At 61.1% G+C, this 55,990-nt stretch carries 54 protein-coding genes and 3 pseudogenes (1 of these 57 cut by a window edge); 21 read left to right on the forward strand and 36 right to left on the reverse strand.

From position 1 onward, the window contains the following. Positions 1 to 638: 638 nt before the first annotated feature. The 3 genes from AC24YW_RS35375 to AC24YW_RS35385 all read left to right on the forward strand — a co-directional run bounded on the left by AC24YW_RS35375 (position 639) and on the right by AC24YW_RS35385 (position 3,541). On the forward strand, positions 639 to 1,025 hold the full coding sequence (locus AC24YW_RS35375) for a hypothetical protein (RefSeq protein WP_487487035.1): 387 nt from the start codon (positions 639 to 641) through the stop codon (positions 1,023 to 1,025). Positions 1,026 to 1,473: 448 nt separating this feature from the next. After that, a complete protein-coding gene (locus AC24YW_RS35380; protein WP_487487036.1) occupies positions 1,474 to 1,782 on the forward strand; it encodes an FMN-binding negative transcriptional regulator in 309 nt (102 codons plus the stop codon). An 853-nt stretch (positions 1,783 to 2,635) separates the two neighbouring features. Continuing rightward, positions 2,636 to 3,541 carry a TauD/TfdA dioxygenase family protein gene (locus AC24YW_RS35385; RefSeq protein ID WP_487487094.1) on the forward strand — a complete coding sequence of 302 codons (906 nt, stop codon included), beginning with the start codon at positions 2,636 to 2,638 and terminating at the stop codon, positions 3,539 to 3,541. A gap of 189 nt (positions 3,542 to 3,730) precedes the next feature. Here the strand turns inward: AC24YW_RS35385 and AC24YW_RS35390 are convergent, their stop codons facing one another. The 20 genes from AC24YW_RS35390 to AC24YW_RS35485 all read right to left on the reverse strand — a co-directional run bounded on the left by AC24YW_RS35390 (position 3,731) and on the right by AC24YW_RS35485 (position 22,936). Beyond that, entirely contained in the window at positions 3,731 to 3,961 is a 231-nt protein-coding gene (locus AC24YW_RS35390) for a DUF2274 domain-containing protein (RefSeq protein ID WP_225134418.1), read from the reverse strand. 4 nt (positions 3,962 to 3,965) lie between these two features. Further along, positions 3,966 to 5,177 carry a TraB/TrbI/VirB10 family type IV secretion system protein gene (locus AC24YW_RS35395; protein WP_487487037.1) on the reverse strand — a complete coding sequence of 404 codons (1,212 nt, stop codon included), beginning with the start codon at positions 5,175 to 5,177 and terminating at the stop codon, positions 3,966 to 3,968. After that, complete coding sequence (gene trbG / locus AC24YW_RS35400; RefSeq protein ID WP_487487038.1) at positions 5,174 to 6,205, reverse strand: P-type conjugative transfer protein TrbG; 1,032 nt, start codon at positions 6,203 to 6,205, stop codon at positions 5,174 to 5,176. Before trbG ends, AC24YW_RS35395 begins: the two co-directional genes overlap by 4 nt. Beyond that, a complete protein-coding gene (gene trbF, locus AC24YW_RS35405) occupies positions 6,202 to 6,885 on the reverse strand; it encodes a conjugal transfer protein TrbF (protein ID WP_487487039.1) in 684 nt (227 codons plus the stop codon). Before trbF ends, trbG begins: the two co-directional genes overlap by 4 nt. Before the next feature lie 91 nt (positions 6,886 to 6,976). Next, positions 6,977 to 8,203 carry a P-type conjugative transfer protein TrbL gene (gene trbL / locus AC24YW_RS35410; RefSeq protein ID WP_487487040.1) on the reverse strand — a complete coding sequence of 409 codons (1,227 nt, stop codon included), beginning with the start codon at positions 8,201 to 8,203 and terminating at the stop codon, positions 6,977 to 6,979. Beyond that, positions 8,200 to 8,571, reverse strand: coding sequence for a putative entry exclusion protein TrbK-alt (trbK-alt, locus tag AC24YW_RS35415; protein ID WP_271596689.1), 372 nt, complete (start codon positions 8,569 to 8,571; stop codon positions 8,200 to 8,202). Before trbK-alt ends, trbL begins: the two co-directional genes overlap by 4 nt. Then, positions 8,571 to 9,302, reverse strand: a complete 732-nt coding sequence (gene trbJ, locus AC24YW_RS35420) for a P-type conjugative transfer protein TrbJ (protein ID WP_487487041.1) — start codon at positions 9,300 to 9,302, stop codon at positions 8,571 to 8,573. Before trbJ ends, trbK-alt begins: the two co-directional genes overlap by 1 nt. Then, complete coding sequence (gene trbE, locus AC24YW_RS35425) at positions 9,299 to 11,740, reverse strand: conjugal transfer protein TrbE (RefSeq protein WP_487487042.1); 2,442 nt, start codon at positions 11,738 to 11,740, stop codon at positions 9,299 to 9,301. The genes trbJ and trbE overlap by 4 nt, the downstream gene beginning before the upstream one ends. 10 nt (positions 11,741 to 11,750) lie before the next feature. Next, complete coding sequence (locus AC24YW_RS35430; protein WP_225134412.1) at positions 11,751 to 12,014, reverse strand: VirB3 family type IV secretion system protein; 264 nt, start codon at positions 12,012 to 12,014, stop codon at positions 11,751 to 11,753. Next, positions 12,014 to 12,337, reverse strand: a complete 324-nt coding sequence (locus AC24YW_RS35435) for a TrbC/VirB2 family type IV secretion system protein (RefSeq protein ID WP_036006829.1) — start codon at positions 12,335 to 12,337, stop codon at positions 12,014 to 12,016. Before AC24YW_RS35435 ends, AC24YW_RS35430 begins: the two co-directional genes overlap by 1 nt. A gap of 1 nt (position 12,338) precedes the next feature. Beyond that, positions 12,339 to 13,253, reverse strand: coding sequence for a P-type conjugative transfer ATPase TrbB (gene trbB / locus AC24YW_RS35440; protein WP_487487043.1), 915 nt, complete (start codon positions 13,251 to 13,253; stop codon positions 12,339 to 12,341). A gap of 214 nt (positions 13,254 to 13,467) precedes the next feature. Next, positions 13,468 to 14,796: an MFS transporter gene (locus AC24YW_RS35445; RefSeq protein ID WP_487487044.1), complete on the reverse strand. Its 1,329-nt coding sequence runs from the start codon at positions 14,794 to 14,796 to the stop codon at positions 13,468 to 13,470. A 132-nt stretch (positions 14,797 to 14,928) separates the two neighbouring features. Then, complete coding sequence (locus tag AC24YW_RS35450) at positions 14,929 to 15,354, reverse strand: ribbon-helix-helix domain-containing protein (RefSeq protein ID WP_225134410.1); 426 nt, start codon at positions 15,352 to 15,354, stop codon at positions 14,929 to 14,931. Positions 15,355 to 15,360: 6 nt separating this feature from the next. Next, on the reverse strand, positions 15,361 to 17,346 hold the full coding sequence (locus AC24YW_RS35455) for a conjugal transfer protein TraG (protein ID WP_487487045.1): 1,986 nt from the start codon (positions 17,344 to 17,346) through the stop codon (positions 15,361 to 15,363). A gap of 36 nt (positions 17,347 to 17,382) precedes the next feature. Then, complete coding sequence (locus AC24YW_RS35460) at positions 17,383 to 19,146, reverse strand: relaxase/mobilization nuclease domain-containing protein (RefSeq protein WP_225155234.1); 1,764 nt, start codon at positions 19,144 to 19,146, stop codon at positions 17,383 to 17,385. A gap of 511 nt (positions 19,147 to 19,657) precedes the next feature. Then, the gene (locus AC24YW_RS35465) at positions 19,658 to 20,485 is read right to left on the reverse strand and encodes a lytic transglycosylase domain-containing protein (RefSeq protein WP_487487095.1); all 828 of its coding nucleotides are present in this window, start codon (positions 20,483 to 20,485) and stop codon (positions 19,658 to 19,660) included. Between the two features lie 2 nt (positions 20,486 to 20,487). Further along, complete coding sequence (locus AC24YW_RS35470) at positions 20,488 to 21,000, reverse strand: S26 family signal peptidase (RefSeq protein ID WP_225155232.1); 513 nt, start codon at positions 20,998 to 21,000, stop codon at positions 20,488 to 20,490. Beyond that, on the reverse strand, positions 20,997 to 21,461 hold the full coding sequence (locus AC24YW_RS35475) for a DUF2840 domain-containing protein (RefSeq protein WP_271596695.1): 465 nt from the start codon (positions 21,459 to 21,461) through the stop codon (positions 20,997 to 20,999). The genes AC24YW_RS35470 and AC24YW_RS35475 overlap by 4 nt, the downstream gene beginning before the upstream one ends. Before the next feature lie 289 nt (positions 21,462 to 21,750). Continuing rightward, positions 21,751 to 22,632 (reverse strand): replication initiator protein A, encoded by an 882-nt coding sequence (locus tag AC24YW_RS35480; RefSeq protein ID WP_225155230.1) that lies wholly within the window; start codon positions 22,630 to 22,632, stop codon positions 21,751 to 21,753. Positions 22,633 to 22,654: 22 nt separating this feature from the next. Continuing rightward, positions 22,655 to 22,936: a helix-turn-helix transcriptional regulator gene (locus AC24YW_RS35485; RefSeq protein ID WP_036006809.1), complete on the reverse strand. Its 282-nt coding sequence runs from the start codon at positions 22,934 to 22,936 to the stop codon at positions 22,655 to 22,657. A 190-nt stretch (positions 22,937 to 23,126) separates the two neighbouring features. Here AC24YW_RS35485 and AC24YW_RS35490 point away from each other — a divergent pair, with 190 nt between their 5' ends. Then, complete coding sequence (locus AC24YW_RS35490; protein ID WP_487487046.1) at positions 23,127 to 23,495, forward strand: hypothetical protein; 369 nt, start codon at positions 23,127 to 23,129, stop codon at positions 23,493 to 23,495. 44 nt (positions 23,496 to 23,539) lie between these two features. Beyond that, positions 23,540 to 23,782, forward strand: a complete 243-nt coding sequence (locus AC24YW_RS35495) for a hypothetical protein (RefSeq protein ID WP_487487047.1) — start codon at positions 23,540 to 23,542, stop codon at positions 23,780 to 23,782. A gap of 203 nt (positions 23,783 to 23,985) precedes the next feature. Here the strand turns inward: AC24YW_RS35495 and AC24YW_RS35500 are convergent, their stop codons facing one another. The 7 genes and pseudogenes from AC24YW_RS35500 to AC24YW_RS35530 form a co-directional block, all read right to left on the reverse strand. Next, positions 23,986 to 24,306 (reverse strand): DUF736 domain-containing protein, encoded by a 321-nt coding sequence (locus AC24YW_RS35500; protein WP_036006807.1) that lies wholly within the window; start codon positions 24,304 to 24,306, stop codon positions 23,986 to 23,988. Between the two features lie 500 nt (positions 24,307 to 24,806). Then, on the reverse strand, positions 24,807 to 25,337 hold the full coding sequence (locus AC24YW_RS35505; RefSeq protein WP_271596696.1) for a hypothetical protein: 531 nt from the start codon (positions 25,335 to 25,337) through the stop codon (positions 24,807 to 24,809). A 139-nt stretch (positions 25,338 to 25,476) separates the two neighbouring features. Further along, positions 25,477 to 26,400: a DUF2493 domain-containing protein gene (locus tag AC24YW_RS35510; protein WP_439403494.1), complete on the reverse strand. Its 924-nt coding sequence runs from the start codon at positions 26,398 to 26,400 to the stop codon at positions 25,477 to 25,479. A gap of 328 nt (positions 26,401 to 26,728) precedes the next feature. Next, complete coding sequence (locus AC24YW_RS35515; RefSeq protein WP_487487048.1) at positions 26,729 to 27,790, reverse strand: DUF7146 domain-containing protein; 1,062 nt, start codon at positions 27,788 to 27,790, stop codon at positions 26,729 to 26,731. After that, positions 27,790 to 30,807: a strawberry notch-like NTP hydrolase domain-containing protein gene (locus tag AC24YW_RS35520; RefSeq protein WP_487487049.1), complete on the reverse strand. Its 3,018-nt coding sequence runs from the start codon at positions 30,805 to 30,807 to the stop codon at positions 27,790 to 27,792. The genes AC24YW_RS35515 and AC24YW_RS35520 overlap by 1 nt, the downstream gene beginning before the upstream one ends. A 180-nt stretch (positions 30,808 to 30,987) precedes the next feature. Next, positions 30,988 to 33,102, reverse strand: a pseudogene (locus AC24YW_RS35525) (ParB/RepB/Spo0J family partition protein). Between the two features lie 97 nt (positions 33,103 to 33,199). Further along, a complete protein-coding gene (locus tag AC24YW_RS35530; protein WP_487487050.1) occupies positions 33,200 to 34,162 on the reverse strand; it encodes an ArdC family protein in 963 nt (320 codons plus the stop codon). Positions 34,163 to 35,561: 1,399 nt separating this feature from the next. Between AC24YW_RS35530 and AC24YW_RS35535 the strand changes: the two genes are divergently transcribed. Then, the gene (locus AC24YW_RS35535) at positions 35,562 to 35,840 is read left to right on the forward strand and encodes a hypothetical protein (RefSeq protein WP_487487051.1); all 279 of its coding nucleotides are present in this window, start codon (positions 35,562 to 35,564) and stop codon (positions 35,838 to 35,840) included. A gap of 25 nt (positions 35,841 to 35,865) precedes the next feature. Here the strand turns inward: AC24YW_RS35535 and AC24YW_RS35540 are convergent, their stop codons facing one another. Further along, positions 35,866 to 36,054, reverse strand: a complete 189-nt coding sequence (locus AC24YW_RS35540) for a DUF3606 domain-containing protein (protein ID WP_128931710.1) — start codon at positions 36,052 to 36,054, stop codon at positions 35,866 to 35,868. 123 nt (positions 36,055 to 36,177) lie between these two features. Here AC24YW_RS35540 and ligD (AC24YW_RS35545) point away from each other — a divergent pair, with 123 nt between their 5' ends. Both ligD (AC24YW_RS35545) and AC24YW_RS35550 read left to right on the forward strand, forming a co-directional pair. After that, complete coding sequence (gene ligD, locus AC24YW_RS35545; RefSeq protein ID WP_487487096.1) at positions 36,178 to 37,080, forward strand: non-homologous end-joining DNA ligase; 903 nt, start codon at positions 36,178 to 36,180, stop codon at positions 37,078 to 37,080. Next, positions 37,080 to 37,247: a hypothetical protein gene (locus AC24YW_RS35550; protein WP_487487052.1), complete on the forward strand. Its 168-nt coding sequence runs from the start codon at positions 37,080 to 37,082 to the stop codon at positions 37,245 to 37,247. Before ligD (AC24YW_RS35545) ends, AC24YW_RS35550 begins: the two co-directional genes overlap by 1 nt. 58 nt (positions 37,248 to 37,305) lie before the next feature. Here AC24YW_RS35550 and AC24YW_RS35555 read toward each other — a convergent pair whose 3' ends face one another. Beyond that, a complete protein-coding gene (locus tag AC24YW_RS35555; protein WP_487487053.1) occupies positions 37,306 to 37,923 on the reverse strand; it encodes a cell envelope biogenesis protein TolA in 618 nt (205 codons plus the stop codon). 140 nt (positions 37,924 to 38,063) lie between these two features. On the opposite strand from AC24YW_RS35555, the gene ligD (AC24YW_RS35560) reads away from it, so the two are divergent. From ligD (AC24YW_RS35560) to AC24YW_RS35575, 4 genes are all read left to right on the forward strand, one after another. Then, on the forward strand, positions 38,064 to 39,011 hold the full coding sequence (gene ligD, locus AC24YW_RS35560) for a non-homologous end-joining DNA ligase (RefSeq protein WP_487487054.1): 948 nt from the start codon (positions 38,064 to 38,066) through the stop codon (positions 39,009 to 39,011). A 333-nt stretch (positions 39,012 to 39,344) separates the two neighbouring features. Beyond that, the gene (locus AC24YW_RS35565; protein WP_487487055.1) at positions 39,345 to 39,509 is read left to right on the forward strand and encodes a hypothetical protein; all 165 of its coding nucleotides are present in this window, start codon (positions 39,345 to 39,347) and stop codon (positions 39,507 to 39,509) included. Positions 39,510 to 39,576: 67 nt separating this feature from the next. Further along, a complete protein-coding gene (locus AC24YW_RS35570) occupies positions 39,577 to 39,765 on the forward strand; it encodes a hypothetical protein (protein WP_130228312.1) in 189 nt (62 codons plus the stop codon). Then, positions 39,752 to 39,985 carry a hypothetical protein gene (locus AC24YW_RS35575; protein ID WP_271669553.1) on the forward strand — a complete coding sequence of 78 codons (234 nt, stop codon included), beginning with the start codon at positions 39,752 to 39,754 and terminating at the stop codon, positions 39,983 to 39,985. The genes AC24YW_RS35570 and AC24YW_RS35575 overlap by 14 nt, the downstream gene beginning before the upstream one ends. A 189-nt stretch (positions 39,986 to 40,174) precedes the next feature. Here AC24YW_RS35575 and AC24YW_RS35580 read toward each other — a convergent pair whose 3' ends face one another. From AC24YW_RS35580 to ku, 3 genes are all read right to left on the reverse strand, one after another. Then, positions 40,175 to 40,639, reverse strand: coding sequence for a metallophosphoesterase family protein (locus AC24YW_RS35580; protein WP_487487056.1), 465 nt, complete (start codon positions 40,637 to 40,639; stop codon positions 40,175 to 40,177). Continuing rightward, positions 40,636 to 41,139 (reverse strand): NUDIX hydrolase, encoded by a 504-nt coding sequence (locus tag AC24YW_RS35585; protein ID WP_487487057.1) that lies wholly within the window; start codon positions 41,137 to 41,139, stop codon positions 40,636 to 40,638. The genes AC24YW_RS35580 and AC24YW_RS35585 overlap by 4 nt, the downstream gene beginning before the upstream one ends. A 64-nt stretch (positions 41,140 to 41,203) precedes the next feature. Beyond that, positions 41,204 to 42,136, reverse strand: coding sequence for a non-homologous end joining protein Ku (ku, locus tag AC24YW_RS35590; protein WP_487487058.1), 933 nt, complete (start codon positions 42,134 to 42,136; stop codon positions 41,204 to 41,206). Between the two features lie 146 nt (positions 42,137 to 42,282). Between ku and AC24YW_RS35595 the strand changes: the two are divergent. The 8 genes and pseudogenes from AC24YW_RS35595 to AC24YW_RS35630 all read left to right on the forward strand — a co-directional run. Next, positions 42,283 to 42,558: pseudogene (locus AC24YW_RS35595) on the forward strand (hypothetical protein); the annotation flags it as partial. Positions 42,559 to 42,800: 242 nt separating this feature from the next. Next, the gene (locus tag AC24YW_RS35600) at positions 42,801 to 43,130 is read left to right on the forward strand and encodes a transposase (RefSeq protein ID WP_487487059.1); all 330 of its coding nucleotides are present in this window, start codon (positions 42,801 to 42,803) and stop codon (positions 43,128 to 43,130) included. Positions 43,131 to 43,149: 19 nt separating this feature from the next. Further along, positions 43,150 to 43,488 carry a hypothetical protein gene (locus AC24YW_RS35605; RefSeq protein WP_487487060.1) on the forward strand — a complete coding sequence of 113 codons (339 nt, stop codon included), beginning with the start codon at positions 43,150 to 43,152 and terminating at the stop codon, positions 43,486 to 43,488. Positions 43,489 to 44,717: 1,229 nt separating this feature from the next. Next, on the forward strand, positions 44,718 to 45,131 hold the full coding sequence (locus AC24YW_RS35610) for a hypothetical protein (protein ID WP_487487061.1): 414 nt from the start codon (positions 44,718 to 44,720) through the stop codon (positions 45,129 to 45,131). A 47-nt stretch (positions 45,132 to 45,178) separates the two neighbouring features. Further along, the gene (locus AC24YW_RS35615; RefSeq protein WP_487487062.1) at positions 45,179 to 45,427 is read left to right on the forward strand and encodes a hypothetical protein; all 249 of its coding nucleotides are present in this window, start codon (positions 45,179 to 45,181) and stop codon (positions 45,425 to 45,427) included. A gap of 155 nt (positions 45,428 to 45,582) precedes the next feature. Then, positions 45,583 to 47,469: an NAD(P)/FAD-dependent oxidoreductase gene (locus AC24YW_RS35620; RefSeq protein WP_487487063.1), complete on the forward strand. Its 1,887-nt coding sequence runs from the start codon at positions 45,583 to 45,585 to the stop codon at positions 47,467 to 47,469. Positions 47,470 to 47,709: 240 nt separating this feature from the next. Further along, positions 47,710 to 50,070, forward strand: coding sequence for a hypothetical protein (locus AC24YW_RS35625; protein ID WP_487487064.1), 2,361 nt, complete (start codon positions 47,710 to 47,712; stop codon positions 50,068 to 50,070). 222 nt (positions 50,071 to 50,292) lie between these two features. Continuing rightward, positions 50,293 to 51,039: a gasdermin gene (locus tag AC24YW_RS35630; RefSeq protein WP_461327296.1), complete on the forward strand. Its 747-nt coding sequence runs from the start codon at positions 50,293 to 50,295 to the stop codon at positions 51,037 to 51,039. Between the two features lie 883 nt (positions 51,040 to 51,922). Here AC24YW_RS35630 and rplM read toward each other — a convergent pair. From rplM to AC24YW_RS35650, 4 genes and pseudogenes are all read right to left on the reverse strand, one after another. Further along, positions 51,923 to 52,381 (reverse strand): annotated as a pseudogene (gene rplM, locus AC24YW_RS35635) (50S ribosomal protein L13); the annotation flags it as partial. Next, a complete protein-coding gene (locus AC24YW_RS35640; protein ID WP_487487065.1) occupies positions 52,381 to 53,481 on the reverse strand; it encodes a CHAT domain-containing protein in 1,101 nt (366 codons plus the stop codon). The gene AC24YW_RS35640 and the pseudogene rplM, both read right to left, overlap by 1 nt. A 28-nt stretch (positions 53,482 to 53,509) precedes the next feature. Further along, positions 53,510 to 54,760: a hypothetical protein gene (locus AC24YW_RS35645; RefSeq protein ID WP_487487066.1), complete on the reverse strand. Its 1,251-nt coding sequence runs from the start codon at positions 54,758 to 54,760 to the stop codon at positions 53,510 to 53,512. A 563-nt stretch (positions 54,761 to 55,323) separates the two neighbouring features. Beyond that, complete coding sequence (locus AC24YW_RS35650; RefSeq protein WP_487487067.1) at positions 55,324 to 55,638, reverse strand: helix-turn-helix domain-containing protein; 315 nt, start codon at positions 55,636 to 55,638, stop codon at positions 55,324 to 55,326. A 289-nt stretch (positions 55,639 to 55,927) separates the two neighbouring features. Here AC24YW_RS35650 and AC24YW_RS35655 point away from each other — a divergent pair, with 289 nt between their 5' ends. Continuing rightward, positions 55,928 to 55,990: the beginning of a hypothetical protein gene (locus tag AC24YW_RS35655; protein ID WP_487487068.1), read on the forward strand. 183 nt of this gene lie beyond the right edge of the window; only the first 63 of its 246 coding nucleotides appear in the window; its start codon is at positions 55,928 to 55,930; its stop codon lies beyond the right edge, outside the window.

The raw sequence follows: 55,990 nt of genomic DNA on the forward strand, positions 1-55,990 counted from the left end.
AACTCGCTTTCCACGGCATCCACACCTCCCGCAGAACAAAAGCGGAAAGTGTAACCCATGTGTCCGGTACGATTTGTCACCTATGTCTCGGGCCGCTCAATCGGTGATTTGGTAGCGGGGGAGCGCTACCACCTACCCCCACACCGACCAAACCTACGATATCTTATCCAACCGTCCGCGTAAGACTTTGCGGAGGGATCCCACCGCCGGCGTCGACGCCTCAACTGCGTCGTCACTCCGGCTCAGACCGGATGATCCGTGAAGGATGGCTGAATGGGCCTGCCGCCGAATACCCGATGTGGTGGTGTCGCCTTCACACGACGCGGACGAGGTTCCACCAACGGTGCGAGGACACCCTAAGCCGGCTGTGCGAGGATCTCCGCCTGGCACCTGGTGGCATTCATAAATGACGACGCTTGAAAGGCCAGTAATGTACGCCAAAACGATCGAGCAGGGCCGTTTTCCCGCGAGTAAGGCGCGCCTCGTGCGCGAAACGTCTCGACCCCAAATGGAGCTGGTTGACCTCGCCTGAATGCCAAGACGATCGAGCAGAAATACCGCAGATGAAGGACCTTCTACGCTGATTATCATCATGGCCACCATGCTAACGTAGCCCTGCTACTTGCTTGGGGCCAACATTGTCATCGCAGGAAATTTCTCCCCAGTCGACTGCTGCAGCCGATCGGGATCTAACCTTCCTAGTGATCGAGCGACATCGCGAGCTGTTGGCACATTACGATGCGGCCCTGTCCGTATCGGCAAAGCTCGATTCGGGACCCGAGTTTGATGCCGCCGACGAAATCAGCTGTCAAAGGAACCGTGCTCTCGCGGAGCATGGGAACGTGCTCATCCGTTCAACCCCAACCACGATCGCAGGCGTGATTGCTCTGACGCGTTACGTCGGCAGCCTACAAGAATGGGACCTTCCCGACGATGACGCGTGGTATCGGACTTTCTTGGAAGGGCTGGCAGACGCGATCGATGGAATCGCCATGGCGCAGCGGCTTGGGCAAGATGGCGATTAAAATGGCGCTCGCTTTCATCTTCCGCGGCATACTTTTCTGGGTGGCAATCGCTGCGCTTCTCTATTTCGTGTGGAAGTTGCCCTTCTGAAGTCTGACGATTGGGGGCTCGCCCGAGCCAGCATCGAGGCAATGAGGAGGGGCGGCTCTTGAACCACGGTACTCGCCGGACCCCTGGAAGTTGGATGCGATTTCAGTTTCCTGGCCTTGCCCGAAGCTGATCCGTCGTAGAATCGTCGACCACGACGCCTTTGCCAGCGCTGCGCGGCAGGCGCGCCTCCTCCACTGCTGCAGAAGGGGCATCGCTTGAGAAAGATCAAGAGAACTGCGCCCAAGTGAGGCAGCGACGTGCCAAGGGGCCCCGTGCCCATAAGCCTCACGAATAGCTGTACGGTCGTTCCGCTAACAGCGCTTAAGTGCCCGAGAAAGCATCCGTTTCCTGGAAATTGGGATGCTTCCGGACATTACGGAACAAACGACCGCAGGAGCCGCTGTGGACCAGCCCTACCGCCGGTGCCACGACGTTCCGCACCATGGCGGCGGCTCGGTCTATTGTCCAGTAGACAAAGACGCTGGGCAAGCCGCCGGCGAAGTGAACTTAGCAATCCGCAATCGCGCATTGCCCGATCGGACCGCTCTGGCGATCTTTACTGGCGCAGAGGCTTGCGAGACGCCATCCTGGTCTCCCAGCAAGCCACAAGCCGAACATATGGTGCCGACATGGAATTTACATCGCAGTCCACGCCAATGGGGCGATTGAATTCTTCGAGAATCTCAATCGCCCGCTTCAGATCGTGACGCGACTGACGAATCTCCATGAGACGTGACGTGCGACGCCGTGGGCGGTCAGCGATGCTCCCGCGGATTTCATCGCGTTTACCATGATAGAAGGCAAGCGCAAGATGAGCCACCGCCCGTGCCTGATCGTATTCGTTTCTCCACCCGCCTAGCGGCGAGCAAACTGACGCAGGACCAGGAAATTGCAGCTTTTATCCTACTTCAGGACCGAGACGATAATGTGCATAACTGCCGCCAAGAGCGCCGCTCGAAAGAGAGCGATCTTACATCTGCAACTCTCACGGGCTCCATCGGCATTACGGGACATTACCTCGGGTCGTCAATTAACTCGCGAATTCGCCAATGGAACAGTCAGCTTGAGCTTACTAAAGTATGTGGAGAGTTGTCGGTATTCCGACAGAGCCCAAATCCCGTGTCAGGTCGAGTACAGCTGGCAGTAGCGAACTCTCGAAAAGCCCATTCGGCGTTATGGCTTGCCCAGCGCCGCCTGGTATGGCCATTGCCTAAAATGATCCATCAAGAAACAGAGCCACAAAGCAGCAAATGGTCACGCTTTCCACCCGCATTTCATCCTTGAGGAACGGTCAGCTGATTCACATCGCGGACATACCCGCTATGACCATCCGAGACATGTAGACCAGCAAATACTCTCGAACAGGTTGATTTGGCACGATGCCGTTCGATGACTCGCGGCAAATACCACGATTCGTTCAGTGCCTATTGTCGAGGACATGTTGGTCTTTCTGGCACGATGCTTGCTGAAGATCATTCGCTCCAAGGGGGGCGGGAGACCTGCCAGGGCCTGGAAAAGCGAGATCAGCGCAATGACTTTGATCGGTGGCGTCATTCCGAGCGCGGATATTGTGAAACGTGCAGCGCGCATCGGTGCCGAAGTCAAAAATATCAAGCTATCAGGCGATCTACCGGATCACGCGATAGCTGCGATCAACAGCTTATTGCTAGAGCACAAGGTGATCTTCTTCCGCAATCAAGGACATCTCAATGACGCCGAGCAGGAGCGCTTTTCCGCTCGTCTGGGAAAGCTAGTGCCACATCCGATACTCGGCGCTACCAAGGGGGCGTCGCTCCTCGAACTGGACTCCACTCGCGGTGGCGGTCGCGCCGACGTTTGGCATGCGGATGGGACCTTTGCCGACGCCTATCCCAAGATCTTGGTCCTGCGGGCCGTGGTAATGCCACCGTTCGGAGGCGACACCGTGTGGTCTAACACAGCTGCCGCTTATCTTGGTTTGCCGTCGCCCCTACAACGGCTCGCCGAGGGCCTATGGGCCGTTCACAGCAACGTTTTCGATTACGCTGGGATCGCGCGTCTCCGCGAGGTCGACAAGAAGCACTTTGACGAGGTGTTCACCAAAGCCGTTTTTGAGACGGAGCATCCCGTCGTACGCGTCCACCCCGAAACAGGCGAGCGGACGCTAGTGCTCGGCGCCTTGGTGAAGCAGTTTGTTGATGTCCCCAAATACGACGGACAAAAGCTGTTCGACCTATTTCAGTCTCACATCACCGCGCCCGAAAACACTGTGCGCTGGGACTGGTTAGAGGGGGATATTGCGATATGGGATAACCGCGCAACGCAGCATTATGCGGTTAACGATTACGGGAACCAGCGTCGCGTCGTACGTCGGGCCACGATCGAGGGTGAGGTGCCTGTCAGCGTCGATGGCCGGAGCAGTGTAACGCGCCTGAAGGTGACCGAATGACTGCACGACGACGCCCAGCGCTCTCGCGTCTGAAAATCGAGAAAATCTGGCAATCGGACTTGTTTAAGGTAAACGCGAAAACACACTTTCGGACGCGATATCTCAGCTCTTAAGGCCAACTCGGCAGCGCCTAGCTTGATGCATGCAAGCTATTTAGCGTCGACCGACGGCTTCGAGGAAACTGGAGCATCACTGTCCTTGGCCAGCGGCTTCACGTTTCAGCTTAGAAAATCCTCGATCAGTGGCCATAAAGCGCGCCAACATGGGGGCGATGAGTTTAGTCGGATCGACCACTTGACCACCCTGACGCGTAAGCGCTTCTGCATATGCAATGAGATCACGATGCACCGCCGCAGGCAGCTCCGCACTTACTTTGACCGGCTTGTCGTCTGGAAGCTCTCCTATTTTTAGTTTTGGCATTTTGTTACCCTCTATAGGGTGTAAGTATGAGGTCATGATTGACAAGAACACGAACCGGGACGCCAGGTCGCACGGTTAGAGTGGGCTGGACGCTGAGACTGCGGCGAACCACCTGCTGCCCCGTCTGGTTTAGTGAGTCCGACGCGCCGTGTCGCAATGCCTGGATGATTGCACTGTCGTTGCTATTGGTGTCCGAGCCGGCGCCCAGTTCGGTCCCGATCGCCAGAAACGTCGATAGTGCCGCAGCCTTGAACAACTCGCCCCAGTGATTGTCGACCTGATCTTCGAGACCTGCGTATCCGGCAGTGTCAGCGCCAGGCTGCCGCTCGAGAACGATCGACCGTCCATTCGGCATGATCAGCCGTGTCCAGACGAGCAGGACGCGGGACTGGCCGAAAGTGACCTGGCTATCGTATACCCCGATCAGGCGCGCGCCCTGCGGTACCAACAAGAACCGACCGGTGGGCGTATCGTATACGTTTTCCGTCACCTGCGCGGTGATTTGGCCTGGAAGATCTGATCTAATCCCTGTGATCAGCGCTCCCGGAATCACCGTCCCGGCCTGCACGATATATGGTGTGGCGGGCCTGGTGACGCGGTCAGGGCTGACCGTACGACGGTCCGCGGAGGCGTTCACGAAGGCAAGCTTTCGGTCCTGACCGCTTTGTGCAGATGCGTCATCCCCGGTCACCGTTGGATTCGATGGCACGACGCGATCGCTTCCAACAAGCGGCGCGGTGGGCGGACGTACTTCACGTCCGTTTGTCGAAGCGAATAGATGACTGATGCGGGCTGCCTCGGTCTCTTGATCCCGGCGCTGCTGGTCCGGATAAGCGCCAATCGCCGGCGACTGGCCTTGAGCGGCAAGGATCGGTCGACCGAGGTCCCCGGGGAGCGGCGGACCAAGCTGCGGGATTGGCTGGCGCGGAACGCCAGCATAATCCTTCGGCAGGGTCGTAATACCGTCGGCAACATTGTGGTGGTCTGTGCTATAAATCTCCCCCGCCGCCTGATTACGGGAGCGATTATGCTGCAGCGACCACAGCACAGCCCCACCGATGACAAGCAGGGCGACCGCGCTCCCGCCGGCCAAGAGCTTCCGCGACAACCGCGTCACGCGCGGATGCTCTGCTCTCAAGCGGAAGCTTTCTGACCGCTCCACTTGTGTCTCCGGTGGAACTGTTTTCTCGTGATCGTTTCCGTTGCCGGTGTTCATGACGACGGCCTCCCGTCGGTCCTGACGATCCTGACCTTCTGCTGGTGCTCACCGCCGAGCCGGAGTTCGGCGGCTGCAAACAGCCGATCGACGATCAATACGTTACCGTAGGCGCGATAATTGACGAGCTCGGTCTTGCCCTCCGGGCCGATGACAAAAAGCGGTGGCATCTCGCCCTGCACGATGCCTTGCGGGAATTCAACATAGACCTTGCGGCCATCGTCATATGCGGCGATCGGCCGCCAGGGTGGACTGTCCCCTTCGATGACATAGCGGGAGATGCGCCGCGCCGGCTCCGGAAGAAAGGGTTTCAGAGCAACTGAACGCGACTGCTCGCGCACGGCTTCCGGATAGTACCAGGCAACATATGGCATGTATGGCCGCTCGCGCGAGCGGAGCTCGATCAGGTAGGTGCGCCGGTCAGTATTGACCACCAGGTTGGTTTCGATCGAAGCTCGGGTCGGCTTGACCAGGATATGGACGCGCCGTGTGTCGCCGCTACCGCTCTCGGTATCGCCGACGACCCAGCGCACGGTATCTCCGGCCGCTATCGGCCCCGATCCCGTCAACTGTTCTCCCTCCTCTAGCGCGATATCTGTGATCTGCCCCGGTGCGGCGTAAATTTGATAAAGCGCCCCGGGACTGTAGGCGTAGATTTGCGCTGCATTGAAATACCCCCGCTTGCGCGGTTCAACACGGGCCGCACTGTTTGCCATCTCCACCCGGCTCACCGGCTCTACGTTTTCCATCCCTCCTGACTTACCGCCGAAAGCTGGCTTCCAGAGGGGTGGAACGTGAAGCGGTCTCGGTTTGTCGTCGAGAGCCACCGGTGATGCCAGCAACGGAGGAACTTCAGCGTCATAGCTGATCTCCGGCGGAATGTAGGTCGCGCATCCACCAAGCATAGACGAACAAAGCAGGACAGCGTGCAAACTTGCTCGCTTCGCGAACACGAACTTGGGCCGAGTCGAATTGAGCCCGCTTTGCGCACCTGGATGCGAATGAACGTCAGACGGCGTCTTGGTCACTGACTCAACTCCTTTGACCAGTTGATGGCGCGGACGTAGACGCCAAGGGGATTCTTGCGCAGGCGTTCGGCATCGCGCGGCGACTCGATTGCGATCGTGAGAATTGCCGTCCAGCGTTCGGTCGAACTCAGCGTGCCGTTGTCGTAACTGCGTTCAATCCATGCGACCCGAAAGCTCTCCGAAGACGCGCGAATGACGCTCGAGACGTCTACGGAGATTTGAGCCTTGCCCAGCTTGGCAAAGGGGTCATTGTTGCGTGCATAATCGTTGAGCGCAGCCGCGCCACGATCCGTCGTAAAATCATACGCCCGGAGCCAATTCCGGCGCAGAACGATACCGTCGGCCGGCAAGCCTCTGACGTCCTCGATGAAGCGCGCCAGATGGTAGGCGATCTGAGCGTCAGTAGGTTGATAGTCGATGTTGGCCGGCGCAACCCTTTGTGCTTGGCCGAGATGATCGACTTCTACTACCCAAGGCGTGATCGATCCCTGGCTCGATTGCCAGACAAGGCTGCCAGCGAGACCGGCTGAAACCATCAGGCAGCCGAACGCCATTAGGCGCCAGTTCTTAGCCTGCACGCGGGCAGATCCAATGCGTTCGTCCCAAACCTGCGCTGCCTTTTGGTAAGGCGTAATCGGCTCGGGCATGCGCCCGTAGTGAACTGATGGTCGTTTGAACATCGTGGGTGCCCCTGATATCGAGTGATCGGTTTCAAGTCTTGCGATAGAAGGTTTGAGGCGCTGCTGTGCGGCGGAGGTGCAGTGGTGCGTCTCAGCGTTCTCCTTCGGACAAATCGACGGAGGAGCCGCTGCCACCATGATCGCCGGAGCGGACGGCGTGGCCAGCGGCCGAGGCACCATGCCGAATGGTCTGAGCACGCTTCATACGGCGAGCCCAATCAGGCTGCCCTTCGGCCGGAGCGCTCGCGCTCTGGTCGCCCGCTTGGCTACCTCCGAAGGCAGCTGCTGCTCGACGCAATGGACTCGTCGCAGCCGAAGCGCCAGCCTCCGCGACGCTGGCAAGGCCGCCGCTTCGATAGGCGGCTGTTGCTCCGGTTGTGACAGCGCCGCCACCGCGCGTGGCGCCTGCAACCGCACCGCCAGCGAGACCGGCACCGCCAGCAGCAACTCCCGCACCAGCCGCAACAATGCCGCCAGCAGCAAGGCCTGTTCCAATCGCCGCGCCGGCGCCGAGTTGAGGTCCGCCCGACACTAGGCCGCTTGCGATACCCGGACCGAAGATGCCGAGGCCCAGCAAGGAGAGGGCCGCGAGCACCAGCGTCATCGCGTCTTCGATGGTCGGCTGTGCACCGCCGAAACCTGCGGTGAACTGCGAGAACAGGGTGGAGCCGATGCCGACGATGACGGCCAGGACTAGGATCTTGATGCCGGAAGATATGACGTTGCCAAGAACGCGCTCCGCCGCGAAGGTGGTCTTGCCAAACAAGCCAAAGGGAATGAGCACGAAGCCAGCCAGTGTCGTGAGCTTGAACTCGATCATGGTGACGAAGAGCTGGATCGCCAGAATGAAGAAGGCGAGCAGGACCACGACCCACGCGAACAGGAGAACGACGATCTGGACGAAATTCTCGAAAAAGCTGATGTAGCCCATCAGGTTGGAGATGGAGCCGAGCAATGGTCGGCCGGCATCAAGGCCAACCTGAGCGATCTTTCCCGGCCGCAGGAAATCCGATGCGGACAGGCTTGCGCCCGATGCTTTCAACCCAAGACCCGCAAAGCTTTCGAAGACGATGCGCGCCAGGCTGTTCCAATTGCTGATCAGGTAGGCAAAGACGCCGACAAAGAGCGTCTTCTTGACGAGGCGTGCGATGATGTCCTCGTCCGGCCCCCAGCTCCAGAACAACGCGGCAAGCGTGATGTCGATCGCGGCAAGCGTAGTTGCGAGATATCCGACATCGCCCCCCAGCAGCCCGAAGCCATTATCGATGTAGCGCGTGAATGTCTCAAGAAACTGGTCGATGATGCCTGTACTGGTCATGGCTTGCTCGCTTCAGGTAGCGCCACCGACGGATATCCCTGCGGCATCCGACTCTGGTCTTTTGGCGCGGGTGTCAGGCCAGCGGCCGGGTCGGATCCCCGAAGCGGAGCTGCGCTGTCTTTCCGGCCGAAGAAACGGCGCCGGTTCTCAGCCCAAACCTTTTGGCAATGCTGATAGCCTCCGACATCGTCTGACGTGACGGTGCGGCAGCGGGCGAGATCGGAAACGTCAACATCCGTGGTCTGCTCTGTCTTTGGGAGCGCAGACGCATCTTCGCCACTACGAAGCTGGATCGTGCAGGCAGTCACGACCAACACGCCGATTGTCGTAAGTAGCGACAGCGCCTTAAATGTCTGGATGTCAGTCATCAGTGGAACATCTGCACGTTGGATGATTGATAGCCCTGCCCTGGCGTAAGAAACCGTCGGAGCTGTTCGCGGCCCTGGTCCTGGGCCGCCGCGCGCTGCGCGGCTTCAAGGCTCTGCGCCCTGCCCTGTGCCGTCACGACAGCCGTGAGGTCCGCCAGCTGCTGCGCATTCAGTGCGAGAATCTGATTGCCGGCCTGTGTTGCCTGCAGGGCGCCGCTAGCGCTCTGACTCGACGTCACGAGTGCAGACGTCTGGATTCGATTGGTATTGAGGTTGCCAACGATGCCAGCCTGGACACGAAGGGCATCCTGCGTTGCGGCATATGAATTCTGCCAGCGCGATTGAGCATTGGAGATCAGCAACTGATCCGACTGGCTGCTGGCGGCTGGCGCGTAGCTCGTCGAGAAGGCATGATCGATCTGCTGGACGTCATAGGCAATACGCTGCGCCTGGGCCAGCAATTGCTGAGTACGCTGGATCGAGGATTGCAGTTGCTGCAGCGACGAATACGGCAGGTTCGCCAGGTTCTTCGCCTGGTTGATCAGCATCTGCGCCTCGTTCTGCAACGAGGTGATCTGATTGTTGATCTGCTGGAGTTCCCGCGCAGCCGTCAAGACATTCTGAGCGTAGTTGTTGGGATCAAAGACGATCCACTGGGCTCGCCCGGGCACTGTGATGCCCAGGATCAGCGCGACCGTGCCAGCGGCCGTTAACAGGCCAAGACGCCTCATAGTGATTTCTCCAGATTGACGAGATTGGGGAGCAGGTCGAGGGTCCAGGCCAAACCGCGGTGCTGGAGCCAGGCCGGTACGAAGCCATCAGGTCCATGTTCGGCCAGGAGCTGCGTAATGGCAGCCTGGTCGGTCTTGGCAGAGGCCGCAGTGAATGCGAGCGCAATCTCACCAAGGCCAAGTTCGAACATCCGGTTGCCGCGACGGGACTGGCAGTAGTAGTCGCGCTTGGGCGTTGCCCGGCTCAGTAGCTCAATCTGCCGGTCGTTGAGACCGAAGCGTCTGTAGATGGCTGCGATCTGGGGTTCGATCGCCCTCTCGTTCGGCAGCAACAGCCGCGTTGGACAGCTTTCGATGATCGCAGGCGCGATTGCAGAGCCATCGATGTCCGAGAGCGACTGGGTCGCGAAGATGACGGAAGCGTTTTTCTTCCGAAGGGTCTTCAGCCACTCCCGGAGCTGTCCGGAAAAATCATCGTCGTCGAGGGCAAGCCACCCCTCATCGATAATAAGAAGAGTCGGCCGGCCGTCCAGATGGTCTCCAATCCGATGAAAGAGATAGGCCAGCACGGCAGGTGCCGCGCTCGTTCCAATCAACCCTTCGGTCTCAAACGCCTGAACGGAGGCCTCGCCAAGGCGCTCAAATTCGGCATCGAGCAGGCGCCCGGAAGGACCGCCGAGGCAATATGGTTGCAAGGCGCGTTTCAGAGAGTTCGATTGGAGCAGGACTGACAGGCCCGTCAGGGTACGCTCCACCCTCGGCGCCGAAGCGAGAGATGTTAGCGCCGACCACAGATGAGCCTTGACCTCCGGGGTGATCTCGACCTTTTCCCGGGCGAGGATCGCGCCAATCCATTCGGTCGCCCATCCGCGCTCGGCGGGATCGTCAATCCACGCCAACGGCTGGAGGGCGACTGGCTTTTCGCTCTCGTCGGACAGTGCGCCGCCGAGATCGTGCCAATCACCACCCATCGCGAGCGCGGCCGCCCGGATCGAACCACCGAAGTCGAACGCAAAGACCTGAGAGTTCGGATAACGCCTGAACTGCAACGCCATCAGAGCGAGCAGCACCGACTTGCCAGCGCCTGTCGGTCCTACCACAAGGGTATGCCCGACGTCGCCGACATGGAGCGAAAATCGGAACGGGGTTGATCCCTCAGTCTTGCCCAACAGAAGCGGCGGACCTTTGAAATGCAGATCCCTCGCTTCGCCCGCCCACACCGCCGACATCGGAATCATATGGGCGAGATTGAGGGTGGACACCGGTGGTTGCCGCACATTCGCATAGACATGCCCCGGCAAACTGCCGAGCCAGGCTTCGACGGCGTTCACCGTCTCAATCATGCAGGTGAAATCGCGACCCTGAATGACCTTCTCGACGAAGCGGAGCTTTTCGTCGGCCGCATTGGCATCGCGGTCCCAGACAGTGATGGTCGCTGTGACAAAGGCTTGCCCAATATGATCGGACCCCAGTTCCTGCAACGCTGCGTCGGCATCGATCGCCTTGTTGTGGGCGTCGGTATCGAGCAGCGTCGACGCCTCGTTGGTCATGACCTCCTTGAGAATGGCCCCAATCGACTTCCGCTTGGCAAACCACTGCCGCCGAATCTTGGTCAGCAGCTTGGTGGCATCGGTCTTGTCGAGCATGACCGCGCGGGTTGACCAGCGATACGAAAATGGCAGGCGATTTAGCTCGTCCAGGATCCCGGGGGTCGTCGCCCCCGGAAAACCGACAATCGTCAGAACCCGCAGGTGGGCTGAGCCCAACATCGGCTCAAGGCCGCCGGTCAGCGGCTGGTCGGCCAACAGCGCATCGATGTACATCGGAATTTCGGGCACCCGAACCCGATGACGCTTGATCGATATCGTCGAGTGCAGGTAGGTCAGCGTGTCCTGATCATCGAGCCAGGCACATTCGGGCATGAACCCTTCGACGAGCTGCAATACGCGGTTCGTTTGATCGGCAAACCCCCGCAGCACCTCGCGCGCGTCGGCGCCAACGGTGCGGTCGCGACCTTCATAGAGCAAGCGCTCCGCCTTAGCCGCTCCTTCCTCCGGCGGCAGATAGAGGAAGGTCAGGAAATAACTGGACTCATGGTGGGCACCCGCCTCTTCGAACTGAGCTCTGCGCTCGGCGTCGACCAATGCAGATGCGACATCCGGAAAGGTGTTCGGCGGATAGTTACCGGCAAAATGGCGCTGCGCTTCGACGAATACGGCCCAGCCGGATCCCAGGCGGCGCAAGGCGTTATTCAAGCGACCGGCGACCGCGACAAGCTCAGCCGGCACTGCGCTGTCGAGATCAGGCCCCCGGAACTTCGCCGTCCGCTGGAACGAGCCGTCCTTGTTCAGGATGATTCCCTCGTCCACCAGGGCTGCCCAAGGCAGAAAGTCGGCGAGCCGGGCATTGGAATGGCGATATTCGGCAAGGTTCATCATGACCGAGAGCTCAGGTGTTGAGATGACCGGGGATGCGCAGATGTCGGCGCACCACATCGACGAAGGCCGGGTCGCGCTTGGCGGCCCAGACTGCGGCCATGTGGCCGATAAACCAGAGGACCAGACCCGCGATCCAGAGCCGCAGCCCCAGACCTAGGGCTGCCGCAAGCGTGCCGTTGACGATCGCAAACGACCGCGGCGCGCCACCCAATAGGATTGGTTCGGTGAGCGCGCGATGAACGGGCCCGGCAAAGCCTGTGATCGGCTCATCCATCAGATCACCACGCCGCCGCCGAAGGAGAAGAACGACAGGAAGAAGCTTGAGGCGGCAAACGCGATCGATAGACCGAACACGATCTGGATCAGCCGGCGGAAGCCACCTGATGAGTCCCCGAATGCGAGCGTAAGCCCGGTCACCACGATGATGATGACGGCGATGATCTTGGCGACCGGCCCCTCAACCGATTGCAGGATCTGATTGAGTGGCTGCTCCCATGGCATGTTCGAACCAGCGGCCCATGCCGGCACCGCTGCCAAAAGCACCGTGCCGAAGGCAGCCAGCGATGCACCTCGAAGAAAACGAAATTGCACACGCATGTCAGTCTCCTGCTGATGAAAGATTGTAGTCGCCGCTGGCGCTGAGCCCCGAGATGAGGGCGAGTTCAGCGAGGCGACGATCGGCGCCGCGGCCTGCAAGCACGGCGACGAGGTTGATGGTTTCGACGATCAGAGCACGCGGGACCGTGATGACGGCTTCTTGGATGAGTTGCTCGAGCCGCCGCAGCGCCCCGAGCGCGGTACCCGCATGAATGGTGCCGATGCCGCCGGGATGGCCTGTACCCCAAGCCTTAAGCAGATCCAGCGCTTCGGCGCCGCGAACTTCGCCAACTGGAATGCGGTCGGGCCGCAGTCGCAACGAGGAGCGGACGAGGTCCGACAGCGTCGCTACGCCGTCCTTGGTCCTTAACGCCACGAGATTGGGCGCTTTGCACTGAAGCTCGCGCGTATCTTCGATCAGCACGACCCGATCGGAGCTCTTCGCCACCTCGGCCAGGAGCGCATTCGTCAATGTTGTCTTGCCGGTCGATGTCCCACCGGCGACCAAAATATTTTTCCGTGCGGCGACCGCGCTCTGCAGGATCTCGGCCTGCTTCGAGGTCATGATCCCCCTGGCGACGTAGTCGTCGAGCGTAAACACGGCGACTGCGGGCTTGCGGATGGCAAAGGCTGGCGCTGCAACGACCGGGGGCAAGAGTCCTTCGAAGCGCTCACCGGTCCCGGGCAGTTCGGCCGATACCCTCGGCGCACCGGCATGCACCTCCGCGCCCACGTGATGCGCAACCAAGCGAACAATGCGCTCGCCATCGGCTGCGGAGAGAGTTTCGCCTGTGTCGATCAGGCCATTCGACAACCGGTCGATCCACAACCGTCCATCCGGGTTGAGCATCACCTCAATGATCGCTTCGTCTTCGAGGTAGCCGGCAATCGCAGAGCCAAGTGCGCTGCGCAGCATTCGCGCACCGCGCGAATTCGCTTCCGATTGAATGGAATGGATTGCCACCGCTCGCCCCCACGAATGAGGACGCCCAAAGCGCGTCCTCAGATGGGGATGATTAGAAAAAGCACCAGTGGACTTGGCGCAACAAGCGCTTTGCGTGATCGTAGGCTAGCGTAGAAAAAGAAAGACTGAGAACCCATGTTTGAGGCCTACTTAATCGGCCGGCAGCTCACCACTCCGCATCGTCATCCGCAGGCAGGAGGATGATCGAATCCTCATACAACCCAACCGACTCGACGGCTCGGGAATCATCAGCCGGCTTGAAGACGAGGATTGAACTCATCCACGGAGTGATGGATCGGCGCCCGGGCAGCGCGAACCAGGCCAACGCCGCGATCTGCAGCGCTAGGTTGAGACCGAAAGCGACTTGATAGGCCTGGAGCGGCCGATGGCCATCGTTCGCCGACCATTGCTCCAGGATAAGACCTGTCGCGTATTGTGCCAGAAAAGCCCAACCAAAGTGCAAGACGTTCAAGGCGCCGTTGGCACGACCGGCAAGTTGCGGCGGAAAGTAATCCGCTATCACCGCGAAGCTGACCACAGTCGCCGTGCCGGCAATTGCGACAACGGACCAGGGCAGGATGGACGGCAGAGGCACTCGCAGGATCAAAGCTAGCTGCGCTGCGACAAACAGCACCGCAACCGTCGCTAACACCGTCTCCGCCCTGATTCCTCTTTGCTTGACGTAGTGGACGGTCATCCCGAACAACAAGGCGCCGCAGCTCAAGACGATCGACATTATGAACAGCTGTCTCACGAGACTTGTGCGATCAAGCCCCTCCACGTCGGTCAGCCACGGTGATGCCCACAGTCCTTGCAGAGACCAGGCTGATCCAACGCAAGTCGCCGAAAATGGGGCCACTCGCCAGAAGCGACGATCGGCAAAAACGGAGCCAAGGGTGGCGCGCGGTGTTGGTGGGACAATGACCCGCTCAGGCACGACGACATAGATGAGAATGGCCGTCGCTCCGGTAGCGGCCGCCAGAGTTTCAAAGAGCTGCCGCCATCCCATCCAGGCGAGCAGGTGTTCGACGGGGACCGTAGCGGTCACCGCTCCTAGCGATCCCAGCATGACCATATAGCCGTTCAGCAGGGCAACTCGCTCCCTGGGGAACCAGATGATGATGGACTTCAGTCCAGCAGTCAGCGCTGCAGCGACACCAAGCCCGACCATTGCACGGGCGATCAAAAGGGACAGGAAGCCGGTCGATACTGCGAACAGTCCGGCGCCCACTGCTGCGAGCAAGAGCAAAACACTCTGGACGCGACGCGGACCAAAGCGGTCCAACAATATGCCGACTGGGATCTGCGCCGCCGCAAAAACGAGGAAATAGACCGAGGTAAGCAACCCGAGGTCGGCAGCCCCAACCCCGGCATCAGAGCTGAGATGACTGGCGATCAAAGCGTTGATCGTTCGAAACAGATACGAAAGATAATATCCGACCGCAAACGGGAGAAATACGCGCGCGGTGAGTCGCCATGCCCCTGAAATCTGCATGCTGGCCCCCTTTCTGTCGGCTCGTGCAAGCCGATAGCGTGACCAGCTTTGCGCGGTTCGGCTAAATCGCTGCGGTCGTAGGCTGGCGTAGAAAAAGAAGGGTCGGCGCGTTTGCGCATCCATGACGCTCGGTCAGGATTCGTCGACCGGTTCCTGACGGCGGATATCTTCCGGAATCTCGCGGAGAAAGCTTTGCCCCTTTTGCAGGCGGCGCCCGAGTGCCTCGACAAATCCTTCAAACCGCTCCCGGCCTTTTACTTGCGCGGCCGCCTGCGCGTCATTCGGTAGTGGCGGCGTGATCGTCAGCCAGAACCGTATGAAGAGCGCCAGGCTTTCGGCCGTCAAACCCACGTCGCGCTCCAACCTCTGCATCTGACGCGACAGCCGATCGAGGCGCCGGGCGTACGCTGCCTCCCGCCTGTCCGCTCCGTCGGGTGAAAGAAAGGAGGCGACCGCAGCTTCCACGATGGCAGACCGGGAAAGCTTCTTGCGATCGGCGAGCTCCGAGATCTGTTTCAGCAGCTCTGGCGGAAAATAGACGTTCATCCGATCGCGCATATTGCCTCAGAGCTCCATACCGTCATTCGGATCCATGGCGACTTGACTGGCGACACCGCGCATCTGTTCGCGTATAAACCGGGACCGGCGGACCGCGGCCTCGTCGTCGTCAAGAACGGCGGCAAATTCCTCCGCCGGCGTTGGTTCGGTCGTTTCCTTGGCGATCGCGACGTGGTCGGGTAGTTCGGGCTCGCGACGGAGCCCGCTATTCGCGGTATCTTCGTCTGCTTGTCCTCTGTTGGTTGGAAGGAACGCTGGCTTGAGCGCTCCAAGTGTTGACCATCCGTCCGTTCGCCGTGATCGGCCGGACGCCTCGGGATCGGGCGGGGGCAGAACGCGCTCGGTAAACCGCCGATCCTCGTAGTAGCGGACCTTCTTCGCCCGGATCGGCGCCGTGCCCGCCACCATGACGATCTCGTCTGTCGGCGGAAGCTGCATGACTTCGCCTGGGGTCAGCAGAGGCCTTGCCGTTTCCTGGCGCGAGACCATCAGGTGCCCGAGCCATGGGTTCAACCTGTGGCCGGCATAGTTCTTCATCGCCCGCATCTCGGTCGCCGTACCAAGGGCGTCCGACACCCGCTTGGCGGTGCGCTCGTCGTTGGTCGCGAAGCTAACGCGGACGTGACAGTTGTCGAGGATGGCGTTGTTGGGCCCGTAGGCCTTCTCGATCTGGTTGAGCGATTGCGCGATCAAGAAACTCTTGATGCCATACCCCGCCATAAAGGCGAGCGCGGACTCGAAGAAATCAAGCCGGCCCAGTGCCGGGAACTCGTCGAGCATCATCAAGACTCGATGCCGGCGGTCACGAGCGTGCAAGTCCTCGGTGAGACGCCGGCCGATCTGGTTCAGCACCAGACGGATCAATGGTTTGGTCCTAGAGATGTCGGAAGGCGGCACCACCAGGTAAAGCGTCGTCGGGCCTTTATCCGCAATCAGATCGGCGATCCGCCAGTCGCAGCGGCAGGTCACCTGGGCTACGACCGGATCGCGGTAAAGACCCAGGAACGACATTGCGGTGGACAGGACGCCCGAGCGCTCATTCTCGGATTTGTTGAGGAGCTCACGCGCGGTCGAGGCGACCACGGGATGAGCGCCCTGCTCGCCGAGGTGCGATGTGGTCATCATCGCCCTCAACGTCGCGTCGATCGGCCGCTTCGGATCGGAGAGGAAAGCCGCGACGCCGGCCAAGGTCTTGTCCTCCTCGGCATAGAGAACATGGAGTATGGCGCCGACCAGAAGCGCATGACTGGTCTTCTCCCAATGGTTCCGCTTGTCGAGCGAGCCTTCGGGGTCGACCAGGACGTCGGCGACATTCTGGACGTCGCGGACCTCCCACTCCCCGCGCCGGACCTCCAGCAGCGGGTTGTAGGCTGAAGACTTTGGGTTGGTTGGATCGAACAACAGGACGCGGCCGTGCCGCGAGCGGAAACCCGCGGTCAGCTGCCAGTTTTCGCCCTTGATGTCATGCACGATGGCCGAGCCTGGCCAAGCCAGCAGGGACGGGACGACAAGACCGACGCCTTTGCCGGACCGGGTTGGTGCAAAACACAACACGTGCTCCGGCCCGTGATGGCGGAGGTAGTCGCGATCGAGCTTGCCCAGCACCACGCCATCCGGACCAAGAAGTCCGGCCGCTCGGACCTCTTCCGCACCAGCCCAACGCGCTGAACCATAGGTCTCGACATTTTTCCCTTCACGCGCGCGCCACACCGACATGGCGATCGCCACCGCGATCGAAACGGCGGTCCCTGATGCTGCGATGAAGGCGCCCTCGACAAAGACCTGCGGCGCATAGGCATCGTAGACGAACCACCACCAGAAGAAGATCGGCGGATAGTAGATCTTGAAGCCGAACAGCTCGAACCAGGGCCGCCCAAGCTCGGGCTGGTAGGCAAGTCGCCAGGCCGTCCACTCGGTTGCTCCCCAGATGGCCAGCAAGACGATCAGGCCGACAACGATCAGCTGACCCCAGAGGATTTTGGTTCCGGACATTCCTAGCGCCCTTCCGCAACTGAATTGGCGAGATACCTAGAGGCCGAGGTCGCGCTTCCGACCAAAACCCCATTCGATGCCACCGCCGTCTTTCACGACACCGGTGACGTGTTGGCCAAGCTTGTTCTCGAGTTCGCGCGACCACGGCACGAGTTGGAAGCCGAGCCCGTTATCGATCATAGCGAAGCGTCCCGAGGTGAGCGTCACCCGCTGGCGGTACGTGCCCGCCACATGCTCCCCGGACGCGTCGTTCACATGAGGAAGGCCGGTGTCGGCCGAGATTTTTGAAGCCACCTCGTCCAGCTCGCGTCGGCGCAACGTGTTCAGGAGGTCGCGCCGCAAGATGAGGCGCTGGCCCTGCCGCTGCGCCAGGCCCTCCTGGATCAGATGCTCGGTACGGGCTTTCATGGCGTCGCGGGTCTCTCGGCCGAATCCGCCCATGGCAAGCGGCATGGGGTCGCGTTCGACCAGCCTGTGGTCGAGCCAGGTTGCTCCCCTCGCAGTGATCTGCTCACCAAGATCGAGGTCGGAACGGGTTGCGAGCACCACGGTCGGCCGCGGATCGCCGGCTTGACCGAAGCGTCGGACTTCAACGATGCCGCCGGCCGGCGGAGCATGTTCGAAAGCCTCTAGGCCTCGAAAGCGCACATGGTGCGCCAGTCCGTCTGTTCCGTCGATCAGGACATAGGCCTCGCCGGTCAGTTCGTCATGCAGTCCACGGTCGACCAGTCGTCCGATAATCTGGGATGCCGGCTGTCCAACCTCGATGACGAAATCGGCAACGCCGCGCGCTTCCCCACGCTCGGTAAAGGCCCTGTGCATGGTCTTGATGATGTCGCCGCGCATACCGAGGTCACGCAAGCTACGCTCGGCCTCGAGCCCGACCATCCATTCTCCCGGTAGGGCGGACGCGGCAAGGCCCATCTTCTCCAGGTGTTGAAGGCGACCGATCATCAGGCGCCGGATCTCGGAATCGGACTTGCCGGGATTCTCTGCGCGAAGATCGATATGGCCGGTCTCATCGGCCGCCAGCCGGATCTCCCGATCGAGCCGCGTCCATCGTTCCGCCGTGACTTCCCTCTCCAACGAATTCCGGATCTCGTGCTCCGGTTTTGGGCCCAGTTCGATGGCGACCAGTTCCTCAGCGCGCGAGCGCAGGCCCTTGCTGATATAGTCGCGAGAGATCACGAGATCCGCCCCTTCCTCATCTATCCCACGGACGAGAAGATGGACGTGAGGGTTGTCGGTATTCCAATGATCGACAGCCACCCAATCGAGCTGCGTGCCGAGGTCGGTCTCCATCTGCCTGGCGAGGTCGCGGGTAAACGCCTTCAGATCGGTCATGTCGCCGCCGTCCTCCGGCGAGACGATGAACCGGAAATGATGCCGGTCGTCCTTGCAGCGTTCTGCGAAAGCCGCGCTATCAGCGCGGTCGCCGCCGGCATCGAACATCTCGGCCCGCTCACCGCTCCGGGTCACGCCGTCGCGCTTCAGATATGAAAGGTGCGCGGTCAATGGTGCGGAACGGAACGCTCCGCCTTTGTGACGAACCACGCGCGCCTTCACCACAACGCGCCGCGTTGGATTGAACATTCTGGCGCGGCTAAAGGCCAGGCGCCCGCGGCCAAACGTCGAGTGCCCATAAGCCGTCGAGCGCCTGCCCACCACTGTCTGACCCGAGGTATGTCCTGCTTTCTTCGCCGCCCGCAGCACCTGATTGATGAAGCTCTTGGGCTTCGGCGCGCGGGTACTACGAATGCGTCCAGGCCGTATACGCAGGTCGCTGTCGCCCACGCTCACTACAGGGCCTCCCAACGATCAAAAGCACGAACGGTGCCGAAAACACCTTTGATTGCATTCGTAAAATTGCTAGGCGCGGCACGCGCCCCGACCGACCGGCACGCCAGAACCCAAGCCATGCCAATGGCTTGCGGTTCGACCGGCGAGCCCCTTTTATCTAGCCGTCCTGCCATCGCGTTCTCCTGGCTGCTGATTCCCAGGACCCAACGTCCAAGCCACCAGGCCCTCGGAAGGAGCGGCGATTTGCAACGTAATGCAGTTCGGGTCATTGCGGCGGATCCTCGAATAGCCCCCGCCCGAGCACGTCGGCTGACCGCCTCATTGCGAAAGAGCAGCAGCGACTTGGCAGCCGACTTGCGAAGCCCGAGTGCTTCTGAGCGCTTGCGATAGCGATCGTTACCCGAAGGGCCGAGACACCCGAAGGGTGGCTCGGTGAGGAGCGAAGCGACGAGTAGAGCGCGGGCCGAAGGCATCGCCCATACGCCGTCAGCTTGCGGACCCGCACACCTGATCATTGCGATGTTCCCGAACCCGATTGAGGGACGAACACGCCAATAGGCCGGGGGACCATGGGCGCATCGGGCGCCGAGATTGCCGTCATGACATCGCCCGGCGGCACGAGCGCCAGCAACTGACGGCGCGTTTTCATGAGATCGGGTCGCCTGACGAATAGCGTCCCAGCCTTTGATGAATGGCTGCTGGACGTCCACCTCGCCGGCAGGTCGATGGCAAGCAGATTTGTAAGCTTTGCGACGTATGCTCGCGTCTCTTCTGGCAGAGGGCCGCCTGCGAGATGCTCTTCATAGCGTGATGGTCCCACGTTGTACGCGGCAAACACGCCAGGCGAGCCATACCGATCGAGCAGTTCGCGCAAGTACGCCGTGCCGGCCAGAATGTTGTCGTGCGGGTCGTAGGGGTCGTTCCCGAGATTGTAGCGCTCGCGAAGTTCCGCCCAAGTCGCCGGCATGATTTGCATCAGGCCCATTGCGCCTTTTGGCGATCTGGCGTGCACATCACCAGAACTCTCGATGCTTTGGACTGATCGGATCCAGTTCGGCGCAATCGCAAAGCGTTGTGAGGCTTCATTGATGAAGCCGGCAAATGAGTGAGCGGTCTGACTGATCGCCGGCTGGGCGGCTGATCCACTCTGGGCCAAAGCCTCACCGTCGAACGCGGTCAGAAGAAGCATCAAGGGCACGACAGCACAAATGCGCGTGCCCAACCGACCCAACCACGCCGTCGGGCTCGCGCCGGTCTTGCAGACATCGATCGAGGCGGAGGAATGATCCCGCAATCGATCGAACAAGGGAATGGCGAGGAGAACACGTCGAATGCGCACGATCACTCCTCCCACGTCCACACCGGCATCGCATGGCCGATCACGCTAGACGCCGGAAGAAATCCAAAATACCGGCCATCAAGAGAGTCGTCCGACTGCCAGTTCATCAGAAACAGTTCGCCGTCGCCGACGACGCGGCAGCCCTGCCATCTCGGCAATGGCCGCCCGCGTCCGTCGCGATCCCTCGCCTCGCCCATTGCAATGTCGTCGACCGAAATCTTGAGGCCGGTTCTGCAAACACTCTGGCCGGGAAGAGCAAGCACGCGCTTCAGCATGGGTACGCCAATGGGCAAATAGCCGTTGAGGTCGAGGAAGGCCGCGAGCGGCTCCGGCGGCTGCACGGCGACCAATTCAGTGACTTGGAATTGGTCCGCCGGGCGGAGGCGGTAGAGACCGATCGGAACGCTCGCGGATGCGTTCCAGATGAAAAGCGGAAGCGGCTCCAGGACGATCGTCGCGACGAGCGCAGCAGCGGCCCCAATCATCATAGCCAGCATCATGAGGCGGCCTGTCATCGCATCACCTTTTGGCGATGAAGCCAGGCCCGGTGGCGTGCTTTCGTGTAGGACCGCGGGTTTTCGTTGACGGACAGACGGTTGTGAACGTGATGCCAATGATCAGGTGCGACATCAGCTGGATCGATGCCGAGCGCCTCGATGGCGTCGGTCATCTGCAGCACTCGCTCGACCTTCGGCCAACCAGCGAGCCGCAGCAAGATCTCCCCACCCGGCTTCACATACGGGATGGTCGAGCAGCGCTGTCCCGGTGCGACCGCGCGCAAGATGTCGATGCGCGAAATGATCGTCCCAAAGTCGTTTGAGGTCCATCGGACGAAGGCAAAGATGCTGCCGGGCGCAAATGACAGGACACGCCGGTGGCGATCAAGCTTCCGTTCCGCAACAACTCGACCGAACCGAATGCGGTTTTCGATACGCTTCTCAAGCCACAGAACTTCCACTTCCGTGAGATCGCTCATGCCGCGGCTCCCTGACGCTGGAGTTGGCAGCCGTAAGCATGGGGTTCGGCGAATAGCGTATGCGACTTGGAGAGCCAAACAGAACTGGCGGCCTGCTGCTGCCGATCGCCTCCAACGAGGTTTTCGGCCTGGTGGGTTAGAAGAAATCCGAAGGATTTCTGGTTAGTAAAGTTAGAGCGGCCGGAAAGCGAGGAGAAACAAGCTCTTAATCTCGATTCCGGTCCCCGATAGCACGAGGATCGGGTCCCCGATAGCACGAGGGTTGCGGTCCCCGATAGCACGAGCTGATTCACAGGTTGTCCTCCGAATTTGGAATGAGACCGCGCCGACGCAAGCGTGCCGTTAAGGGATGAACAGGCGTTGGCGCGAAGTTCAGCCGCTCGGTGCCATCAGGATCCCGTGTGAGCACGAGCTGATAGCCGGGCAATGTCTGGCGCTGAACGATCTGACGTACGTCGTAGGCAAAATGCTTGAGCGGCGAGAGGATGCCGGACTTGGCATGGAGGTGCACAAGGTCAAAACTCCAGCCGCCGTCCTGGCGCCCACCGTGCTTGCGCACTAGGCGGTAGAGCCACCGTTCAAGCCCGCCGGTCAGATCGAAATAGGCTCGATCAATCGTCAGCACGAGCGCGTCGTCGATGACGCCGGCGTAGAACCAATCCGGCAGGATCAGCTCGAGCCCGAATGGCCGGCCATTTGCATCCGCCGTCTCCTTCCACTCGTTGATCCAGGAGAAGCGATGGCGTCGCCGTTCTGCCGGTTGACGGATCGACGTCAGCACGGTCGTTGACTGAAGTCTGTCAAGACCAGCCTTCAGGCGGTCATAGTCACGTGCGCTGGTGCCGCGGCCCACAAACGTCAAAATCTCGTAAGGCGTTGCAGCCATCAGGCGCGACGTCTTCAAGCCAGTATCACGGGCTTGGACGATCTGGGACGCGGCCCAGATCAGAACGTCTGCGTCCCAGATCGTCGCCATGCCGTGTTCCGGCACGGCTTCGACACGAATTGAGATCGCACCCGCGCGGAAATCGATCGGCACAGTTCGCTTTGTTTTTGCAAGCGAGAAGAACGGATAGGCCATCAGATCCTGCGCATCGCGCGGCGCGAGATCGCCGGGCAGCGCCCGAAAGAGCTCAAGCAGCTCGCGCTCTGCATGGTGTTTGCGCCGCATAGTCACTGCTCTCACGCGGCTATCAGCGACGTTCCTGACCTGCATAGGGACGCAGGGCCGGATGCTTCTTGGCGGGCAGCACGGTCCCCTTGCCGGGATCCGATGTCGACGTCTTGGCGCCGAGATCGGCCCACGCTTTCAGGTCATCGACGGCGTAGACAACACGTCCGCCAATCTTACGATACGTCGGTCCAGTACCGTATGTGCGGTGCTTCTCCAGCGTGCGGCCGGACAGACCAAGGTAACGCGCGGCCTCTGGCGTACGCAGGAATCGCGGGGGGAGACCGGCCATCGGATCGGGCATTTGAGAACTCCAGGATGACAGCGCACTACGCTTGGCTAGGCCGGCGTGTGTGCGGTCATCATGGAGGAGCAGAACCTCGGAGGGGGATGCCGAATGTTGGGGGTGCGATTTTCGGCACTCTCGGGGACTGCGCTACTCATCCCTGCGCCCGGCCCAGGAGCAGCAGTTGCTTCTGCTTTTGCCTTGAGGATTGGAGAAGCGAATTCGAGAACTACTCGGCAAGGAAATCGTGCAGGAAAATTTGCGCGGATTTGCAATTGGTGACACGAGGTTCGCCGAATTTGAGCCTATCCTGAGGCCCATTTCATCGAGAGTAAACGGCTGGACTGATCGCCAGATTTCTCTGTTGGTTCATCTTCACGATCTTGGAGGTGATTACGCGGCGGAGCCTCGACATTGCCGCGTTGCCGACTTGCTGATTGAGGAATTGAGCGAGCGACAATGGATTGCCTCTATATGGCAACTGGCGGCGGATCCGCAGCTGAACGGATCGCCTACATCGTACTCGAAGACCCCGGAAACCGGCGAACACACGCCGATTGAGCAGAGGTCGTCGTGATGAGCAAACAGGGTATGGGTCGCCATGTTGAGCGTGAGACAGGAATGACGTTCGACAGATGGGTCCGACGGTTCCAGATGGCATGGCGTCGAGGGAATTGCGATCCGGCGTCCTATCATAGCTTTGCCGATAAACTCGGATATGAATCCGCCGCTGCCTTCTCGGCAATGTTCAAGAAGTATATGGGGCAGCCGCCGGGCCGAGATTTGAGTACCTTGAGATTCTCGGATCGGAGAGTAAAACTCATACCCGCTGGATTCCGGCCTCGCCTCCGGGAGGCGGGCTGATGATCCCGGAGGGACCAGACGCCGCTGCGGCGGGACCAAATCAGGGTGAAGCCCTCGCGGCCTTCGATCTTGACGGGCGAGGCGTAGATTGGGGGCCGCTAGGTTCGGATCGTTGAGCCTGACTGAGAGGTAAATCGCAAGCTGCCTCAGGCCAGCCGCGAAGACCCCGCCCGGCGGACCGGACGGGGCTTGGTGAGGCGCTCTTACTCGCCGCTCTTGCGTGGCCGCGACCAGAGGAGGGTGTAGCCTTCACCGCTCTCGTCATCGAACAGGTTGGCGTAGATCGGAGCGTTGAAGGAAGGATCGTCGAGCTTGAGCGAGAGGTAGTCCCGGCCCTCCTCGGAGCGCTTCGACCAGGCCGCGCCGATCTCCGCGCGACCCACATAGATGCGGTGGCTGGGAGCGTTGTCGTTGGAGCGGTTGGTCTCGGCGACGATGCGGACGCCCTTGGCCTGCAGGCTCAGGGTGACGATCTCGCCCTGGAAATCGTTGCCGACCTTCTTGAAGGAACCGATGTTAGCCATGTCACTTCTCCTGTTGTGTTTCGAGCCCGCGACCATCGCGGCCTCGATGGCGATCTGCAGGCCGAAGACGATCGGCGACGCACCCGCTCGCGGGCCGGAGCGGAGCGGAGGACGCCGTTGTGGCGACTTTCTTGTCTCGCGAGGAATGGGCGAAGCCCAGGGGAAGAAAGTCGCATCAACGGCGTTGCGGCTCAGACGATCGAGGCGAAGCCGGTCTTCGGCCAGATCCAGCCATCAACGAGGCCACGTGCGTCCGCGTGCTGAACCGCAATCTCGGGAGAAGACATGGCTTATCTCGGTTTTGCTGAACAAGAGGTTCGAACGATTCAGCGCAGAAAAAGAAACAATTTGCTGCAAAGGGCGGTATCGTCTCCCAGCAACGGAGCTAGGCAACACGGCTCCGCCGCGGCTGCGTGGGCCAAACCCAAATGCCGGCGGCTTTGATCGAGTAGTTCCGAGGAGGACTGGCCCCCCGCGCTCAGGGCTCGATCATCCCCCGTTCAGCGCGCCGATTTATGCGAACCTGTCGACGACGAAGGCGGTAAACGGTCATCCCTCGGGCCTTCCGGCCGTAAGAACTGGTTAGACGGACTCTCCATCACTCCACCCGGCTCGAGCGGGCGGGTCTTCGCCAGAACGATCAAGCGCGTCCATGACGTGACCCCAATGCAAACCGCGCCCAGGCAAACGAAGACCTCACGCCAAGCCAACGAAGGCACCCCGATCTGGGACACGGCGAACACCACATGATAGCCGGCCACGGCGGCGGGAATAGCAAATGCTGTTGCGATCGCGATGCGCAAAGCCAAGGACCGGGTAATCGCGACGGCGGCCTGACCGAAGGCAAGCGTCAACGCGCCACCGGCCGTTCCGATAAGCAGCGCACCGACCACGCCGGCACCATTCTGAAACGCCGTTATTCCGATACTGAGAGCGACGAAAAACGGCAGGGCATACACAGCGAGCGCAAAGATCGCCCAGCAGAAGAAGCCGATGCCGAGTGTGTTGAGAACGAGCCCAAGGGCAAGCATAGTGGTGGCTCCATATGCATAGATCTGACAGTCGCGCCTTCCACCACCACCACGGCGCAATTTTCGATATGGAGCCGAAACGAGGCAGAGTTGCGGCGCATGCAACTCCGCGTTCACGCCGGAGGCGAGAAGGCAGCGCTCACGCGCCGCCGAACCTCCAGACGGGGATGCCGAGCCGCTTCGCTTTGTCTGCCAGGTTGTCCTGGATTCCCGTGCCCGGGAAGTGCATGACGCCGATCGGCAGGAGTTCGAGCATGGCGTCGTTGCGCTTGAATGGGGCTGCCTTGGCGTGCTTTGTCCAGTCAGGCTTGAATGCGATCTGAGGCACCTTGCGGTTGCTTGCCCATTTCGAGGCGATAAGCTCCGCACCTTTGGGCGAGCCGCCATGGAGCAGGACCATGTCGGGATGCTTGGCGTAGACCTTGTCGAGGCGGTCCCAGATGAGGTGGTGGTCATTGAAGTCGAGCCCGCCGGTAAGTGCGATTTTCGGTCCTGCCGGCAACAAGACCTCGGTTTCAGCGCGACGCTTGGCTGCGATGAAGTCGCGTGAGTCGATCATCGCGGCGGTCAGCGTGCGGTGATTCACCAGCGATCCCGATCGAGGGCGCCAGGGCGAGCCGGTGTGCGTCTCGAAGCGTTCGATGGCCTGGTCGCGGAAGAGCTCCAGGCAGTTGCGTCGCTCGATCAAGGTGATGCCTTCGGCCGTCAAGCGCTCGAGTTCGACTGATCGAACCTCGGAGCCATTCTGCTCGCGTTGGCTCTTTTGCTGCGCCTGTTCGTTGTCGTCGAGATCGCGCTCGACGCGATCGACGGCTCGATGGAACAGGTTGACTGTCGACCAGAGCAGATCGCCCAGGTCCGGCTCGAGCCGCGTGTCGCTCAGTGTTGCGACCAGGGCGTCGAAGATGTCGGCGACGGCGCCCGCGATGATCTTAGCCTCGGGAAGTAGCCGTGGATCGGGCTGATCGTCGAAGGGACGATAGCCGAAGAGCTGTAGTTCGGTGAGGACGTGGTCAGTTGGAGAAGAGCCGTGCTGCGGTTCAATGTCGTCGTGGTCGGTCATGGAAGGACCCTTTGCCGGATCGGCCGCGCCCATCGCGGCCTTCGTGGCGATCACTCAGACGGCGGGCGGAGCGGGCCAGAACCCGCAAGGGCCGTAGCGGCAGCGGAGGATGGCGGAGGCCGGCTATTTTGCTTCGCGATGCAAAGCGCGCCGGTTTGAGGCTGTTACGTATGCTTATCGCCGGCGCGCGGCGGAAAATAGCCGGGCGTAGCCATTGCCGGCCCGGTCCGCTTGCCGTCCGATCGCCCTCTAGAAGGCCGAGGTCGCACCTCTTCCGGGCAATGGCCTTCGTTATGACCGAGCTATCAACGTCGATCGAAGCACCAGCCTATTCTGCGGCGACCATCGACGAATGCAGGAAACGGACGACGTCCTCTGGCACGAGTTGAAGCCGCAATGCTGCTCGGAGGGTCTCGAGACCGAAGATGTGCAGATCTTCGTTGAAGTCGCCCAGCCGGGGCGACAATGCGATCGCTTCAATGCCGGCGGCTTCTGCGCGCTGGGTGAGAATAGCCTGTACGGCATCTCCGGTGGCATCGGCGTCGCGGGCGATATAGAGCCGACGCAGGCCAGACGGCAGCAACATGGCTGAGAGGTGATTGGCCGAGAGCGCCGCAGCCATGGGCATAGTCGGCAGCACGTAGCGCAATGAAAGCATGGTCTCGATCCCCTCGCCCGCGGCGAGCACGTCGTCCGCCACGCCGAAGCGAACGGCGTTGCGGAGCAGGTCGCCCATGGCCCGTCGTGGCGTATCGATCGGGGCCTTGCCGAGCCGCACGCGATCAAAGCCGTGTGGATCTAGCCAGGTGCGATGCACGCCGGTGATCCGTCCATCGAGGTCCGTGACAGAGGCTATCATCGCCGGCCACGTTTCGGTCGACGAATGCTCGTCCGGTCTATAGTAGCAGCGAGGATGGAAGCGCAAGCTGCCACCATGGTTGATGCAAGTAATTCCGCGACGCTGCAAGTACGCTTCGGCTAATGTCCCTTCAATCGAGCTGGATATCGCAAAGAGCCGACGAGCGGTTTCCTGCGATCCGACCGGCGCGACTGAACGAACGGGTTTCTGAGCGAATTTCTTTTCTGAACGAGGCAGCTTTAGAAACCGCCTCGCTTCCTCGGCGACCTCACGAAAGTCTCGCAAGGTCATACTTTCGCGGATGATGTCGAGGAGATCACCATGTTCGCCGGTTGCAGCATCGGTCCACTTGCCGGCGGCGCCCTTCGTCGATTCGTGCAGCCGTACGAACAACGAGCGGCCCGGCGTGTTGTGGACGTCGCCGACCAGCCAGTACCGCCCCGCCCGTTTGCCATTCGAAAGATAGTGTCGGCACACCGCCTCAGCCTCGCGCGAGAGGCGGCGTGCCAGTTCGGAAGCATCGCGGGACATCAGGCGGCCTCCCGCTCGCTGATGCGCGCTACCGGATACGTGTCGAGCACCCTGGACAGGACCTCCACGCCGCTCGTGTCCGTGGGCACGAACATGCGCAGCTTCCAAGAGATGATCTCCCCAAAGAGGCCGTAAGCCCGCAGGCGATCGCGCATCGTGTCGTTGAAGCCCGACAGCTCGATGCGGTAGGCCCCCATCACCCTAACGCGGCGAAGCTGGAGATCCTCCCCGAGGTCGAGGACGGTTCGTCCGTCCATCAGCGCGGCAAAGGCAGCGTCCGGCGTGAGCGAAGGCGCGTCCGCCGCAAGGACGTTTACGACCCACGTGGCAGAAACCTTGCTTCCGATGACGCGTTCGCCCGCATCGTTCTGGAGCCGATAGACGCGGGTCGATTCGTTCGGCAACCGTTTCCAGATGGGTAACAGCAATCCCGCAGCGACGTGGATCGTGCTCTCCGTGAACTCGGGCACCTCGGCAAGCTCCGCCAGCCACGCCGCGGCAAAACGTTCGCGATCCGCTTCAACCCAATGGCTCTCCGCCATCATGTTCAAGGGGACCTGGTGCTGCTCCATAGGCCGGATCAGACGGATGCGGCGCTCGATCTCGCCGTTGTCGAGCATGATGCTCGGGGCCGGAATCTGCACGGCGGCCCTTCCCGAACGCTCGTTGATCAGCAGGACAGCATGATTAGAAAGACGAGCAAGGGCGTCATCCAAACCAACAGGATGGTTACGCTCGCGCTGCACGATGGTGAGCAGCCGCGTCTCGGCACCTGTGCGCGGATGGACACAGATCGTCCGCCGGTCAGTGACGACGAAGCTTTCGGCGCGAAGCGTTTCCAGATCGAGGTCGTAGGTGCCGGACGAAACAGCGCCCTTGATCCGAGCGGTCAAAAGCTGCTCGAAGGCAGTGAACAGGACATTCTGCAGGCCGATGGTGAGCGCCAACAGCCTGTTCAGGAACGTCGTGATCGGTGGCAGGTCATCCCTGAGCCCATTGGCATCTGCGCCGGCCCATAGACCAAGGCGTTGCGCATAAGCGAGGTTGTGGACCGTGGTGGCGCCCGTCGCCGACACATAAACCACGCGAGAATTGGGCAAGGCATGCTGGAGCCTCAGGCCCGCGCGCCCCTGCTGGGAGGCCGCCTGGTCGCCGCGCTCGCCTTTGCCGCCGGCCGCATTCTGCATGGCATGGCTCTCGTCGAACACGATCACTCCGTCGAAGTCGGAGCCCAACCATTCAACGATCTGCCTGACGCGTGAAAGCTTCTCGCCACGCTCGTCGGTGCGTAGCGTGGCGTAGGTGGCAAAAAGGATGCCTTCCGAAAGCCGGATCGGTGTGCCCTGACGAAACCGGGACAGAGGCGTGACGAGCAGTCGCTCCATGCCGAGCGCGGACCAGTCGCGCTGGGCATCTTCGATCAGCTTGTCGGATTTGCTGATCCAGACCGCACGGCGGCGGCCCTTGAGCCAATTGTCGAGAAGGATCCCGGCGACCTGCCGTCCCTTGCCCGCGCCCGTACCATCGCCCAAGAACCAGCCGCGGCGAAAGCGGACGGCATTCTCGGCCTCGTCGCGCGCGGCGGCCACAACATCAAACGTCGTATCGACCGTCCAGGAGCCCGCCAGGAATTGGGAATGCGCCTCGCCGGCATAAATGACGCTCTCGATCTGGGCGTCCGACAGAACTCCATCTGCCACCAGACTTGAAGGCAGATGCAGACGGTAGGACGGCTTCGGCGGCGCAACGGATGCCATCGCCGCCGACTGCACGAGCTTGGTCGGATGTGTGCACGATCCGGGAATACGGATCGACTGCAATCCGTACTCCTCATAGAGCGCATCGGTGAGGCGGACTCCTTCCGGCGGCGACCATTTGACGGCCTCGTACGCAAGTTCCATACCTTCCGGCGCGTTCCGCGAAGTCGACGAGGGGCTTGGTGCAATGGTGCCGGCCGATCGGAGCATCGCAGGGCGCCTAACGATGTCGGCCACGACCGGCACTGCGACGGGCAGCCTCGCTGGCACATACTGGGTCACCCAATTGAGCAAGGTGGCGACATCGCCGGCCATGCCTTGCGAGGCGGGAAAAGCGTTCGGATCGGCGGCGGGCAGCTTGTCGATAACGAGCAGCCTCGTGTCCCTCTGGGTGCCGTGCTTGGCGTAGACGGCGCCGTCGATCGCGGCAGAAAACACGACCCGCCCGCGCTCCTGGAGGCGAACAAAGGCCTGTAGCCGCGTAAGGTTATCCGGCGCAGGGCCCATGGCGACGAGGCGTCCACCGTCGCAAAGGCGCGCCAGCGCCGAAGCGATGTGCCGGAAAGCCGCGTCCGCCATCCGTCGATCGACATCGGCCACAGCGGAGAACGTCGGGTTCATCAGAACGACGCTCGGTACGCCCCCCGCGTCGAGATGATCATCAATCTGTGCGGCGTCGAACCGCGTGACCTCAACGTTGGCGAACAGATGATCGAGCAGCGCCGCGCGGCCTTCGTTCAACTCGTTCAACATCAGAGAGCCGCCGGCGAGCTCGGCCAGGATGGCGAGCAAGCCCGTCCCAGCGGATGGCTCCAGAACGCGGTCGGCAGGCGTAATGCCGGCTGCGGTGCATGCGGCCAGCCCAAGCGGGATCGGCGTCGAAAATTGCTGGAGCGCCTGACTGTCCTCGGAGCGCCGCGTATGGGTCGGCAGACAGCTCGCGATTCTCGCGAGCATTGGCAGCATGGCAGCCGTCGAGCCAGCCTTGGCGCGCATGGCCGGACCGAACTTGCGAAGGAAGAGAACGGTTGCCGCCTCGCAGACGTCATACGCGGTCTTCCAGTTCCAGGCGCCGGCCGCATCCGAGGCGCCGAAGGCCGCTTCCATGGCGCCACGCAGGACGGCGGCATCAATGCGACGGCCGCGTTCGAGATCAGTCAAGAGCTGTCGGGCGGCCTTGATAGCAGCAGAGGTGAGAGTAGCAGCGGCATGCATCGAGAGCGGCGCGGCGGCAGCGCCGCCCGCGAGAGATTCGGTCATGACAGGATTCTTTCGGAGAGCGGGAACGGGTCGAACCATCGGGCGCTCTCCTTTGACCTAACGGCTCAAACCCTTCCCGGCCCGGCTCTCCCTCTCAGCGCTCGCTCATAAAAAATGGGGACCGGCGTTACACCCGGTCCCCAAGCAACTGCGGAATGGCCGGAGCCATCCCGTTCTGTGTCACTCAGCCGCATCGAGCTGCGGGTCGTCGCCGGCGTTCTCCCGATCCTCATCGTCGGCGAGGAATTCCGGCAGCGGACCTGCTTCGTCCTCCTTGCCCCACCGGTGCTGATCGGGATCAACGAGACGCAGCGGCTCCGGCAACCAGCCTGAGCCGTCCAGAAGGCGCTCGGCCTCCTTGGCCATGTCGGCCTTCTTCAGATGGTCGATCAGTTGCGCCGACGACTCGCCCTTGACTTCCCTCACCGCCTCGAGAATTCGCGGCCTGGTGACCCGGCCGAGATAGTTGTCGACGGTCGGCCGCCAGCCAGCCTGCACCATGTCGAGCCCGATCGCGCGCGCCAGCACATCCGCTTGGTCGGGACGGGCGCGGACACCGTGAGCGCAGACACGGCCCTGATTGTAGCGATTGGCCGGCTCATAGACGGCATTGACCGTAAATGATGCACAGTGGGCGAACAGCGACGCCTGTGCACCACCATCGAGAGCCGTCAGCGTATCCCAGAGATCGTTCTCGCTCTTCGGCAACCGTGCCTTCCAGGCCTCATGCCGCGCCTCGACGGCCTTGGCGGAGACGCTTTCTCTCAGCCCCGGAGCTTGAGTTGGAAAGTTCGGCGTGCGGAGGCCGATCTCGAGACAGCTTCCGGATGACGCGAACCGGTAAAAAGCCGTCAGCACGAAATTATGCAGCACCGCCTGGAAAGCGATCGCAGGATTTTCTGCCAGTGCATCCCGCAATGCCAGCGTACGATGCGCCGTCAGCTCGGTGATCAGCCGATCCGGCAGAGGGCCTGGCCGCATACTCATCATCTTCTTCAGCATCGGGAGCACTACCCGCGACCGCGATCACCGTGCGCTGGACGGACGCGCCCTCTTCTTGACCTTCGGTCGACAACGCACCGGCGTCGTGCCCGACGTCGCAATCTGTTGCCGACACCTCGTCCTCTGGCCGGACGTAACCCCGGTCCACGGAGGGGCGCCCCTCGGAATCGATGCTGATGGAGACACCAGCTCGGGCGATCTCGGTCGGATCGTAGTGCATCGGCCGGTTTTCGAATGCCGACAGTGCCGCCTCGATTTCGCCGAGACGCTGGTCGATTTCGTCGGGCAGCTCGTCTACATCCTGATAATCGGTTTCCAGCTTGGCTTGCTCGGCGTTCAGGGCATCGATGGTGGCCTGCTCCTCAGGCGAGAGATCGACAGGTTTGCCCTCGATTTCTCGTAGCCCTTGAGTGTGACCGTAAGAGAACTCTACGGCGACCGAGATCCACTTCCAGCCTTCGGCCGAGATCGTCTCAGCTTCGCGCTTTGAGCTTTTCGGTCACGAGGCGGTCGAGCAACACGACGTCCTGAAGCCAGCCGCCGTCGTCGTGCTCGAACAAATCCCGCAGAACGCCGCCACCCGCGTGCTGATAGGTATCGAGGCCCACAAACTGCGCCCGGTGATCGGACCCGCGCAACGGTCTTTTCAGTGAGCAGGCGGCGGATCTGGCAAGGCTCGTCATAACCGGAACGGCTTACGTTCTGCCAGACTTGCTCCTGGTGGGCGTGATCGGCTGTGACCGAGAACGCCATGAGCTGCTCGAGCGTCATGCCGTCTTCGGCATAGACCTCATGCAGCTTCGGCGACACCGACGCCAGCCGCAGCCGCTGCTTCACGATCGCAGGGTTCACGAAGTGCCGGGCGGCGATGTCTTCCTCGCTCATGCCGAGGTCGCGGAGCGTCTGGAAGGCCCGAAACTGATCGAGTGGATGCAGGCCGACCCGCTCGTCGTTCTCCGCCACCGAATCGTCCGCGGCGATGCCCGCTTCACGAACGACGCACGGCACCGCCTGCGTCTTGGACATCCGCTTCTGTTTCACCAGGAGCTCGAGAGCGCGATAGCGCCTGCCGCCCGCCGGCACCTCGAACATGCCGGTCTCGTGGCCATCTGCGTCAACAACGACCCGGACGCTCAGACTTTGCAGAAGCGTACGCTGCGCGATGCTCTCGGCTAGCTGCTCGATCGAGACGCCCGCCTTGACGCGGCGAACGTTCGACTGGCTGAGCACGAGCTTGTTGAACGGAATGTCCCGGGAAGGCGACAGCGTGATCTTTTGTACGGCTTTCGTCATTTCGGCTCTCCACGACGGGCGGCCGTGAGACTCTCTCTCGGCTTCCAACCCGTCGCGAACAGCCATCCCTCCTCTCACTCTCGCGCGAGGCCGAGCATCACGCCGGCTCGCGATCGGCGACAGCCGAATCCAGCGACGCCGGCTCAACGGGCCTGGGAATGAAGTCGAGCAAATAGTCCGCAGCCTTGCTCGCCTGCGAAGCGGCATGCACGATGGCCCGATTGTCTTCGCGCAGGACTTCAAGCCAGGAGCCGATATAGTCGGCATGGCGCACAGTCGGGACGATCCCGAGCGAGGCGCAGCTGAATGCGGAGCTCAACTCGGCCACCAGTTCTTCGAAGGCATATTTCTTCGTACCGTAGGATCCGCTCTGGTCGCGGTTGAGACGCGAGGGATGCCCGGTCGCATGACCGAGCTCATGCAACGCCGTGCGGTGCCAGTTGATGGGTTCGAAATAGGCCTGCGGCGGCGGGACCTGAACATAGTCTTCGGCTGTTGCGTAGAATGCGCGATCTCCACCGATCCGAAACGGAATTCCGCTGGCCTTGATCAGGGCTTCGACCGTGGGTTCGATGAGGCCAGCCGGCGGTGGCGGCGCAGCGGTGGCAATCCCATCGGGCAGATCTTCGCACTGGTCGGTGTTGAAAACGGTAAATCGTTTGAGGAATGGAATCGCCTGCGCGTCTTCGCCGGTCTCGGCGGCGCGTCGCTTTTCGTCATTCGGCACGAAACGATCCGCGTAGACAACAGTGGTGCCGCGCTCTCCCTTGCGAACGTGACCACCAAGCGAGAGCGCCTGACGAAATGTGAGCCAACTTTGACCGGCAAATCCGCGTTCAATCACGGCTCCCCAGAGGACGAGGATGTTAACGCCACTGTATTGCCGGTTGGTCGTCGCATTTTTCGGCATGGCCAGCGGCGCTTTCGCCGCGGCCGTACCCCAGGGCTGAACCCAGGGGACGCGTCCGGCCTCAAGCTCGGCAATGATCTTGTCGGTAATTTCGTTATAGAGGGTTGCCCGGTCCTGGCCGGCGCGCGCGCGAACAGTAGTGTTTGACATCGCGGGTCTCCGCGAAGGGCGCCGCGAGCCTCTCTCGCAACTTCTAACCCGTCACGGAAAAACGAGCCTGCACTCTTACTCTCAGCCCTTGCGCCATCTACCGAGGGCCTCATTCGCGATCAGGCGTGCGCCCAAGGGCGCATCGCCGCAACGGAAAATGGCACCCGGAGAGCGTGAGCATAGCGACCCGAAGAGGCACGCGGGTCCGAGTGCAACGACGAGACCGGTTCAATAGCGGCACCCGGGAACGGGGCAGTGATAGCGATCGCCGCAGGCGAGCCCCTTTCCCGAGTGCCCCCGGCGAGGAGCACCAAAGCTCTAGCGCGAGGGATCAAAGCCGCAAGGCCGAGACGCTGCGCGGCTCGGTTCACGAGAGCCCGGTGCGGCCCTGGCCGCACGCGCCAAAACCTGAGCGAACGTGATGCAGGCAATGAATACGAGAACCGCCCGACATTCTCACAGAGTCTCACAATTGTGGAAGAGAGGCCTGTGGGCGGAGCGACAGCGAAGACCACTCGCGGACGCGGCGAAAGAGGCACCCGCAGGAGGGTCAGCATAGCGCCGACGCGTAGCGGCGGGACCCGGGACCGAGTGCAGTCGCGAGACCGGTTAAAAAGGCACCCGACTCGAAGGGCAGTGATAGCGACGCCGGCATGCAATGACTGCGGGCCCGAGGGCGAGTGCCTCCGGCGAGCGACTCAATGCGGATTTGCATCTCCTTGGTATCAATCTTGCTTTTGTGATATCGTCTCACTCGTGTGCATGTCTATGCACGGCGTGGGCATGTTCACTGAGAGCCAATTCTTACAGAGGACGACATGGCCAAGAAAGCGAAGAAGGCAAAGAAGACCGCGAAGGCAGCTACCAAGAAGGTGGCAAAGAAGACTTCAAAGAAAAAGAAGTAGTCATATCGGCTGCTGATCTATTCCGCCTCCGGGTCGAAACCCGGAAGAAGAGCGAGACCTCCCAAAGGATATGAAGCGTCCTTTGCAGCCATTTGGTATCGCGGCAAGCTGAGATAACGCCGGACCTTTGTGCAGGTGGCTGCTGCATAAAGGTCCGGTTTTTCGTTTCTGCCCCGCGAGGGCGTGATCTGGTCGTGCGCGAGGGATCGAAGCCGCAAGGCCGAGACGCTACGCGGCTCGGTTCACGAGAGCCCGGTGCGGGGGCAGCCGCACGTGCTAAACGGAAAAGGAGCAACCACCTGAGTTTGGACGTCTGAAGTATCGGAAAAACGGTTTCTTCAGTTCGTTCTTGCCCACCCTAGCACCTGGCCGGGCGGAAAAATTCGGCCTTCGAAAAACCACGAGATCCCACGATCCCGAATCCCCCTCGTGTGTTAGCGATAGGGAACGTCTGCGGGACTAAACGATTCGTCTCAGCGTGGGAGAACCTTTCAATGCTGATGACCAAGCAGAGACGGCCGGCGATCCGTACCCTGCGCGGATGGGCGATCCAAGTGCTCCAGGAAGCCGGCGCCATCCGCGAGTGCGAGGAGCACGGTTGGATGCAGGACCGCGCCGATCCACATGCACGAGAGCGCGCCTTCGATATCGCCCGTCAGGACCCGCCAGCAGACGTATCCCGTGACGCAGCGGAGGCCGCGGTTCGCGACGTGCTGGACTCGATTGGTGATACCTGCCCAGAATGCCCCCCTGACGAGGAGGACCGACGCTAAGCTTCGACGCTAACCCGTCTCCTACTCAGCGGCCTAACCGTTTCTCGACCCGCTTGCGCGCGTTGCCGACCTTTTTGACGGCCTTTTTCACCGCCGGCGCCGACCTTCCCGTCTTCTTCGCCTCGTACTGCACCTCGTAGTCCTGCCCGCCGGCCACCCGTGCCCGGTCCTGCTTGCGTCCGCGGGACGTCTTCGACTTCTTCGCTGCCGCCATGGATACCTCCTGTTCGTGGCGTCGAAGCAACGCGACAAGGATTCGGCGGTTCCGGAACGATTCGATCTGTGCCAATTTGAATCGCCTGTAGCGTGGAGTTCTTCAGCGGCGTTTCAGCGTAAAATGCCGGCGGCTATTGGCGTCAAGGCGCCTTTCCCCGGCTTCATCGAACCGGCCCTGGCCACCTCGATCGAAAAGGTGCCGTCCGGAGAGCGCTGGATTCACGAAATCAAGTTCGACGGCTACCGTGTTCAGGTCCATCTGGCCAACGAGACCGCGAAGATCTTCACCCGGCGCGGCCACGATTGGACGCATCGCTTCAAGAAGGTCGCTCATGATGCCTGGCGGATCAAGGCGGACTCGGCGGTGGTGGACGGCGAGATCGTGGTACCTGCCGCCGACGGCACGACCGACTTCTCGGTTCTGCAGAACGAGCTCAAGGGCAAGTCGAAGAGCATCGTGCTCGTCGCGTTCGATCTGCTCTATCTGAACGGCCGAGATATCCGGAAGCTACCGCTCCTTCAGCGCAAAGCCGAACTCAAGAAGATCTTAGGCGGTACCGACATCCAGTTCAGCGAAAGCTTCGAGATAGACGGCCGCGAGATGTTCACGCACGCCTGCAAGCTCGGCCTCGAAGGCGTCGTCTCGAAGGTCCGGGGCAGCGCCTATCCGACGGGACGCACAAATGATTGGGTCAAGAAGACCTGCGTACAGCGTGAGACGTTGACCATTGCCGGCTTCGCACTCGATGGGACGAAGTGGGACGGCATCTACGTCGGCCGGCGCAAGGGCGACGATCTGGTCTACGCCGGCAAAGTTGACCACGGCTTCGATAAGGCCTCCGCCGCCGATCTGCAGAAACGGCTTAGACCCCTCATCCGGAAGACCCAGCCTTATACCAAGCGCATCGCTCACAAGGGCATCTGGGTTGAACCCAAGCTTCTGGCCGAGATCGAGTATCGCGCGAAGTCGGCCGAGGGAAAGGTTCGCCACCCCTTCTTTCGGGGCCTGCGGGAGGACCTGTGATGGATGCGTTCGATAGCTTCTGGCAGTGGGCGAACAAGCCCCCCGAAAGTCCGCTGACGATTCCGGCCGAGCTGCATCAAGCGGTCATGGAGCTCGCTCCCGAGGACCGAGGGGACCGCACCAAGGTGAACCGAGCCGCAGCGCGCGCACCAGACCCCGAACGATGATCGCTTGACGGCAACCCTTGCCTTCCCTCGGTGCCGCCGAGCAAGAACTGCCAAGAAACTAACTCCGCGCACGCTGCAGCGCAGCTTCCAATCGCTCCCTCGCCCTATTCCAGCGATCGTCTTCGGTTTGCGATCTCTTCGCGAGAGCCTCAACTTCGGCCTGGATGGCGGCAGACCGCTTCGCGTGCTCCTGCTCCGCCTTGTCCAGCGCAGCCTGCGCCTTGTCGACCGCCTGCTGACGGCGCTCACGCTCTTTCTGCCTGGCGGCCTCTTCCCTCGCCCGTTCACTCTCCCGGCGCCTCTCCTCTCGTTCGTAGGCAAGCGCGGCCTTTCGCTCTGCCGCCTTGTCGACCGGACGCGAGGAAGGCTTCTTCGCAAAATGGCCCTTCGATTTGCGGGCGGCTTTTGTCGATCTTCTGTCCCCGCCGAGATCGGAGGGCAGTTCGGCTTGCTCGCTGAAGGATCGGTCGGATCCGACAGGGCGCTTGAGAACGACGCCAGGCTTCTTCATGGCCGCAGCGATGACGTCCGGATCGTCGCTTTCCTTCGCCGCGCCCTGGTGGAAGAGATTGCTGTTGGCGCCCCAGGCGTCGAGGGCCGCTTTCATCGAGGGGGCGGCGATCGCCAGATCGAAGAAGCCCAGCGAAGTCTGAAAGGTTTTCAGTTTTCTCGCCATCGGTCTGATCCGCCCTCCTTAGTCGAGCGTCAACGTCGCATGCCACGGAGCCTGCGGAACACGACGCGGCCCCGAAGCGTTTCGTAATCCTTGAAGGACGTCCATGCATTTCGCAACGTGCTCTTAAGGATTGGCCTCGAATGAGCCGGACGTCGACCCTGCCCAAGCGCCTGCAGCCGATGCTCGCTACGCTCACCGACGCGCCGTTCGACGATCCCGGGTGGGTTTTCGAGGACAAGTATGACGGCTTCCGGATGATCGCGGAAATCCGGCGAGGCAAGGTTGCGCTCTACAGCCGAAATGGCAAGATCATCAGCCGCAGCTATATCGAGGTCGCCAAAGCGCTGGAGGGCGTGAAGGGCGATGCCGTGATCGACGGGGAGCTCGTCGCGATCGGAAAGGACGGCGTCTCGCATTTCCAGTTGCTTCAAAACGCGCTGCGCCATGAGGCGAAGCTCCTGTATTGCGCCTTCGATCTCATGTTTGAGAACGCAACAGACTTGCGGAAGCGGCCTCTTCTCGAGCGAAAGAAGCGGCTGAAGGCAATTCTGCCGCGCGACAAGCTGATCGCTTTCAGCCCTCACCGTAAAGGGAACGGCACGAAATTCTTCGCCGAGGCAGGGCGGAAGGGTCTCGAAGGCATCATGGCCAAGCGGGCCGACAGTTCGTATGCGTCCGGAAGCCGGACCCCGGATTGGCTGAAAATCAAGTCGGCAAAGCGACAGGAAGTGGTGATCGCGGGCTTCACCGCGCCCAGGCGCACTAGGCCCTTCTTCGGCGCCCTGGTCCTCGCCGTGCGGGAAGACGACGCATGGCGCTACATCGGACATGTCGGCACTGGCTTCAGCCACAAGGTCCTGGAAGACCTCCATGCCAGGCTCGTGAAGCAGACGACCTCTAAGTCACCCTTTCCTGCCAAAGTGAAGGACGAGGCCGCGACGACTTGGGTGAGGCCCTCGCTGGTTGCCGAGGTGAAATTCGCGGAGTGGACGAGCAAGGGCGAACTGCGCCAGCCTGTCTACCTCGGGCTCAGATCCGACAAGCGGCCGAAGGATGTCGTGCGCGAGCGAGAACGTTCGCGCAAATAGCGACCCCTTCGAGCCTAACCGGCGAACGTAACGATTTGAGTCGGCGTGCGCGAGCTGCCGCGAATCCGCCATGAATCGATCGGACACAGGAGTCCGCATCAGAGCATAGTCAGACCCACAGCCCGGTGGCGACGATTGCTCGCACCTCGGATCGTAATACGAGGAGAATAGGGACTAGCGATCCCAACAATGGCTACCGGCACGCCGCCGGATCTAGAATGATCTTCCTGGTGCGCGCGCTGTGCACCACGCGCAATGGGCCTCGATTGCACAGGGATGATCCCAACACGTAACTGGCCTTGGCGAAAAGCCGGGGCACGTGGGGATTGTCCTATGAAGACCATCGGCTGGGCCGCAATTATTTACACCGTTCACGATGCCTACACCTTCGGAGCGCTCGTCCTTTTGGTCGCTGGCGAGCTTGCTGCTGCCTACGTGTCAGACAAGCGGCTGAAGCCGGATGTCCGCAAGAAATTAAGTTCTCGGCGTTTAAGTTGAATTTAACCATCTGCCCGTATGGTGACGGTGCCAAATTCCCGTTTCACCCGCAGTTTCAGAGGTATCGATGAGCGAATCACCAAGAAATGTCCAAAAAATTGACGTCCAAACATTGGACGTCATTCGCAAGGCGATGGCCACTGGCCTGCACCGCCTGGTCGTGCGGACTCGTAAGGTCAAGCTGAATTGGTGGAGCGGCCATGTCGCCGCCGAGGAAACCGTCACCACTGTGGAGCCGACCGATGCTCGGCACTGAACTCCCGGAATGGCGCAGCCGTAACCGATTCACACAAGACACGCTGCGGATGGCGCTGGGCGTCAAATCGCGCCAGACCATCATCACCTGGGAGAAGTCGACCGAGCCGCTGCCTCGCCTCGTCGAACTGGCGTTGATGACCCTGGAGCGGTTTCCTGAGGAGCGGAAAGTGACAACGTTGGCGACGGTTCACCGTCCCCCTATCCCGGCGTCGTTTTAGCCTTTCTCTTGTTCGCGGCCACCTTGGCTTCGGTAGCGACCACGATGAAGCCGCAGCAATGGCGCAGTGCGTTTGTCACCACATCGGTATCGCTCGCGTCTCGAATCTCTTACTTCCGGTCCTCGTGTGGGGTGACGGCTATGTATGCCTCGCACACATTGTCGCCGAACTCCCTCGACGACGGTGCGTTCAATCGCCTCCAAGGTCGTGGATCTCCGGTCGCATCCCCTCAGGCGTGATTTCGAGCGTCGCAACCGTTATTGGCAGCTTGCAGCGCCGCCGCCCCGCGCTGCCGGGATTCAGGTAGAGAATGCCGCCGACCCTGTCGATCTTCGGTACGTGGGAATGCCCGGAGACGATGACGTCGATGCAGGCGCGGGGATCGGCCTGCAGCGTCTTCAGGTCGTGCAGAACGTAGATCGACTTTCCCGCCAGGCGCACGAGTTTCGTGTCGGAATATTCGCCGGCCCACTCGCCAATGTCCACGTTTCCACGGATGGCGGTGACGGGCGCGATCCGACGAAGCGCATCGACGATCTCCGAGCGCCCGATGTCGCCGGCATGAATGATGTGATCGACGCCCGTCAGGCCTCGTTCCGCCTCGGGCCTCAACAGGCCGTGCGTGTCCGAAATGATTCCAATCCTGAACATCATTTTCCGTCGCTCTCAGCCGCGATCGCCAAAAGACGATCGAGAAGTTCGACCTGAGCGGACAGTATCTTGCTCCGCGCGAACTCGATATCAAACCATTCCGCGCGGTCGACTTCGGGAAAGCTCTGCCGTCGACCGCTTCTGGGCGGCCATTCGATATCGAAGGTATTGCTGGTCAGCGCCGCCGGGTCAAAATGACCCTCGCCGGCGAATGCGATAACGCGCTTCCCTCCTCGCTGTCGGACCTCCCCCAGCGCCCGGAGTGGTCCAATCGAAGCACTCGGGCCGAGTTCTTCGGCAAACTCGCGCCGCGCGACCCGCTCCGGAGCATCCGCGGCATCGCTTTCGCCCTTCGGAATCGACCAGGCGCCATTATCCTTCTTGCGCCAGAACGGACCGCCGGGATGAACGAGCAGAACCTCGAGCCCGCGAGCACCTTTCCGGTAGGCCAGAATGCCCGCGCTCAACATCGATCTCCTGGAAGTCTTTTTCAACGCAGCCATATCACTCCCCGCCGCGGGCGACGAACTAACGGCCGTCTGGCATCACGGGACGCTTCAGGACACGCTAGGCTGACTTCCGCTGCGGTCTGGCCGCCGGCTTCTTTGCCGCGGCTTCCTTCGCTGGCTTCTTGCCGGCAATCGGCATCAGCATTTCCTTCTGCCCGGCCGCCGCCTTGCGCGCCTTTTTGGTCGGCTTCTTGGGCGCCTCTGTCGCTGCCGAAGCATCCCTTCCGATGCTCTTGCGCAGTGCGTCCATCAGATCGACCACATTCTCACCTCGAGGACGCGCTTTCGCGGTGATGGGTTTGCCGGCGCGCTTCTGATTGATGAGATCGATGAGGGCGGTTTCGTACTGGTCTTCGAATTTGTCCGGCTCGAAATGGCCCGCCTTCTGGTTGACGATGTGCTTGGCGAGATCAAGCATGTCCTTAGTAACTTTGACATCCTGAATGTCGTCGAAATATTCGTCAGCGGGACGCACTTCGTAGGGATAGCGCAGCAGCGTCCCCATCAGCCCCTTGTCGAGCGGCTCCAGCGCGATGATGTGCTCGCGATTGGTCAGCACCACACGGCCGATTGCGACCTTGTTCATCTCGCGGATGGTTTCCCGAATGACGGCGAAGGCGTCATGCCCGACTTTACCGTCAGGACGCAGATAGTAGGGGCGAATGAGATACCGCGGATCGATCTCGCTGCGGTCGACGAACTCGTCGATTTCGATGGTGCGCGTCGATTCTAGCGCGACGTTCTCAAGCTCCTCCTTGGTCACCTCGATGAAGGTATCGGTGTCGACCTTGTAGCCTTTGACAATGTCCTCGTTGTCGACCTCCTCGCCGGTGTCGGCGTCGACCTTGGCGTATTTGATCCGATGGCCGGTCTTTCGGTTCAGCTGGTTGAAAGAGACCTTTTCGGATTCTGAGGTGGCCGGATAGAGCGCGACCGGACAGGTGACGAGAGAGAGACGAAGAAAGCCTTTCCAGTTGGCGCGGGGGGCCATCGCGGGGGAACTCCATTACTGATGCCGGATTCAAGACGAACGGCCCGCCATGGTTCCGACATCGCGACCCGTCCAACAGGTCGATTTTTCTCATCTAGGCCCTTGGACGGACTCGACATTTGTTCTTGTTATGTTCTAATTCAGGCATGACCGACCGACCCGCAAGCTGGCGCATGCCGACCCCGAAGCAGATGGAAAAGCTGGCTGCCGAAGCCGTCCGTAGGCCGAGCCCCTCCGCCGCGGCTCCGGATGCGCCGCTTCCGGCCGGATACTGGGAATCTGTCCTCAAAGACCCTCGCGCCGGCACGACCGAGACTCAGATGCGGCGATGTCTTTCCGAGATTCGGCGTCATGTGCTGCGCGTCTCCTGCCGCCGCTGCGAACGGATCGTAGAGATCCAGACGGCCGATGCAGTGCGATTGTGCTAGCAAAAGTGCCAAGATCTCGCTCACAACATGAATATCCAAATCGAATCAGGTCCTTACGTTGCCGATTGCCTAGGACCAAGTGTCCGTGTGCCGAATTGCGTACGGAAATTAGATGCCCTTAGATTCGATGCCGGACGATTGGACCGAACTAAAGTTCCCTCGCGGATCAGAGCCGAGCGCTTCACTTCGGCGACCCGGAGTGAGAAAATAGGGACACCTTAAAACCGAGAGTCCGCTTGCCCCGCACCGCGCGCCTGATTGCACCGGGCCATCCCCATCACGTGACCCATCGCGGCTTTGAGCGCCAACGCGTGTTCTTTGGCGAGGCGGACTACGGAAGCTACCTGAGCATTCTGCAGCAAGAAACGCAGCGCACCGGCACGGCGATCTGGGCCTACTGCCTGATGCCCAACCATGTCCATCTGATCCTGACCCCCTCCAGGCCCGACGGGCTAGGCCGCTGCATGGGCGAAAGCGTCACGCAGCTTTGCGCGCCTCGTCAACCGCAGGCAAGACCGCCCCGGCGCGCTCTGGCAAAGCCGCTTCTATTCCGCAGCGCTCGATGAACCGCACCTGCTCGAGGCGGTGCGCTACGTTCTGCTCAATCCGGTTCGCGCCAATCTGTGCGGGCATGCAGGACTCTGGCCATGGTCGAGCTACCGCGCGCACCAGGCCGAATGCTCGGACATCATCGAGGCCGCAGCGCTCGCCAGCCGCGTCTATGCTTGGGAGGCATTTTTGGCCAAAGGCACGACGCGCGATGCGGCCAACCAGATCCGGGCCGCCGTCACGGCAGGCCGCCCGATGGGGGCCAAAAGCTTTGCAGCCGACATCGCCCGCGCTCACGGCGTGAAGCTTCCTGATCGGGGCCGTGGACGTCCCCCGAAAACCACGACCTCCGAGACGGGTGATGCGAACCGTTGAATGACGACGGAGAGAGCGGCGGTGGGTTAGCATACTCGATCTGACAAGCAGACCGTGACGAGCTTCTCATCGACGCCATGTCCGCAGGACTCGCCTCCCGCCGTCGCGGCGGGCGCGTCAAACTGTGGCGAATCTAGCGGGGTTAGCGCGCCGGGGAGCGATCAATCGCCACCCGGTACCTGGCGGAAACGTCGGCCTTCGGAGCGCGGACCGGACAGATCCGGCAGAGCAGCGGGACAATATGTGTTTTCCCCGATTCCCTGGTCGAGCGTGATTGACTCTTCTCGTTCCTCAGGTCGGACTAAGTCGACGAGCGATCCTCAATCCGCTGACGTCGCCAAGGAGCTTTCCGATGAGTCAAAATGCCGCCAAGCCCGTAGCCGCTCGGGCCACCCTTGTACTCCACACGCCCCCATCCAAGCGCGGCGACGGCCGTTCGAATTGGACCAAATATTGGTACATCATAGACGGCGCCAGGCTGATCCCGACCGATAAGACCTATCCCCAGGAGAAAGATGCGCGGCGTCTCCTTGCGCAGTACGTGAGGGCAAAGACCGTCAAACGTCCCCGATACCAGTCGTCGGACCGCTAGGCCCGGTCCGGAGTTCTGCCAAGATCAAAGGCCCTGATGCTTTTGCAACCGGCCTTGTAGAGGCAACGTACAGCCAGAGCGATGCCTCAGCCGAAACGGCGTCCTGACCAGCGCTTTGGATATTCGGAGAAAACACAGCGATGGCTCCGGTCTTGCTAGGCCATCGCGCCACTCTCGCTCGCGCCGCCGTCTCACTTGAGGTGATGGCCCGATGACGCCCGCGATGGCGCCCTTCCCTAAAAAGTCGCGGGCGATCAGGCCGCAAGGATTCGCTTTGCCGCCACACGTCTCCGAATGCGAGACCCTTCGCCAGAGCTGGCTGGATCCGGTCAGCGGGCGTTCGGTTTCGCGGGACGCCCCACCGTTTTCCTGGGCTTCTTTCCCCGGCCACGCGCGGCCGGCTTCGTCGAATGCGAAAGCACGGTGCCTTGTGGCAGCATAAGCTCTGCGACCTTGACACCAAGCGCGGACGCGATCTTGTGCAGCGACAGCAGGGTCGGACCGCTGATCCGCGTTTGCAAGATCGATCTGATCCAATATAACCCGCCATCTGTGAATGACGCTTGGAAGCGAACTTGAGAACCGCGGACCGTTGCGCGCCCCCGGGCTGGGGCGTGACACGTGGATTTAAATTGAGATGGTCAAAATCGGAGGCGGCGACGCCGCGGGGCTGACGCCCAGACAGCTCAATCGCATCGTCAAGGCGATCGAGGAAGACCTCGAATTGCTCGAAGACTTCAATCGCCGTGTCGACCGTCTCGAGCGCTCTGGCTTCAGCAAACGCTACGAGGCCGAGATACCCAATGTGATCGCCAAAATGGAGGACGTTTCCTTCGAACGCGGCGAGGGTCCGCGTTTTTCATTCGTCGCGCGGATTCATTCGTGGATCGAGAACTTCAGTCAGGACGAGATCGACGCCTTCATCCTGAGTTATCGCATCTTCAGCCAGCGCAATGACAGGCTCTCAATCGCCTCGCTGGCCGTCATCTACGACAAGGAGTGGATGCCGCCTTCCGCGCGCGATGTTTCGAAGATGCCCGCAACCAGCTGAACGACTACCTTGACAATCCAGCGACCGTGACCTTTCCCGACGGCTACATGCTTTTACGCACCCTCGTCGACATCATCATCTATGGTGGGCTTGCCCACAGTAACAAGCAGAAGGCCAAGATCTTCGAGTCCTGGGAGAACTCCGGATTCATGGGCTTCATGTGGGCTGACTTCATGGCCTATGCAAAAGAGGCCGTGGAAACGCTCAAATACATGCGCGGTCTCAACCAGGCGGTCCTCAAGGCCCTCAACACCGACGGCCTGAGGATCGAGGCCGTCGTCGACACCTCCGCTTAAGGAGCGATGAGATGAGGATGACTGCCCATTGCGCCCTGGTTTGTGGTTTGAGCATGATCATTTTTTAGAACCGCCGCGCACCTTTCCAGATCCTCTTTAGAACAATTCCGCGGCGCGACCAACGCCGTGCCAGCCAACGCGATCACCGGCACCCGATGGACGGACCCTCTCTGAACAAACAAGCCACCGGGATGCTCGACGAGGCGCAATTGCGCCGTTGCCCCGGCGCCTACGTCGCGACGGGATACAGCAACGACAACATCTCTATCCTGCATCAACAGGTGCGCGCAGCCAATCTCGCCTGGGCCCTGACCAGGCTCAACAAAGTCAAGCACGGCAGCGTCGTCGCGATCGTCGGCGGCAGCTTCTCCGGGCTGATGATCGCCGTCAGCCTTGCCGTGCAGCGGCGATGTATCGTGCACATCTATGAAAAGGCCGACCGACTGCTGGACCGCTTCAGGAACTCGCACAGCCGCTTCATCAGCGTCAACCTGAACTCGCGGGATCTGCCACCCCGCTTCGATCCGAGCTATTCGCGCGCCATTTACAAGCCGCCCATTTTCCAATGGTCCGAGGGCACCGCAAGCGAAGTTGCGCATCGTTGGCTTCGCGAATTCCAGACCTACTATGCAGATCTGCCTATCTTCCTGATGACCCGCGCCGAGGTCGTAGGATGTCGCCCGCGTCCGGACGGCAGGGTGAAGCTCACCATCAAGGGACGGCGAGGCTCGACGGTCGATCACACGGTCGATCTGGCCGTCTTTGCCGTGGGCTTCGGAAATGAGCAGAACCGGCTTTCCATCGACGATTTCAGCTATTGGAAATCCGGCTCGGCGCTTCAATATCGCCCGGGCCTGCGAACGGCGAAAAAAGAACGTGTGTTGATTTCCGGCTGCGGCGACAGCGGCGTCGTCGAATTGATGCACTACGTGTTTCGCGACTTCCGGCATGAAGACATCGGAAGCTTCTACCCAGCCGGTTGCGGCATCGAGAGCTTCGTCCAGCCAATGCTCGAGCAGAGCAACTTCTGGAGCATCCGCTACAGCCATGAAATTGCGCAGTTCGATAAAGACGTGATTTCAGAGCTCGCCTGGTTCTTCACGCGCAAATATCTCATTGAGGCCAATCCATTTTTCGAAAACGAGGTCATGCGCGGGCTTCGTGGCCGAGAAAGAGCGGTCGAGATCCTCTACCGGCAGATCTACCATCGCACCGGGGCGTTGCTCAGCAAGCACCTCAAGAGGCGCATTCGTCCCTACGGCGCGGGCGAAGATGTCGAGGGCTTGCGAGATGTCATTCAGCGCCTACCCCCGGACGTGCAATTACAGATCAAGAACGAGCTGAAGTCCGATATTTCCCGGCTCGCCAGCGCCGAACTCGATCAGAACATGCGCGAAGTCGACCCAGGTCACTTCTTCAACCTAAAGGCCTACAGGCAGCGGCGCCTCGGCCGCTTCGAGATCTGGATGAACGATGTGACGCCAACGATGTACACCGATGCCATCTCGCCCGCGAACCTGATCTATCTGAGACTTTGCCAATGTGTCGAGGACATCCGCTTCGTTCAGGGCAAACTCAGGAGCGTCACGCCGCGAGCTGGCGGCTACGACGTGCGCTTCGCAGGCGGCCGCAGGATGATCTTTGAACGTGTCGCATCCCGCTATGGTACGTCCCACGATCAGACGATGGAAGACATATTGGGAAAGCCCCCTCGCAAGATGCACTTCGGCGATCGACTGCTGGAGCCCGCCATCGTGATCGACGAGAGCGGACTCGATAAGACCGGGACCGGCACGGTCCGGCGCGAGGATGCCGCATTCTCGGCGATTTCGCGCGCGGCGTCCGCGGCTTCCCGCAAGGCCACCGACAAGGAGGAAGCTCCGGTGCTTTCCAAGCTCCTCTACGTCCGCTCGCTCTGGATGCCCAGGGTCAAGAAGGAGTTCAAGGATCCCATCTATTCCAATCCGCAGGGTTGGCTGAGCCGCCGTTTGAAACGAGGCGGCGGCGTCAACTATCTGCACTCGGACGGCCGCGACCTGTAACAGGTCCGCGCGGACGGCCCGTCCCTATGCCGCGCTCCGCACCCGCCACAAGGCGCGCTGCAGGCTTTGCGACAAGCGCTCCCTCGTCTCTTGTCCCGCACCGCGGCCATCAGCCGTTGCAGCCGTCATGAAATTATTGCAGTTGTGAACTAGCTAACAATCTTAGGTTGGAACCAGCTTTTATTGTCTACCGAACATGACAGCGCGGCTGCTCAGGCGGGCAGCCTTTTGGGGGGGCACATGACTGTCCTGGATCTCAGCTACAATTTTGCAAACTTGTCGGTTCACGACCTGCTCGAGGCGCGAGACACATACCATTATCACCTGCTGAGCAAGGCCAACGTGGTCGGCACCGCGATCGGCCTCTACCTGATCCGCAAGGACGAGGAGTGGCCCAAACGCAAGGGCGAAGCCAAGTCGCCTCCGAACAAGAAGACGTATGCGCGCACGCTGTCGAACTCTGAGGTGCGCGATTACTCGTGGCCCTGCATCCTGGCGTTCGTGCGCTCCTGGGCTGCCGAAGACGCGTTCGGTCCCGGCGGACGGTACGACCCGGCCCAGATCGTCCCGAAAACACTGTACCTGGCCGACGGCCGCGCCGTTCCGGTGTGCGTGGTCCAGGCGGATCAAGCCGGATCGGAGGAGAGCTCGACATATCGGCCGGTCGAGACCCCTCCCGCCTACAAGTTCGGCGGCGGCTCACCGATCATGGTGCGCGTGCAAGGCGCCGAGTATACCGCCACCGCCGGCTGCCTGGTCAGCGACGGTCATCTGACCTACGCGCTGACGGCACGCCATGCCTGCGGCGAGGCTGGCACGCGTATCTCAAGCTATCTGCGCAGCGGCGAGATTGAAGTCGGATCGAGTTCGGCAAATCAACTGACGCGAAAACCATTCTCCGACGTCTATCCCGACTTCCCGGGACGACGGTCCTACGTGGCGCTCGATGTCGGACTGGTCCGTCTCGACCAGGTCGATGATTGGACCAGCAACACCTATGGGCTTCCGCCGGTCGGCCCGCTCGGCGACGTGCACGAAAAGAATCTTTCGCTCAGGCTGATCGACCAACCCGTTCTCGGCCGCGGCGCGATGTCGGGCCTCGTTCACGGAACCATCAAGGCTCTGTTCTATCGCTACCGATCCGTCGGCGGCTACGACTATGTCGGTGATTTCCTGATCAGCCCGGCGGAAGGATCTTCCACCCGGCATGGTGACTCCGGGATGGTCTGGCACCTTGACGCCACCACCGAGGATGATGCGGCCAATCCCAAGCCTTTGCCGAAGCGCGATTTGAGACCGCTTGCCGTCGCTTGGGGCGGTCAAGTGTTCGAGGAAAGCGGTGTACGTTCTGCCTTCTCGATTGCCACCAGCCTCAGCAATGTCTGCAAGCTGCTCGACGTGGAGTTGGTCACGGACCAGTCGCGCGGCGTCTCGGGCTATTGGGGCCGGACCGGCCATTACAGCATTGCCGCCTTTGCCGTCGCCCTGATCGGCGACACCGACTTGCGCGACTTCCTCAAGCGCAACCTCAGCATTCTGAGCTTCGATCCCGATACGATCGCCGAAAAGGGCTTTGACAAATCGGTCGGCCAGCTTGGCGACAACTTCGTCCCGCTGGCAGACGTTCCCGACGAGATCTGGAAGAAGCTCGACCACGGCAAGAACGGCCGCGAGGGCGGCCGTGACGTTTCGGCGGGACCGCACGGCAGCGACGGACCTGAGCATCCCAACCACTATGCCGACATCGACGCGGAGATCGGACCGCACAAGCAGACCTTCCGTGCCGCCTGTCTCGCGGACGATAGCAGTCTCACGGTCGATGCCTGGCTGCAATACTACGAGGGCCTGGCAGCCAAGGCAAAAGCCGATGGCGACGAGGACGGCGCCAGACGACATCGCAACAAGCTCAAGCAAGGGCTCCTGCCCTTCAGGGTCTGGCAGTTCTTCGACGCCATGGTCGCGTTTGTGGAAAACAAGGACGTGGTCGGCTTCCTCACGGCGGCGGGAACCGCGGCTCACTACATGGGTGACGCCTCCCAGCCGCTGCACGGTTCGGTCTACTCCGACGGAGACGCCTCGCGCACGGTCACGCGCCATCATCCCAGGACCGGTGAGGACGAAGAGGTCTCCTACGGCAGCGGCGTCCATTCGGCCTTCGAGACTGCCATGATCGCCGACAAGGCCGCCCAGCTGTTTCCCTTGATCAAGCAGGAGCTGAGCGGGCTCGGCGGCCACGCCCTGCCGCTTCTGACCAGCGGCAAGGCGATGGCGAAGGCCACCGTCGAGCTCATGGACAAGGTTGCGGGGATCCTCGAACCGATGCGGATCCTGGACAGTTACGAACAGGCTGGCGCGGGCACGCGTAAGGCGACGCTCGATGGAATGTGGAAGGACCTCGGCGACGATACGGCGCAAGTGATGGCGCTCGGCGCGCGATATCTGGCGATGCTGTGGGAATCCGCCTGGGTGCACGGCAAAGGCTCCGACATTCCGGTCCGTAAGCTGACGGACCAGAATCCGCAGGAGGTACGCGCCCGCTACATCCAGACGTCATTCATCCCCTCGCTGACCCTCGACAAGATCGGAGACGAGCTGACCTGAGCTGACGTGCCCCACAGCGCGGCCACCCTCGACGAGCATCTCGAGCGTGCTTCCGTGCGGCCGGATATCCGCACTCGCGACGTTGTCGGGAAACCGGCCAGCGCACCTGCAATCTTTACAGATGCAGATGCGTTTCTGTAATGTGTGGTTGAGTGTTGTTTTTTTTCAAATCGCTTTTGAGGCACGATCATGAATTGCTCACGAGACACCGGCGACGAGTTGATGGCGTCTCTTCTGGCCGAAGGCATCAACTTGATATTGCCGCCGCGCGACAACATTGCGCCCGGCGACCTAATCATCGCGGATCAACAAGGCGGGGCCAGGCTCGGTGGCTGGCGAGAAGTCTTCAATCTTCAACTTCGCCCGCAGATCGCAACCGACGCCGGCTTCAAGTCTTTCCAGTTCAAGGCCAGCAGCGTCTTGAAAGTGGGTGTCGCAGCCTCGGTGATGGGTAGGGTACTGCAGGCGTTTGGCTTGGGCAGCGGGTCTTTCTCCGGGGCCTTTTCATCGGCCAATGCGGACACCATCAAGCTCTCGATTATTGCTCCAGCTAACAAGGAGCTGACAAACTTCGACGCCGTGTTGGCTCAGATGAACGAAGCAAGGGCCGAGCCCACGCAGGGCTATAGCGATCGTCGTTTCTTCGTGGTGATCAAAGTCTGGCGAGCGAGAGGAATTCGAATTTCCGTCGCCGACAAATCCAGCAAACATGTCGACCTGTCCGCAAAGGCGGTGGAAGAGCTGACGGCCAAGGCAAAGATGGAGTTGAAGCGCGAGGACACAGGAAGCTATGCGTTCATCGCCGGAAGCCAGCTGATCTTTGGGCTCACGCTGCGCGAGGTGATCTATAAGGATGGCGCTATCGTTGATGTGGCGCCCACCGAGCCTCTCAAGTTCAGAGGAAAGGGGCCAGCCGAGCCTTTTGCGTTTATCGGTGATGACGCCTTCGTTGATCTTCCCGAGAGTTGAACGTCGGAGGGAACAACGACTCGTAGTCGAACACCTCGCGCGAATAGGTGCGATCACCATTCCTGAAATTCAGGATGACCTTGCCATGGACCGCGGTTTCTTCATCGCCGGCGAGCTTCACCTGCACACCAGCGAGTTGTCCGTCGAGCAGGCTCTTGCCCTCCACGGCTCGAACACTGAGTGCCCTTGCACCAACGATGCCGTCGACCGCCAGACCGCTCTGCAGTTTTGGGCGATCCTTACCGGCGAGCTGGGGTCGAACTCCGTCCAACAAGAAGGGAACGCGATCCCAAAGGCGCGCATCGATCACGGTCGCTTCTTCTCCCACTTCGGTGTTTATTGTGAAGAAAGAATCGATACGGTTCAGCACGAAAACCTGCTCGAGATCCGCCAGCGCACGCTTCTCGTCCATGGTCGTATCTCTATAGTGAGCCGGGTATAGCGCTGCGACCAGGGCCAAGGCGGCTCTCTTTGCTGCCTCGGCCACCGAGAGGTTCTCGCTCAGGGCCGTCATCAACCGGTCCGGAATCGGGTACAATGTCTTCCGAAGTTCCGTATCCTTCAGGCAGCGCTCAAGATCGAGCCGCGGGATCATCAATCCGAGCTCAAGCAGCGCGTTTTCGACGCGCGTGGTATCGGGGTTGTCCAACTCGAGGAGCAGCCCCTGAATTTGGCGATTGATCTCGCTCGCATTCATCGCTCGGACCACTTCGGTGAGCTGCTTGAGGCGGAAAGAAGAGGGATCCCGAAGGCCTCCCTTCTCCCCCCTTATGTAGTCAAGAATCTTGGCGAAGTTTGGTTTCGATCTGGTTTCCTTCCCGGTCCGCCCGCCGGCCTGGTTAATTTCGTCTTTCCCGACATTGCTTCTCATTTCTTTCCGAAGCGCCGGAGCATTCTTTCTGTTCATTGCTGCGATTTCGAGCTTCTCCGGCTGCTGCGCCTCATGGGGGTGTTCCGGCCCCGCATAGACGCGCAGATTGCCCATTTGGACGCGGCCCAACGGCCCGCGCGGGATCATGCGCTCAATCGCTTTTTCGAGCACCCGCTCCGCGTGGTGCCCTTCCAGGATCTGGCGCGCGGTGCGCTCCTTGACGTGACCGACATAGCCTGTGTGCTTGAAATAGGTCTTCTGCGCCCATTTCCGGCCGGTCAGCACCGCCTGCTCGGCGTTGACGATGATGACGTTGTCGCCGCAATCGACATGGGGCGTGTACGTGGGAAGGTGCTTGCCGCGCAGCCGCGTGGCGACGATCGTCGCGAGCCGCCCGACCACTAGGCCCTTGGCATCGATCAGTACCCATTTCTTGGTCACTTCGGCCGGCTTAGCGGAGAATGTTTTCATCACGCCACCAACTTGGTTCGCAGGGCTGCACTCGGTCGCCCAATGTAGGCATACAACAGCGCGGATAGGTTAGGATGCGCCTCGTCCAGCATGGCACGCCGCGCCGTCAGGATCGATTGTGGAGCTGTCTGCCCGCCACACAATGCCCGATAAAAATGGGCCGCCCAGCGCGTTCCATACGCGTCTTCGATATCTCCCGTGGTGGCGACCACGGCTTCAACACGCTTGCTCCTGAACTTGGTCGCCACCGTTTCCTGGACATCATGTCGCATCGTGTGGCCGCTGCAACAATTCAGGACCACGATCGAACTCTCGTTCAGGTCGAGTTCAGCGATGCTCTGCTTGTCGATCTTGAAGACCTGCGTCACGAAGATCGCGCCCTGCGATTTGGCTGGAATGTCGGCATCGGCGTGACAATTGAAATGCGTCAGGTGCTCGGAAGCGCCCATGAAATCGTGCAGGCGGTCTCGCGAAGCCTTGTTGTCGGACAGCGTCGGCAGGCTGATGATATTCACCCCGAGCCTCGCAAATATGGCCCGCTCCGCCCCCGAGATCGCCGAAGGCAATCGGGAATCCTCTGCATATCTGAACTCGACGTCCAGGTCGCTCGGCAGGCGCGTCAAGGGGCCGCGGTCTGCCGACAGCGCCGACGGAGACGACCGCTTGTTGGCCTTGCTTTCGAAGTGCTTGCCTACAACTGCGTTCGAGCCGAAAAAATCAAAAACCGACGCTGGTCCGTTCACGTCCCCCAGATATAGGAACTCCCAAGGGAGATGCTGATCGGATCGCGCCGTCAAATGGCGGGCCCGCGAGAGAATTGCGATCAAATCTTCGCGCGGTCGCGACCCGGCCAGCGCGCTCAGCAATTCGGCCCCGTGCTGACGCAAATCGTCGAGCACCTTGTCGCGCTCGTCCTGGCCCCTGTATTCCCAGTCATACGTCGCTTCGCACAGCCGCTCGACTGCCGCAAGGAGACTGGTACGCGCCTCACTCATGGCCCCCTCGTCTGGATTGAAGACGCCGAGCCCCTCGTTCTCTTCGAGATCGATGAACTCCAGCCGCCCCCCGGCCGGCCCGATGACCTGCAATCTTTCCAGCATTTGCCCCCGCCGTACAGTATCAATGTGCTCAAAGATGTCGCTCGGACGCCGAATTTTTGGCGTCAAGCCGTATGCTCAGATGCAAGTCAAAACCGTCCGCCATCACGGCACGTACGCTCAATTCGTGACGCCGCCGCTCCTCGGCACGACCGATGAATGTTACGAAATCAGATGGGCGGACAATCCATGGCGGTTCGAACGCGATGGTGTCTGACGAGGCCTGGATGGCTTCAACCTGGCCTCGCGGCTCCGTCTGATCGTCGATCCGCAAGAGAGCGCGGATCTCGTCGACGACGCCGGCGGTCACCGCCAACTGCGTACCAACGAAACGCGTCGACGCGACGAGACGCCGACTGGGCGACTGCAAGCCGACCAGCGCTTTGATCAGCGCCTGGTCCGTAATCTGCACCGATCCATAGTGGCGATAAACCGCCGTCGTCGACGGTCCTGCAAGGGCGGCCGGTACGTCGAGATGATCAAGCCCGATGGCAAAGCCGCAGACGCGCTCGACCGAAAAACCGATTGAAGATGCCCGCCGCCCCTCGCCCTCTTCGAAGCCCGGAAGGTCGAGCTGTTCGCCAGCGAGCACGCTTTCGCCGGTGTCGTGCGCGGTCCGAAGGTAGTGAAACAGGCCGGCGCTTTGCGAATTCAACTGTGCAAGGCGGTAGTTGAGCCGCGCTTGCAGCCGCCAGTCATCCCCGCCCGACTGGCGGTACGCTTGAGCCAGCGCGTCCGCATAAATGCGATGGAAAAGTGCGCGCACCATGGGATGGACTTCCGAGCCCAGCCGGATCGCCCACGTGCCGAGGGTCGATAGTCGCGCGGGCTTCGATGCGTACTGCTCGAGCCTGAACAGGATTTCTTCCAGGTTCGACCTGGCGTTCTCCATTCTAAACTCGGCTCTCGAGGCATCTCGCCATCGAGCGGGACGCGACGAAATCACCATCATCTCCGTGACGTCCGTTCGTGAAGACGATGTAATGCGCTCCGGCAAACTGGCGGAGAACGCCGCGATGTCCTTGACGAGAAGACGTCCCTGCTCCGGTCCGAAGAGCAGGAAGTCGCCGCTGCGATCTCTCAGAAGAAGCAGATCCGACTGATCGACAACGGACGTGCCGTCCAGCGAGTTCACAAAGGCATAATGGTGGCGTTCCGAAATGACGATCGGCTTCTCGGCCGCAACGATCCAAAGGCGCGCCTGGCGGGCTTTCGGTCCCTGTTCAGCCCCCGAGAACAACCCGAGTTGAACGTGGCTGCCGGGCGAACGTCCGTCGATCATCGAGCCTACCTTCGAATCGGGACGCAGCCGTGGACATCCGGCCCGCGGACATGGGACCGCTGGAAGTTTCCTTCTCGCATTTTCATTGATTCCGCCGCCACGCGCCACGAAAGCAAGGTGGCCCGTCCGTCCGGACCTGGGTGCTTCCACAGCTTTGTTGGGCCAGGGACCACGACGGGCGGAGGGAATGAATGCGTGCGGTCGAAGACCTTTGAAACGGGCAAACATACGCAGGACTTAATGATTGACTTGGGAAAACCGGCAATGCAACTTATGCTAGATTTTTACGCAATGTTCAGGCGACGTCAAGCGGCATGGTCGCCCCAGCTTATGGGGCGTGGTTACGCTCTCCCCTCGATGAGGCACGTCCGCTGACGTTCTTGCTCACTGCGCCCGATTTGTGACGAAGTCATCAATCGCCCCTTCGCGCGGCCGGCAATCCGCGAGCCGGCCCCGGACCAGCATGTCCACGGTTGCACACCCGACGGACGGAATTCTCCGAACGTGCGCCTATTGTCGTCTGTGATCCAAGACCCCGCGTCATCAAGGGCTGGCTGGATCGGTCAGCGGGACGGTGGTTTGAGGGGGCGTCCCCGCCTTTTCTTGGTAGGCCGCCGGACCGCCGGTTTCGTCCCCTGCGCGAGCGCGGTGCCTTGTGGCAGCACAAGCTCCGCGACCTGGATGCCGAGCGCGGACGCGATCTTGTGCAGCGATAGCAGCGTCGGATTGGCCTTTCCGGCTTCGATCTCGCTGACCAGCGCCTGGCGCAAGCCCGTTTCATCTGCCAGATCGTACTGCGTCCATGATTTGTGCAGCCGACGTGCCCGCACGTTTCGCGCAAGCAATCGCTGGGTATGTGCCGGAGTCCGACGCCTCATCCGACAGGATGATGCATTTCGGAAGCTCCGACAAAACACGCTATAGCGTATGAAATACGCTATAGCGTGTTCTATGCACCGATTTTCCGACGTCTCTTGGCCTAATTTACCAACGTCCCGACCGCGCCTGCTTCGCCCCGAGACTGGGACACCACAGAATGTCCACCGCAGGCAACCTTTGGTTTCGTCCGGCTCGCTCGCCGCAATTGAATGGTCCAGCGCTCGGCGAAGCTGCTGCCGAATCGGATATGCTTTTGGCCACTGTCAGCCCCCACGCTTAGGTCCCCACATGATGCAACGATCCGACATCGTCTCGGCCGGCATTCCACCGCGCGTCGAGCTCGACCAGATG

It is taken from the genome of Bradyrhizobium sp. USDA3516, from assembly GCF_057651995.1.

Excerpts from the sequence above, each read along its gene's own strand:
- AC24YW_RS35380 (WP_487487036.1), top strand. The coding sequence starts at position 1,474 with ATGCTTCCGGACATTACGGAACAAACGACCGCAGGAGCCGCTGTGGAC.
- AC24YW_RS35390 (WP_225134418.1), bottom strand. The coding sequence starts at position 3,961 with ATGCCAAAACTAAAAATAGGAGAGCTTCCAGACGACAAGCCGGTCAAA.
- AC24YW_RS35395 (WP_487487037.1), bottom strand. The coding sequence starts at position 5,177 with ATGAACACCGGCAACGGAAACGATCACGAGAAAACAGTTCCACCGGAG.
- trbF (WP_487487039.1), bottom strand. The coding sequence starts at position 6,885 with ATGTTCAAACGACCATCAGTTCACTACGGGCGCATGCCCGAGCCGATT.
- trbL (WP_487487040.1), bottom strand. The coding sequence starts at position 8,203 with ATGACCAGTACAGGCATCATCGACCAGTTTCTTGAGACATTCACGCGC.
- trbK-alt (WP_271596689.1), bottom strand. The coding sequence starts at position 8,571 with ATGACTGACATCCAGACATTTAAGGCGCTGTCGCTACTTACGACAATC.
- trbJ (WP_487487041.1), bottom strand. The coding sequence starts at position 9,302 with ATGAGGCGTCTTGGCCTGTTAACGGCCGCTGGCACGGTCGCGCTGATC.
- trbE (WP_487487042.1), bottom strand. The coding sequence starts at position 11,740 with ATGATGAACCTTGCCGAATATCGCCATTCCAATGCCCGGCTCGCCGAC.
- AC24YW_RS35430 (WP_225134412.1), bottom strand. The coding sequence starts at position 12,014 with ATGGATGAGCCGATCACAGGCTTTGCCGGGCCCGTTCATCGCGCGCTC.
- AC24YW_RS35435 (WP_036006829.1), bottom strand. The coding sequence starts at position 12,337 with ATGCGTGTGCAATTTCGTTTTCTTCGAGGTGCATCGCTGGCTGCCTTC.
- trbB (WP_487487043.1), bottom strand. The coding sequence starts at position 13,253 with ATGCTGCGCAGCGCACTTGGCTCTGCGATTGCCGGCTACCTCGAAGAC.
- AC24YW_RS35445 (WP_487487044.1), bottom strand. The coding sequence starts at position 14,796 with ATGCAGATTTCAGGGGCATGGCGACTCACCGCGCGCGTATTTCTCCCG.
- AC24YW_RS35450 (WP_225134410.1), bottom strand. The coding sequence starts at position 15,354 with ATGCGCGATCGGATGAACGTCTATTTTCCGCCAGAGCTGCTGAAACAG.
- AC24YW_RS35455 (WP_487487045.1), bottom strand. The coding sequence starts at position 17,346 with ATGTCCGGAACCAAAATCCTCTGGGGTCAGCTGATCGTTGTCGGCCTG.
- AC24YW_RS35470 (WP_225155232.1), bottom strand. The coding sequence starts at position 21,000 with ATGACAGGCCGCCTCATGATGCTGGCTATGATGATTGGGGCCGCTGCT.
- AC24YW_RS35475 (WP_271596695.1), bottom strand. The coding sequence starts at position 21,461 with ATGAGCGATCTCACGGAAGTGGAAGTTCTGTGGCTTGAGAAGCGTATC.
- AC24YW_RS35480 (WP_225155230.1), bottom strand. The coding sequence starts at position 22,632 with ATGCGGCGCAAACACCATGCAGAGCGCGAGCTGCTTGAGCTCTTTCGG.
- AC24YW_RS35485 (WP_036006809.1), bottom strand. The coding sequence starts at position 22,936 with ATGCCCGATCCGATGGCCGGTCTCCCCCCGCGATTCCTGCGTACGCCA.
- AC24YW_RS35495 (WP_487487047.1), top strand. The coding sequence starts at position 23,540 with ATGACGTTCGACAGATGGGTCCGACGGTTCCAGATGGCATGGCGTCGA.
- AC24YW_RS35500 (WP_036006807.1), bottom strand. The coding sequence starts at position 24,306 with ATGGCTAACATCGGTTCCTTCAAGAAGGTCGGCAACGATTTCCAGGGC.
- AC24YW_RS35505 (WP_271596696.1), bottom strand. The coding sequence starts at position 25,337 with ATGCTTGCCCTTGGGCTCGTTCTCAACACACTCGGCATCGGCTTCTTC.
- AC24YW_RS35510 (WP_439403494.1), bottom strand. The coding sequence starts at position 26,400 with ATGACCGACCACGACGACATTGAACCGCAGCACGGCTCTTCTCCAACT.
- AC24YW_RS35515 (WP_487487048.1), bottom strand. The coding sequence starts at position 27,790 with ATGTCCCGCGATGCTTCCGAACTGGCACGCCGCCTCTCGCGCGAGGCT.
- AC24YW_RS35520 (WP_487487049.1), bottom strand. The coding sequence starts at position 30,807 with ATGACCGAATCTCTCGCGGGCGGCGCTGCCGCCGCGCCGCTCTCGATG.
- AC24YW_RS35530 (WP_487487050.1), bottom strand. The coding sequence starts at position 34,162 with ATGTCAAACACTACTGTTCGCGCGCGCGCCGGCCAGGACCGGGCAACC.
- AC24YW_RS35535 (WP_487487051.1), top strand. The coding sequence starts at position 35,562 with ATGCTGATGACCAAGCAGAGACGGCCGGCGATCCGTACCCTGCGCGGA.
- AC24YW_RS35540 (WP_128931710.1), bottom strand. The coding sequence starts at position 36,054 with ATGGCGGCAGCGAAGAAGTCGAAGACGTCCCGCGGACGCAAGCAGGAC.
- ligD (WP_487487096.1), top strand. The coding sequence starts at position 36,178 with ATGCCGGCGGCTATTGGCGTCAAGGCGCCTTTCCCCGGCTTCATCGAA.
- AC24YW_RS35550 (WP_487487052.1), top strand. The coding sequence starts at position 37,080 with ATGGATGCGTTCGATAGCTTCTGGCAGTGGGCGAACAAGCCCCCCGAA.
- AC24YW_RS35555 (WP_487487053.1), bottom strand. The coding sequence starts at position 37,923 with ATGGCGAGAAAACTGAAAACCTTTCAGACTTCGCTGGGCTTCTTCGAT.
- ligD (WP_487487054.1), top strand. The coding sequence starts at position 38,064 with ATGAGCCGGACGTCGACCCTGCCCAAGCGCCTGCAGCCGATGCTCGCT.
- AC24YW_RS35565 (WP_487487055.1), top strand. The coding sequence starts at position 39,345 with ATGAAGACCATCGGCTGGGCCGCAATTATTTACACCGTTCACGATGCC.
- AC24YW_RS35570 (WP_130228312.1), top strand. The coding sequence starts at position 39,577 with ATGAGCGAATCACCAAGAAATGTCCAAAAAATTGACGTCCAAACATTG.
- AC24YW_RS35575 (WP_271669553.1), top strand. The coding sequence starts at position 39,752 with ATGCTCGGCACTGAACTCCCGGAATGGCGCAGCCGTAACCGATTCACA.
- AC24YW_RS35580 (WP_487487056.1), bottom strand. The coding sequence starts at position 40,639 with ATGATGTTCAGGATTGGAATCATTTCGGACACGCACGGCCTGTTGAGG.
- AC24YW_RS35585 (WP_487487057.1), bottom strand. The coding sequence starts at position 41,139 with ATGGCTGCGTTGAAAAAGACTTCCAGGAGATCGATGTTGAGCGCGGGC.
- ku (WP_487487058.1), bottom strand. The coding sequence starts at position 42,136 with ATGGCCCCCCGCGCCAACTGGAAAGGCTTTCTTCGTCTCTCTCTCGTC.
- AC24YW_RS35610 (WP_487487061.1), top strand. The coding sequence starts at position 44,718 with ATGGTCAAAATCGGAGGCGGCGACGCCGCGGGGCTGACGCCCAGACAG.
- AC24YW_RS35615 (WP_487487062.1), top strand. The coding sequence starts at position 45,179 with ATGCTTTTACGCACCCTCGTCGACATCATCATCTATGGTGGGCTTGCC.
- AC24YW_RS35620 (WP_487487063.1), top strand. The coding sequence starts at position 45,583 with ATGGACGGACCCTCTCTGAACAAACAAGCCACCGGGATGCTCGACGAG.
- AC24YW_RS35625 (WP_487487064.1), top strand. The coding sequence starts at position 47,710 with ATGACTGTCCTGGATCTCAGCTACAATTTTGCAAACTTGTCGGTTCAC.
- AC24YW_RS35630 (WP_461327296.1), top strand. The coding sequence starts at position 50,293 with ATGGCGTCTCTTCTGGCCGAAGGCATCAACTTGATATTGCCGCCGCGC.
- AC24YW_RS35640 (WP_487487065.1), bottom strand. The coding sequence starts at position 53,481 with ATGCTGGAAAGATTGCAGGTCATCGGGCCGGCCGGGGGGCGGCTGGAG.
- AC24YW_RS35645 (WP_487487066.1), bottom strand. The coding sequence starts at position 54,760 with ATGATCGACGGACGTTCGCCCGGCAGCCACGTTCAACTCGGGTTGTTC.
- AC24YW_RS35650 (WP_487487067.1), bottom strand. The coding sequence starts at position 55,638 with ATGAGGCGTCGGACTCCGGCACATACCCAGCGATTGCTTGCGCGAAAC.